The organism is Candidatus Kaistella beijingensis (genome assembly GCF_020084865.1).
In the GTDB taxonomy this organism is placed as follows: domain Bacteria; phylum Bacteroidota; class Bacteroidia; order Flavobacteriales; family Weeksellaceae; genus Kaistella; species Kaistella beijingensis.
In genome coordinates this window covers 1,903,158-1,960,828 of the sequence record NZ_CP071953.1, presented here as the reverse complement: position 1 = coordinate 1,960,828, position 57,671 = coordinate 1,903,158, and the positions used below count along the sequence as shown (strand labels likewise).

The following is a 57,671-nucleotide window of genomic DNA, read 5'->3' as shown; positions in this document are numbered from 1 at the left end:
ATTAAATTCTTTGGTCAACTCATTTGCCAATCGACGCATTCCGGAAATTCCTTTGTAATCGTCAACATTGATTCCTTTGAAAATAAGGTTTGGAATTCCATCGAATAAATCTGAAAAATTTTTCCTGGAAACCATCACGATTTCAACATCAGGATTTTGCTCCAAAAACTCTGTAAAAACGGGAACGGTCATCGCAACATCCCCAAAAGCAGAAAAACGATATGCTAAAATCCGATTCATTTTTTCAGCTGAAACGCCACAGCGTAGAACTTTATTTGCTTTGTCATCGCCATTAAACCATTGGCTCTGGATGGTGACAAAAATTCCTGCAAACCGATTTCCGAAATAAAATCAAAATCGGATTCCAAAATTTCTTGGGTAGAATGTCCGCTGTAAACTGAAACCAAAAGCGAGACAATTCCTTTCGGTAAAATTCCATCTGAATCGGCGTTAAAAAACAATTTTCCGTCCTTGAAATCGGCATCAATCCACACTTTTGACTGACAACCTTTAATCAGGTTTTCCTCGGTTTTTTTGTCTTCGGGAAGACCTTTCAACTCTTTTCCGAGGTCGATAATATATTCGTATTTCTGCTCCCAATCTTCAAGAAAGGCGAATTCATCAACAAGTTCTTGCTGTTTTTCTTTGATGGTCATCTTCGAATTATGATTTTTACAAAGGTAAGAATTTCACCTTTAGAAATGTTTTTGCGTAACTTTTCTGAAAAGCGCTAAAATTTTTGGCTCTTCCTTTTCCCAACAAAGTTCGGTTGCTGCTTTATTTAAAGCATCTTCGTAGAAAATTTTTCCGCGCTCCAAAACGATGTTTACTTTTTCAGCAAGTTCGTTGTGGCTGTTTATTTTTTCACCCACCTGAAAACGGTTAATCACTTTTCCCATTTCAGGAAAATTAGATACCACAACTGGAACTCTCGACTGAATATAATCTGAAACCTTATTCGGCATGGAATAGAAATAACTCAATCCGTTGTTTTCTTCGATGCTTAAACCAACGTCTGCTTTTTTGGTGATTTCACGAAGTTTTTCGGGTAAAAGTTTTCCTAAAAAGTTTACCTTTTCTTGCAAACCAAAAGTTTTAGTTAAAGCAAGATATTCTTCTTTTTTAGGACCGTCTCCACAAATCCAAAACTCGGCATTTTCAATTTCTTCCATCGCAGGAATCATCTTGTCTAAACCGCGTGAAGGATTGATAACGCCTTGATAAAGAATGATTTTCTTTAAATTTATTTCAGAATAATTCTGCGGATTTTCAATTTTAACGGGAAAGTTTTGAACAACCGTTGGTCTTTCAATTCCGTAAGTTTTGGCAAACCAATCGGCGTAGCTTTCACTTGCGGTCATCACGAATTTCAGTTTGGGAACGATGAATTTCTCTAAAATCCTCCAAATTTTTTGCGTAAACCTCCCGTTGATTGCGGGCATTTCCGTAAAAATCTCGTGACTGTCGAAAACTAAGGGAATTCTTAATTTTTTTGAAACCAAATAGTTCGCTAAAAGCGTGTCCAAATCGTTGGAAAGAAGAATCGTGTTTTTATCGGCTTTTTTCAGAAGCTCTTGATACAATTTCCAATTAAATTCGGGATAGGCAAGTTTTAAAGATTTTGATTTTAAAGAAATTCTTGAAAAAGGATATGGCCGCTGCATTTCCGGAAGTCCGCCCCAATTATTTCCGATAAGTTCAATATCGTAACCCGCTTCGGATAAAGTTCTGCAAACCTTTTCTACACGTTGGTCTGTATATAAATTATTGAAAACGCTTACTAAAACTTTCATTGCCGAAATTTAGATAAAATAATTGTAAATGAAAGATTTTTGGTGATGGGTTCATCGCCAAAGCTGATTGATGAAAGCTGAAATCTATTCCCCTTTCTTCAACAAATGATAAGCCTGAATCACGCACAGAATCGCATTCGGAATAATAATCGGCCACAAATAATTGCTGAAAACCCCGTAAATCACAAAAAGAATACAGCCCACTAAATTGACGATTCGGATTTTTTTGATGTCTTTAAGAACAAAACTCAAAACCACGAAAAAAGACGCGCCGTAACCGATAAAATTGGTAATTTCAGGACTCATAAAAATTATTTTTGGGGTGACAAACCTAATCATTTTCAGTGAAATGAGGAAATCTTTTCTGCCATAAAGTCATTATTAGTTTTTGGTAAAGTATTTGTAACTTTGGTATGGACTTTAAAGATTTTTTCTATCTTTAATAAATAGATTGAGACAAAATATTATGGATCATAAATTTTCTAACGGTTTGGACCAAGTGTTCAAACACAGCAAAAACGAAGCAAGACGTTTACAGAGCGAATTTTTGAACACGGAACATTTCCTTTTGGGAATGATTAAAACAGAAAATTCGGCCAAAGAAATCTTGCAAAACTTAGGGGCAGATTTAACCCAAATCAGAAGAAAAATTGAAACCATGGCGGTTTCAAGCATGAATCCGTTTTCAGCTGAAAGCGACAAGATTTCTTTTACCAAAATGGCGGATCAATCCGTGAAACGTTCGGAATTGGAATGCAGACAATATCAAAGTTCAGAAATCAACACCGTGCATCTTCTTTTGGGAATCCTTTATAAATCTGAAGATCCCACCACAAACATTTTAAGTTCGTACGACATCGACTACGAAAGTGTTTCTCGTGAATATCAAACGATGCTGAAAAACTCGGGAGAAAACCCAAAAATGAGTGCTTATGACGATGATGAAGAAAGAGAAGACTTCGGGCAGCAGATGAGAAAACCAACAGGAAATATCGGTACAGGGAAAAGCAAAACTCCTACTTTGGATAATTTCGGAAGGGATTTAACTTCACTCGCAAGAGATGGAAAACTCGATCCGGTAATTGGCCGTGAAAAGGAAATTGAAAGAGTTTCTCAAATTCTATCCCGAAGAAAAAAGAACAATCCTTTATTGATTGGTGAACCGGGAGTTGGTAAATCGGCGATTGCAGAAGGTTTGGCTTTAAGAATTCAACAAAAAAAAGTATCAAGAGTTCTTTTCGGAAAAAGAGTGATTACGCTTGATTTGGCGAGTTTGGTTGCGGGAACAAAATACCGTGGTCAATTCGAGGAAAGAATGAAGGCCATTATGACCGAGTTGGAAAAAAACCGCGACGTGATTCTCTTCATTGATGAATTACATACCATTGTTGGTGCAGGAAGTTCTACAGGAAGTTTAGATGCTTCCAATATGTTCAAACCTGCTTTGGCAAGAGGTGAAATTCAATGCATTGGTGCAACGACTTTGGACGAATATCGTCAATACATTGAAAAAGATGGTGCGCTTGAAAGACGTTTCCAAAAAGTAATGGTAGAACCGACTACGATTGAGGAAACCGTTCAGATTTTAAATCAAATCAAAGATAAATACGAAGATCATCACAATGTAACTTATACTGATGAAGCCATTCATGCTTGTGTAAATTTAACGTCGAGATATATTACCGACCGTTTTTTGCCAGACAAAGCGATTGATGCTTTAGATGAAGCGGGTTCAAGAGTGTATATCAAAAACATGAAAGTTCCGACTGAAATCATCGATCACGAAAAGAAAATCGAGGAAATCAAGGATCAAAAACAGAAAGCGGTAAAAGCACAAGATTACCTTGAAGCAAGAAAATTAAAAGACGAGGAAGAAAGATTGCAGATTGAACTGAATTTGGCTCAAGAAGCTTGGGATAAAAACGTTAAGGAAAAGAAAGAAGTTGTAACCGAAGAAAACGTGGCAGAAGTCGTTTCCATGATGAGTGGAATTCCTGTAACGAAAGTCGGCAAAAACGAACTCGACAAGTTGGCGCAAATGGACAATATGTTGAACGGAAAAGTGATCGGACAGGAAGATGCGGTGAAAAAAGTCGTAAAAGCCATCCAAAGAAACAGAGCCGGTTTGAAAGACCCGAACCGACCAATCGGAACATTTATTTTCCTTGGAACAACAGGTGTCGGAAAAACCGAATTGGCAAAAGTAATGGCGAGAGAGCTTTTCGATTCAGACGATGCTTTAATCCGAATCGATATGAGTGAATACATGGAAAAATTCGCTGTTTCGAGATTGGTTGGAGCTCCTCCAGGATATGTTGGTTACGAAGAAGGAGGTCAATTGACGGAAGCGGTTCGCAGAAAACCTTATGCCGTTGTACTTTTAGACGAAATCGAAAAAGCTCACCCTGATGTTTTCAATATCTTATTGCAGATTTTGGATGAAGGTTTTGTGACCGATTCTTTAGGTAGAAAAATCGACTTTAGAAATACGATTGTGATTTTAACCTCCAATATTGGAACGAGAGATTTGAAAGATTTTGGCGACGGTGTTGGTTTCGGAACTAATGCGAAGAAGTCAACTTCCGATGCAAGAGCAAGAAGTACGATTGAAAATGCTTTGAAAAAAGCTTTCGCTCCGGAATTCTTGAACAGGATTGACGACATAGTGATTTTTAACAGTTTGGAAAAAGAAGATATCTCAAGAATCATCGATTTGGAATTGAACAAACTGTACAAACGTCTTGAAAAACTCAATTATAAAGTTGAATTGACTGACGACGCAAAAGCATTTATTGCTGAAAAAGGTTGGGACAAAGATTTTGGAGCAAGACCGCTGAAACGTGCCATCCAGAAATACATCGAAGATTTGTTGGCGGAAATGTTGGTGAACAAACAGCTTTCAGAAGGTGAAATCATTCTTCTACAGTTGAATGAAGCAAAAGACGGTCTAGAAGGACAACCAGCAAAAGAAAAAGAAACGGCTAAATCAAAATAAATTTCTGTTTTTATTAAATAAAACCCTTGTCCATTGACAAGGGTTTTTCGTTGGAAGGCTGTGCAAAAAATTTTTTAAATTCTAACTCCCAAAAACTTCATTATGCTGTTCTTGTACTCTTATAAAAGTCGTTCTTTTTGAAAGCTCCCGCAATTCCGCTGCACCCACATAAGTACAGGTGGAGCGAACGCCACCCAAAATATCTTTTACGGTTTCCGAGACAGGACCTTTATAGGGAACTTTGACGGTTTTACCTTCCGAAGCTCTATATTCTGCAACGCCACCTGAATGTTTGTCCATCGCAGTTTGTGAGCTCATTCCATAAAAAAGACGAAATTTTTTACCATTTTCTTCCATGATTTCTCCGCCGCTTTCGTCGTGTCCCGCAAACATTCCGCCCAACATCACGAAATCTGCACCACCACCAAAAGCTTTCGCCACATCTCCCGGAATTTTACAGCCGCCATCGGAAATGATATGTCCACCAAGTCCATGAGCTGCATCTGCACATTCTATAATTGCAGAAAGTTGCGGATAACCGACGCCGGTCTTAATCCTTGTCGTGCAAACAGAACCAGGACCAATTCCAACTTTGATGATGTCTGCTCCTGCAAGAATGAGTTCTTCTACCATTTCTCCGGTCACTACATTCCCTGCAATAATGGTTTTATCGGGAAAATTTTTTCTTGCCCTTTGCACAAATTCGACGAAATATTCTGAATATCCATTGGCCACATCGATGCATAGAAATTGAATTTTAGGATGTTTTTCAATTATGGCTTTGATTTTTTCCTCGTCCGCTTTTCCTGTTCCAGTACTTAATGCGATGTATTCGTAAATAGAATCGGATTGTTTTTTCAGGAAATTGTCCCACTCTTCCAATGAATAATGTTTGTGAATTGCGGACATAATTTTTTCTTTCGAAAGCGCTTCTGCCATTTCAAAAGTTCCGACTGTATCCATATTTGCGGCAATAATTGGAACGCCACTCCATTTTTTCTTTGAGTTTCTAAAGGTAAAAGTTCGCTCCAAACTTACTTGCGCTCTCGATTTTAAAGTAGAACGTTTCGGACGGATCATTACGTCTTTAAATCCTAGTTTGAGCTCGGTTTCTATTCTCATTTTTATAATTATTAAAAATTAAAACTGCATCACTTCTTCCAACTCCTTCAAATATTCATGCGCAGTCAAATCAAATTTTACGGGAACGATGGAAATGTAACCTTGGGCAAGTGCGGTTTCATCGGCATCTTCACTTTTATCCATATTGTTGAAATAACCGGTGAGCCAATAATATTTTTTTCCGTGAGGGTTGATTCTTTCGTCGAAATTTTCTTCCCATTTTGCGTTGGCTTGCTTGCAAACTTTGATGCCTTTTATCTCGTCTTTCGGAAGTTTGGGAATATTTACATTTAATACAACACCTTTCGGTAAAGGATTTTCAAGAACTTTTTTTACGATATTTTGAATGTATTCTTTGGCTTGAGAAAAATCGGCATCCCAAGAAAAATCGAGCAGGGAAAAGCCAATCGCCTGAAGTCCTTCCACGCCCGCTTCAACCGCCGCACTCATCGTTCCCGAATAAATAACGTTGATGGAAGAATTCGCGCCGTGATTGATTCCTGAAACTACAATATCGGGTTTTCTGTCGAGGATTTTATCTAAGGCGAATTTCACGCAATCAACAGGAGTTCCGCTTAAAGAGTAGTCGGTTTGTGGTCCTTCAAGGGAAATTTCTTCAAAAGTTAAAGTTTGGTTGATGGTGATTGCATGACCTTTTCCAGATTGTGGCGAGTTGGGCGCTACGACTACCACTTCGCCGAGTTCATTCATAAATTCCACCAAATTTCTAATTCCAGGTGCGGTAATTCCGTCATCATTGGTTACCAATATCAAAGGTTTTTGCATTTAATTTTTATTTTTAAAAGATTTAATGGAATAAAAAATATTCCGTTTCCCACAAAAATACTTAAAAATATAGTGTTCAAATATAAATAAGGTATTAATTTTGATACTTTGTAAAATCCTGTAACGAAACGGGAAAAATTTCAACAAATTAGCAATTACAAACGATTTATGTTCAAAAAATTTAAATTCAATACGTTACTTCTTTTCATTCCGTTGACGAGTTTGGTGTTCTGCTTTAATTCACCCAAAAACGATGATGAAAAAATGTCAACGATTATGGTGAGTGTAAAAAATACGCTTTCCTATCTTCACTACTCGCCAAAACCTATTAATGATGCCTATTCGCAGGAAGTTTACAAGCATTATTTTGAAATGATTGATGCTTCGAAAAGGTATTTTATGCAATCCGATATGGATGAATTTTCGAAACATAAAACTAAATTGGATGATTATCTGAATCAGGGAAACCTAACTTTTTATAAATTGACGATAGACCGACTTTACCAAAGAGTCGATGAAATCGATAAAATCACGCAAGATATTTTAGCGAAACCGATTAATTTGGACGAGGATGAAACGTTGATTCTTGAGCCGAAATTAAGGAAAAACGCCACCAACAAAAATGAATTGGCGGCTGAATGGAAAAAGTACATCAAATACAATATCCTGCAAGAAATGGAATCTCTGAAAGCGAAAGAGGAAACGCAGAAAGAGAAGAAAGATTCGGTTCAGAAATTCAAATTAAAAGACACCATTAAGCTTGAAATTTTAAGTCCTGAACAAAGACGAGTTAAAGCGACAACTGAAGTGAAAGACCTTATTACAGACACTTTCAGAAGATTCAAGAAAAGAAATAAAATGGATTGGTTCACGGTTCACATGAATGCGTACACCGAGGTTTTCGACCCACACACGAATTATTATTCACCAAAAAACAAGGAAGATTTCGATACTCAATTCAAAGGAAAAGTCATTGGAATTGGTGCGATTATTCAGGAAAAAAGAGGCTATCTTTATTTGGGTCCTTTAACAATTGGCGCTCCCGCTTGGAAATCAAAACAACTTTCAGAAGGCGATAAAATTTTAAAGGTAAAGTCAAAACCAAACGAGGATGCCGTAAATGTGGTGGGAATGCTTTCTGATGAAGCGGTTCGCTTAATTCGTGGAGAAAAAGGAACGAAAGTAACTTTAACCGTGGAGAAAAAAGACAAATCCATCAAAGAAGTGACGATGATTCGTGAAGAAGTGGCTATTGAAGATACTTTCGCAAGAAGCATCATCGTAAATTCTGCGGACGGAAAAAAATATGGTTTAATTAGTTTGCCAAGTTTTAACGCAGACTTTGAAGATGCAAAAGGAAGAAATGCTTCGGACGATATTAAGAACGAAATCCTGAAACTGAAACCGCAAGGAGTTCAGGGAATTATCTTGGACTTAAGAAATAATGGTGGCGGAAGTTTGACCGAAGTTGGCGACATCATGGGACTGTTCATGAATGCAGGACCTTTCGTTCAGGTGAAAGATGGGAATGGTAAAATTCAAACGTTGAAAAACAAGACCAATTCCCCAATTTGGACAGGTCCCGTTGTGATTATGCAGAACGAACTTTCAGCATCGGCTTCTGAAATTTTAGCAGGAGCAATGCAGGATTACGGAAGAGGAATCGTTCTCGGTTCACCCCAATCTTTTGGGAAGGGAACGGTGCAAACTTTTGTGGATTTGAACAGATTTTTAAATACCAACGACGATTTTGGCTCCCTGAAACTCACGATTCAGAAATTCTACAGAGTGACAGGTGAATCAACGCAGCGAAAAGGAATTCAGTCGGATATTCAGATGAAAGATTTTTTCACCTATGCTGAAGTTGGAGAGCGTTATGATGATTTCGCTTTAGCATGGGATAAAATTCCTGCCGTTGCTTACCAACCGATGAATTATTTCTCAATTCAGGCGTTGCAAAAAGCATCGGAAGCAAGACTTCAAAACAACAAAAACTATCAGTTGATTCAGGAATCTGCACAATGGAAAGAAAAACTTGACAAAGAGGAATCCATTTCCTTGAAAGAATCGAAGTTTGATGAGGTGATGAAGAAAAGAAAGGCGCAGATTGAAAAGTTCAAAGTGTTGGATAAATTCAATAACGGATTAAAATTCACCTTAAATCCTGATGAAATGGTACGTGAGAAAAGCGATGAAGCTTTTACTAAAAAGACTCAAAATTGGACCAAAAACCTTCAAAGAGATCTGTATCTGCAGGAAGCGGTGAATGTAATTTCAGGGATGAAATAATTGCAGATAATTAAAACTTTATAGAAACCATCGGAATTTTTCGGTGGTTTTTCTTTGTGATGGATCGTACAAATTCACCATTCAAAGCGAAGCGAATTCACTATTCACTCAAAACATACCGTTCAGTTTCAAAAAATCACCCTTCGGAAATAAATAATTTGAAAAATATTTCCACCGATATACTTTTACACCATCAAAATCACCAATATTAATTTTAAACTTCAAAAAATGGAAACTTACAGCTACAACACCACAGAAAACACAAGACTTTTGGAGGCACAAAAAAAAGTAAAAAGAATTAAAGGATTTTACATTCATGCCATCGTTTATGTATGCGTGAATGTACTCATCATCTTCGGAAACTATTATGAGAGCGGCAGAAACTTGTTCCATTTCGACACTTATGCGACAGCATTCTTTTGGGGAATCGGACTTCTTGCTCACGGACTTTCCGTTTTCGGTGCAGACTGGATTTTCGGGAAAGATTGGGAAGAAAGAAAAATTCAGGAATATTTGAAAAAATAACCGTCCAAATTGCTAAATTTCCTTAATTTCATAATATGAACCGCAAATCATTTACCAACCTTGTTTGGGTCGCATTTTTCATTAGCATCACTATTTTCATTTTTTTCAATGAAGACTGGTCGCCTTTGAACGCGTTACTCACTTTCGCCATTAGTTTAATGTATTCGTTAATAATCGGTTTGGGAAATGGTTTTGTCAACGATTTTCTTACCAGAAGATTTTCCTGGGTAGAGCAAACCAAAACCCGCGTTATCCTTGGAATTATTGCCACGTTTTTGGTGAATGTGATTCTGGTTTTACTTTGTAACTACGTTACCTATATTCTTATCTTAAAGAAAAATGCAACTGATTTTTTTACAGGAAATATGGGGATTTCAAATTGGATTACCATAAACATTGCACTTTTGGTTTCGGCGATTCTACATGCCAAAAGCTTCATGGAAGAATGGAAAAAATCTACCCGAAAAGAAGTTGTTGAACAAAAAATCATCGCCAAATCTGCAAACGCACAATTCGAATCTCTAAAGAACCAACTCGACCCACATTTTCTTTTTAATTCCTTGAATGTTTTAAGTTCTTTGATTGATGAAAATCCAAATTTGGCACAACGGTTTACTTCCTCAATGTCAAAGATTTACAGATACGTTTTGGAGCAAAAGGATAAGGAATTAGTGACCGTTGAAGAAGAGTTGGATTTTGCAAAAACCTACTGCGAATTGCTGAAAACAAGATTTGAAGACAGCGTCAATTTTGAAGTTGAGGTTAAGGATAAGAAGGGTTTTGTTGTTCCACTATCGCTGCAACTTCTCTTGGAGAATTGCATTAAACACAATTTCGCGACTTCTGCAAAACCTTTAATTATTAAAATCTATTCCGAAAATGGAAATCTGATTGTTGAAAACAACCTTCAAGCAAGAGAACAGGTAAAAGAAAGAGAGGGAATCGGACTTTCCAATATCGTACAACGATACTCATTAATCACCAACAGGAATGTTTTTATCGAAAAATCTGAAGATTATTTCAAGGTGAAACTACCTATTTTAACCCAAAAAATTTCAGCGATGAATACAAATAATTCTAACGAGCAAATTGCTTATCAAAAAGCCGCAAAAAGAGTGGAAGAGTTAAAAGGATTTTACGGAAACCTCATCTCTTACTGCATTTTCATACCATTTTTATTCTTGATTAATTGGAAAACCTCCCCGAATTATTATTGGGCATTTTGGCCGATGTTCGGTTGGGGAATTGGTGTGATTGCACACGGAATCCAAGTTTTCGGAATCGGAAGAGATTGGGAGGAAAAACAGATTAAAAAATTCATGCAAAAAGAAGAATCAAAAGAATGGAAATAATGGAAAATTTAGATAAAAACAAAGAAATCGCCTATAAAAAGGCAGAAAACCGAGTGCAAAGCATCAAAACTTTCTACTTGATGATTTTAGGATTTATACTTGTAGGCGGCGTTTTGGTGTACAGCAATTACGAAGCAAACCTTATGGATTTAGGGCAATCTCACACACTTTGGATGGTGATTTGTTGGGCAATGTTCCTTGTCATCTACGGAATTTATCTTTTCGTTCCTTTTTTCCAAAATTGGGAATCGAGGAAAACGGATGAACTCGCAAAAAAATACAAACAAAACAACTAAAAATCATGGAAGAAAGAGACGAAATCAGATATCAACAGGCGAAAAAAAGAGTGAAACAACTCAAAGGATTTTATGTTCATTTGTTGGTTTACGTTTTGGTAAATGCAATTATTATTTTCTTGAGGTTTCAAAAAAGCGGAGAAATTAAGTTTTTCGATTGGGGATTCGGTTTGTGGGGAATAGGTCTTGCCATCCACGGACTAACGGTTTTTCTGCCTAATTTTATTCTCGGAAGAAATTGGGAAGAGAGAAAAATCCGAAAGTTAATGGACAAGTATAAATAGTAGCGTTGTTAGCGCTTAAAGCGCTAACAACGCTCATTAAAAAAATGTTATGATAAAAACCGTAATCATTGAAGACGAAAAACCCGCTGCAAGAAAATTAGAACGTTTATTGGGTTTATTTCCTGATTTAGAATTAGTTGCAACGCTCAATTCTGTGGAAGAAGGAATTGCATGGTTTTCTGAAAACAAACATCCCGATTTAATTTTTTCCGACATTGTTTTGGGGGATGGATTGTCTTTTGACATTTTCGAAAAGATTCCCACCAAAAGTTTCATGATTTATACGACCGCTTTTGACCAATACACTTTGAAGGCGTTTAAACTCAATTCCATTGACTATCTTTTGAAACCAATAATGGAAGAAGACTTAGAAAAAGCTATTGAAAAATATAAAAATTTCTTACCAACTGAACGCTCTCATAACTCACAGGAAATCAAATCTTTAATTAAAGAAGAAAAGCAGAAATTATCAAGAATCTTGGTTAAAATTGGTTACAATTTGAAAATTGTGCAAACCGATGAGGTTTCCTGCTTTTTTAGCGAAAATAAAATCGTTTACCTCCAAACCAAAGAACGTACTTTCCCAACGGATTTTACTTTGGATGAGCTTCAGGAAGTTTTGGATGAAAAGAAGTTTTTCCGTGTGAACCGACAGTTTATCATCAATTCAGAATATATTAAAAACATCCACACTTCACCGTATTACAAAGTCGATTTAGAATTTCAGCCCGAAGAAGAAATTTCTGTAAGCCGCGATCGAGTAAAAGATTTTAAGGATTGGTTGAGTAAATAGTTGCTCACGGAATCACAGATTTACATGGATGTTGCTCTTAATTATCTGTGAAAATCTGTGAAATCCATGAGAAATATTAAGAAATCACCCCGCTTCCAATCAATTCCTCTTCCAAATACCACGCTGCAAACTGTCCTTCCGCAATCGCCGATTGCGGATTCTCGAATTCAATGTAGAATCCTTCCTCGAATTGATATAAAGTTGCGTTTTCCAAAGGCTGTCTGTAACGAATTCTTGCTTTTACCTTCATCGAATCGCCATTCTGAAGTTTTAAATCTTCACGAACCCAATGAACTTCTGCGTTTTCAATTTTCAAAGCTTTTCTGAAAAGTCCTGGGAAATTTTTTCCTTCACCCACGAAAAGCAAATTGTTTTCCATATCGCGGTGAATAATGAAGCAAGATTCTTTATGTCCGCCAATTCCCAAACCTTTGCTTTGACCAATGGTGAAATAATGTGCACCTTGATGTTTTCCGATAACTTTTCCGTCGGTTTTTCGGTAATCAATTTTTTTTGAAAGAAATTGTAATTCTTCTAATTTTGATGTAAATTGAGGGTCTTTTTGATGAAATTCAAACAAATTATCAAAAATTTCCACGATTTCGCCTTCTTTTGGTTGAAGCTGCTGTTGAAGAAAAGTGGGCAAACTTACCTTTCCGATGAAGCACAAACCTTGAGAATCTTTCTTTTCCGCGGTAACCAAACCGATTTCTTTTGCGATTTCCCGAACTTCAGGTTTCGTTAATTCTCCGATGGGAAACAGCGATTTCGACAATTGTTCCTGATTCAGTTGACAAAGAAAATATGATTGGTCTTTGTTGTTGTCTTTTCCTGCAAGAAGATGAAAAATTTCTTTTCCACTTTCATCAAAAGTAGAATTTACTCTCGCATAATGTCCTGTCGCCACTTTATCTGCTCCCAAAGAAAGCGCGGTTTTCAAGAAGACATCAAATTTCACTTCACGGTTACACAAAACATCAGGATTTGGAGTTCGACCTTTTTCGTATTCGGCGAACATATAATCCACGATTTTTTCTTTGTATAAATCACTCATATCAATGACTTGGAAAGGAATTCCCAATTTTTGAGCAACCATCAAAGCATCGTTGCTGTCTTCAATCCACGGACATTCATCTTCCAAAGTTACAGAAGCGTCGTTCCAATTCCGCATGAAAAGCGCAATCACTTCATGTCCCTGTTTTTGCAACAAATACGCTGCAACACTAGAATCTACACCTCCCGATAAACCGACAACAATTTTCATAACTGATAAATGATGATTGATAAATAATTAATAAAACCGCTAAAATAACGGACTGCAAAATTACAACTTTAAATACGGTTTGAAATTTTTTAAAATAAATGGTATAAATTTGTTAGATAGAAATTTTAATATTCGACACTTTAATAATGAAAAAAATACTTTTACTTTCAATGATCATTTCGGGATTTTTCCTGAATGCACAAATCGGAACTTCCACCCAAATCGGCGGTGAAAACTCTAAATGGACTTTCGGCGGTTACGCAGGTTTAGGCGGAGCTTTCGGAAATGGAGGCGGAGTTTCGCTTTATGTCACGCCAAGAGTGGGCTATAAAGTCACTGAAAATTTAGAGGCTGGTCTTGCTTCTAATTTAACCTGGTCAAACTCAAAATATTATTCTTCCACGATGATTGGAGTGGGTCCGTTTCTGAACTATTATTTCTCGCGAAATTTCTATTTGAGCGGGATGTTTCAGGAGTATTTTATTAATCAAAAAGACAAAGTCAACAATTTGAAATATTCTGCCGACGAAGCAGCTCTTTACCTCGGTGGCGGTTACATGCAGCGACTTGGTAACAGAACTTATATGCAGATTGGCGGAATGTATAATGTTCTTTATAAAAAAGACAAATCCGTTTTCGGAGGCGGTTTTATACCAAGTGTGGGAATTGTTTACGGACTTTAGATAGCAAAAATCTCTCAAAATTTTGAGAGATTTTTTTTGGTTAGATTCAGGAGTTAAATTCTCAAATCTGCGCAATCTGCTAAATCTGCGAGAAATAAATTACGGTTTATTTGCCAAGAAATATTCCGCTTCCCCTTTTCCCCAACTTGGATCTAAAGCAGTTTTCGGTTTATACACTTTAAATTGATCTAAAGATTTTTGGAACAGTTCCAAGCCTTTTGCTTTGCTTCCACCGAATTGTTCTGGGGTAAAATACGTGTCTTCCGCTTTCATTAATGTGATTCTAGGATTTTCCGCGTCCAATTTTTCGGCCTTACTTAAAGCTTCTGCAGCCAACATTCCTTCGCTCATAAAGCGTTGTTGCGGATTCACCATCATTTTCAAACCGTGAATCATTTTTTGCAGAATCAAGATTTCAGCATTGTCTTTATTTAATTCAGACGCTTTGTCTAAAGATTTTTGAGCTTCGTCTGCAATGGGGTCTAATTCAGAGGTTTTGCCTTCTCTCATTGCAACCCTACCTTTTTGAATGGTTGCGAAAGCAGCGTAATAATAAGGAAGCCACTGCGATTTCTCCTTGTCACCGATTCGTGTGAAATCGTTTGAAAGTGCAGTAAGTTCATCTGCCGAATGCAGCTTTTCTATTTTTGCTAATTTTTCGGTCATTACTTTTTCGTAAGCGGTTTGTGCAAATACAATACTACTGATGAACATTGCGATTGCGAAAATAATTCTTGCCATGATATTGAATTTTTGTTTGTGATTTCTATTTTGATGAATCAAAGGTATTTTAAAAATGTTCTGTTGAAAATTATTTTTTTCTGAAAGGTTGAAAATGCAATCTGAACTGTAATTTTGTTTCTTGTTTCTTGTTTATCGTTTTGCGCTCCAATTGTAAACTTTCATCTTCCATCGCCAATTTTCCCGCTATAAATTATTGTTAATCGCATCATTCGTTTTATCCACTCCGAAACTGATAAATGCACCGATGAACACAAAGGTATTCACAGGCGGAACAACCGCAGAACTTCTCATCCCGTCTTTGGAAAAGTTGTAACCATACACATTTTTGTTGCCTAAAATATTCGATACGCTTAAAACCAAAACGGTAAATGCTTTGGCATCTTTTTTACCCAAATTCGGAAGATAATTCACGCTGAAATTGAGTCCGCTGTAATCTTTCAATGTTCCTTCGTGCCTTAAAATATTTGTTCCACTTTGTGAAACGATGTCGTAATAAGGTCTTCCAGAAGCATAGGTATATGAAAGGTTAAATCCTGTTTTCAAATCGGTTACAAATTTTTTTGCCACAACTGAAAGCGTGTGTTTCGCCGCAAAACTTGGAACAAGTGAAATTGGATAATTCATAAAATCTCGTTTGGTGTCTAAAAAGGAATAGGAAACCCAATAATCGATATTTTTAAAGGTTTTTTTGTCGCGCCAAAAGATTTCTGCACCTTTTGCTGTTCCATTTCCATCGTTATTGATGGCGGTTTGAAGATATTGGTCGCCAAAAGTTTTCACCAATTTCTGATAATCTTTGTAAAATGCTTCCAATCTGAAACTTCTACCTTCCGAAGATTTTTGAACCTGCAAAATATAATGTTCCGCTTTTTGGAAAGTCAACGGTGTGTTGGAATTCAAATATTTACTTTCAGGATTTTGATAGAAAATCCCGTAAGCGAAAGAGGAAGTCCAATCTTTTGAAAGTCGATAAGCCAACGCAAACCTTGGAGCGACGTTGGTTTTATCCAAGTAGGAAGAATTTTCCGCTCTGACTCCAACTTTTGCGGACAGATTGTTGCTGAATCCCAAATCGGTTTCCGCAAATACCGATGAAAGTAAATCGGTGTAGGTTTTATTAAAATTATTGGTTTCATGAGCATTATTAAACTCAACTCCACCACGAATCGCACTGATTTTGTTGATCTTTCTTTCTAAAACCGTTTTAAAATTGAAATAATTATCCTTGTTATTAAAAGCGGTTTGCGGTGTTTCAACGTCATTTTTTAAAGTGGCAAAATTCAGTTTAGCATCATTGTAAGAATAAGAAGCTCCCGCATTCAATAAATATTTTCCAAATTTTTGCTTGAAAGAAAGATTGTGATACATGTTTGCGGAATTTAAATCCACTTTTGTTTGGTCATATTCCGGTTCAAGACTTGTAGATTTCACCGCCATTTGATTGGTATCGAAACTTCCGTAATATTTAAACATTCCGCCGGATTTCGTTTTAATTCTGAAGTTTGCATCGCCGCCAAAACCCTGTGCAGGCTTGCTGAAATCGGTATTGTATTTAAAAATTTGCTGTACCAAACCAAGGTTAAAGTAAATTAAACTCGTCCCAAAAGAATAAGTCCTGTCCTTTGATAATTTCTGAAAACTGCCACTCGCGAAAATGGGTGAAATTCCGAAATCGAAGGAAGTTGTGTCCGGTAGATCTACACTTTCCAAAATAAGCACTCCGGAAAGAGCCTGTCCGTAAAGTGCAGAATAACCGCCGCTAGAAAAAATATTTCCTTTAAACAATGAAGTGTTGAAGCGGTCTCGCCCTGCAATTCCGGGAACGGAATTGGAAAAATAGTTGTTGATTAAACTTCCATCCATGAAGATTTTGGTTTCCGATCCAGTTCCACCACGAACGAAAAGGCCTTCACTTTCACCTACTTTTTGAACGCCGGGAAGATAATTTAGCGCCGAAGAAATTTGTCCGTCCGCTCCGGCTGTGGTATAAATGTCGATTGGTGTGAGAAGCGCAGTCGCTCTTTTTTTGTCGCTTGCTTCGATAGAACCCGCGGAAATGACAACGGCATCAATTTCAGAAATTTGTTCTTTAAGCTCAGAATTTATTGTAATATTTTGGTTTTCAATAAGAATTGGTTTCTCAACTTCTACAAATTTTGGATTGGTAAACACCAAAATTTGATTTCCTTTTTCAGAAGTTTGAAAAGAATAATGACCATTTTCATCAGTGGTTGCCCCGTCGTAAGTATCTTTCAACGTAACGGAAATGTCTTTTACTCCTTTATTTTTAAAAGAAATTTTTCCTGAAATTGTAATTTGTGCATGAAGAACCACACTAAAAGCCGTAAAAAGTACGATGGTAAGATTTTTGATGGATTGAATTTTCATGGGATTGAAATTTTTTACTTCAAAAGTAAAGTCAAAATAGTTTCTGTAAAATTAATTTTTTCTGAACGGTAAAAAACAACGACTGATTTGTTTTTTTGATTGCCCGAAAATTTTTGGAAAATATAAACATTAAAAAATATCATTATGAACGCTACAAAATTATCTTTGCTTGCTTGCAGCGCAATTTTAGCTGTATCTTGCACAACGACAAAAAATTACACCATCAATTCTAAAAGTGGTACCGAAACTCAAGGTACGGCAAAATTTGTTCAGACAGGAAAAAACGTGGAGATGGATTTGAATGTTTACAAATTAACTCCCGGAATTCATGCGGTTCACATTCACGAAAAAGGAGATTGCTCATCAACTGATGGAAGTTCTGCAGGTGGACACTGGAATCCAACCAATCACGATCACGGAAAATTTGGTTCTGAGACTTTCCACATGGGAGACATTGGAAACTTGAATGCCGATAAAGAGGGAACCGCTAGATTGTTATTCAAGACCGATAAATGGTGCATTGGTTGTAAAGACGAAACCAAAAATATCATAGGAAAATCATTAATCATTCACGCAGGTCGAGACGATTTCAAAACCCAACCCACTGGAAATGCAGGTGGAAGAGTGGGCTGCATAGAAATAAAATAGAAATTTTTTGCCAGCAAAGATTTGAAAAGTCTTTCGAAAAATAAAAAAAATCCTTCAAGTTAAAGTTTGGACTGCCCCCAAAAAGTTAGACACTTTTTAGGGGCATTTTTATTATGGGAGAATCAAAGTATAGTTTAGAATTTAAGGTGAGTTGTGTGGAGAAGATTAAGAAAAATGATCTGTCGATCCACTCTTTGGCACAGGAAGTAGGTTTGGATGCGACGGTTGTTCGCAAATGGAAAAGGTTTTATGATTTGTACGGAATTGAAGGACTGCAACGCAGAAGCAATCGCCGTTATGACGTAAAATTTAAGTTAAGAGTTTTGGAAACGATCAAGGCACAAGACTTATCTCTAAAGCAAGCTGCTGCACGGTTTAATATCGCTGCAGAATCCAGCATCACCAATTGGCGGAGCGCTTACGAAAAAAGTGGTATTTTAGGGTTACAGAATAAACCCAAAGGAAGACCAGCAATTATGAGCGATTACCAACGTAAAAAGAAAAAGTCTGGCAAACCATTGACCAGGGAAGAAGAATTGTTACTGGAAAATGAAAGACTGCGAGCCGAAATCGATTTTCTAAAAAAGTTAGACGCCTTAACTCTCAAAAAGAACAAGCAAAAGCCATCGAAGAGTTAAGGCCTAAATACAATCTGTCCGTATTATTGGATTGTACCGGGATGGCGAGAAGCAGTTTCTATTATCATCAAAACAAGGCTCAAACCGACAAATATTCGGACGTAAAAACAATGATAAAACAGATTTATCATCAACACAAAGGAAGGTTTGGATACCGGCGTATTACTTTGACAATGAGAGATAAAGGAATTATTATCAATCATAAAACAGTATTGAGATTAATGAAATCGCTAGGACTGAAAAGCATTATACGGGTAAAGAAATACAAATCTTACCGTGGAGAACAAGGAAAAATAGCACCCAATATTTTGAAAAGAAATTTCAAAGCCGACCAGCCGAACACGAAGTGGGCAACCGATGTAACGGAATTTAATGTCTCGGGAAATAAGCTCTATTTATCTCCGATAATCGATTTATTCAACGGTGAAATCATCAGCTATAATCTCTCAGAAAGGCCTGTCTTTGCACAGATTACAGATATGCTGAAAAAGGGTTTAAAGAAAATTAAAAATACAGAAAACATCATTTTACATTCAGACCAAGGTTGGCAATATCAAATGAAAGCTTATCAAAATATATTAAAAGAAAAAGGAATTGTTCAAAGTATGTCCCGAAAAGGGAACTGTCTGGACAATGCCATAATCGAAAATTTCTTCGGAACATTGAAGTCTGAAATGTTTTATACCAAAAAGTTTGGTTCTATCGACGAACTCAGGAAAGAAATAAAAGAATACATTGATTATTACAACAACGACAGAATAAGGCTTAATTTAAAAGGAAAGAGCCCGGTACAGTACCGAACTCTTTCCTTTAATAATATTGTTTAATTTTGTCTAAACTTTTGGGTGCAGTCTAGTTCTTGAAGGATTTTTATAATTTATGTCAACATTCCGCCATCAACATTTAAAACTTGTCCTGTAATATAACTCGACATCTCTGAACCTAGAAAAACACAAGCGTTTGCAACATCTTCAGGTTGACCGCCACGTTTTAACGGAATTCCTTCTCGCCATCCTTGAACCGTTTTTTCATCCAAAGCCGCGGTCATTTCTGTTTCAATAAAACCAGGAGCAATCGCATTGCAACGGATATTTCTGGAACCTAATTCCAAAGCAATAGATTTAGAGAAGCCGATTACACCTGCTTTTGACGCAGCGTAATTGGCTTGTCCCGCATTTCCTTTAACTCCAACAACCGAAGTCATATTGATAATGGAGCCTGATTTTGCCTTCATCATTGGTTTGATTACGGCTTTCGTTAAATTAAAAACCGAATCAAGATTTACTTTAATGATGGTGTCCCAATCTTCTTTTGACATTCTCAACATTAAATTATCGCGAGTAATTCCTGCATTATTCACCAAAATATCGATTTGCCCAAATTCTGCCAAAACATCTTCGACTAATTTTTGAGCCGCATCATAATCGGAAGCATCTGATTGATAGCTTTTTACTGTCGTAATTTTTGAAAGTTCTTCTTCCAATGCTTTTGCTTTATCCACAGAACCGGCGTAAGTGAAAGCGACTTTTGCGCCTTCTTTGGCAAAAACTTCAGCGATTCCTTTTCCGATTCCTCTTGTTGCGCCTGTAATGAGGGCAACTTTTCCTTCTAATAGTCCCATATTTTATTTGAGTTTTATCTGAATTATTATGTTCAAAGATAGTTAAATTGAATTATTGATAATCAAAACGATCTCTCCTTTCAAAGTCTTACTTTTTGAAAAGGCAATGAGTTCATCAATCGTTCCGCGTTTAGTTTCTTCAAATTTTTTGGAGATTTCCCGGCTTAAACTCACTTTAGTTTCATCGCCAAAAAACTCTTTGATTTGCTCTAAAGTCGTGTTGATTTTATGCGGACTTTCATACAAGACTATCGTCTTTTTTTCTTCTGCAAGTTGTTTTAGCTTGGTTTGTCTGCCTTTTTTCTGTGGTAAAAAACCAGCAAAATAAAAATCATGATTGGGCAAACCTGAAACCACCAAAGCCGGAACAAAAGCTGTTGCGCCGGGAAGACAAATCATTTCCAGATTTTCATCCGCACAAGCTTTGGCTAAAAGATAACCGGGATCTGAAATTCCCGGCGTTCCTGCATCGGTGATGATGGCGATATTTTGTCCGTTTTTTAAATCTTCAATTACTTTTTGTGTACTGTGATGTTCGTTATGTAAGTGATACGATTTCAATGGTTTAGCTATTTCATAATGTTTTAGCAAAACTCCCGAAGTTCTTGTGTCTTCACATAATATATAATCGACTTCTTTCAAAACTTTTATTGCTCTGAAAGTCATGTCTTCTAGATTTCCAATCGGGGTTGGAACGAAGTATAGGATTCCACTCATTGATTTCTCACAGCTATCACAGATTTACACAGAAGATACTTAAAGTTTATTATACAGATCTTTACAAAACTCCTCCAAACTCGGATCTCTCGCTCCCATTAAAAGAAGAACCGTTCCCTCTTTCAATTCAGGGCGCAATTGTTCGAGCAAATCGTTTCTGTTTTCTACAAAATGGGCGTTTTTTCCTTTTGCTTTGATGTCTTCAACCAAATCATTTGCGGAGATGTCTTTTTCGGCAGTTCCACCTGCATAGAAAATTTCGCTCATCCAAATCTCATCTTGCGGGCGCAAAATTCTGGAAATTTCCTCCACAAAATCTTTTCGTAAAAATTTGGTCGGTTTATAACCGTGCGGTTGAAACCATGCGATAACCTTTTCCGCCAAAGGTTGACAAGCATTGATACTTGCAGCACATTTTGCAGGATTATGTGCATAATCGTCGATTACCCAAACTCCATTTTTTTGTCCTAGAATTTGGTGACGGCGATAAATTCCTTCGTAATGTTCCAAGCTTTCGGCGCAAACCTCCAAATCTACTCCTATTTGATTGGCTACTGCAATCGCAGCTGCAGCATTTTCGGCGCTGTGCTTTCCAAGGGAATGCATCATCACCGATTGTCCCAAAATTCTAAAGGATAATTCAAATCCATTTTGTTTGAAATCGGTCACTGTATATCGAGCATTTTCATCCTCAAAACCAAAATCTTGTTGAAAATCAGCCGACAATGTTTTTGCCAATGCATTTGATTGATTTACAATAAATAAACCCTTTGTATTGTTTTTAAAAATAGTAAATAAATCGATTAATTCATCAATTTCTTGATGGTCTTTATCAATGTTTAAAAGCAAACCGATTTCAGGTTCATATTGCACCACAGAACCATCACTTTCATCAGCTTCAATAATGAGCCATTCTCCTTTTCCGATGGCTGCGTTTCCGATTTTTCCTTCTTTAATAATGGAAGTTAAACCTGCTCCTGAAATTATACTCGGTTCTAATTTCGCATCCAACAAAATTTGGTAAAGCATCGCGGAAGTTGTTGACTTTCCTGATGTTCCAGCAACTGCAATTGTTTTTTTACTTTTGGCGATGATGGACAAAAGTTCACTTCGTCTGATAATTGGAATTCCCAATTCTTTTGCTTTCTGAACTTCATAAACCGTATCTTCAATTGCGGTGGAAACTACGATTAAGTCCGTATTTTCAGTAATTCCGCTTCCGTCCTGAAGAAAACATTTAATTCCTTCTGCTTCCAGTTGTTCTTTGGTTTTGTTGTATTCGTTCGGATGAAAATAACGGTCGCTTCCCGAAACGTTTTTTCCGATTCCCTGTAAATATTGTGCAATTGCACTCATTCCAACTCCTGCAACTCCGATGAAGAAGACGTTTTGGAACTGTTCAATTTTGTTTATCATAATTCTTTGGTCGGAAGACGGCAGTCCGAAGTCCGTAGATTTACTTGTTTATAAAAGATTTTCGTGGGTTCAGAATTTTTCTTCCGAAATCCGACTTCGGTCTCCGATCTTTAAAGAAACTTATTTTCTACCAAACTCCACAGTCTTTGTGCGTATTCATCAGATTTTCCCCAATCTTTTAAGTAGTAGATTTCGCTTAAATATTGTCTCGCGTCTTCCAAATCTTTGAAGGAATTCAGCTTATCGATGGTGAATTTTAATTCTTCTTCATTTCCTTTAAAAAGTAATTTCGTAAAAGCAACTTTGTCGTTCAAATCAAGTTTGAATTCTGGTTTGCGCTTTTCCGCCTCCATGAAATCAGTTGGAATATTGGTTTTTAATAAACTTCCTGAATCGTCTTTTACAGCATGTTTTACCGAAACATCTTCACCATTTTCAAGTGGGTCGTCGTCAAATAAATTCTGAACGGCTTTTAAACCTTTGATATTCGCCAACTTAAATTTTTTCTCAGCGTGATGTTGCTGGGTTTTATTTTCTTGAAACACTTCTTCTTTTGGTGGATGAACAACATCTTCTTTGTTGAATTCCACAATTTTTCTACGTCGTTCTTCTGATTCTAAAAATTCTCGCTCTCTCTGTGCAACTTTTTCATGGTAATCAGACTGTTCCTGTTCTACAATTAAAGGAATTTCCTTATCAGGTTCTTGCAAGGATAAATCTGAAACCTCTCCTTCAGACAATTTTGCTACGATAGGCGCTTCTAATTGTTCTCCTGAAATTGATATTTCTGGTAATTCTTCGGCATCAATATCGTTCAGCTCATTGGTAAAAATTACTTCTTCCTCGATTACATCTTCTTCGTAAGGAGCATCGTCAAAATATTCCTCATTTTTCGGAGCATGTTCTTTGTTTAAATCTAAGTCTGTCTCTTGATTATCAATGATTTGCAAAGGTGTTTCAACAACAAAACTATCTCTGTTTTTTTCTAAAATCCGAAGGAAGGCAATTCTGTCTGTAACCTCTGAAAACAGATCCTGCTTTGCTAATAATTCGTCTTTCGAATTAATTTTTGAAAGGGTTTCGAGAATATTTTTCGCCTCAAAAAAAATCTTTTCCTGTATATCCTGAAGGTTTTGCATGATGGTTTCTTATTAAATTTCCTTAATTTTGATATCTTAAATATTACGGCTAATTTAACAAATGTTTTTAGAAAATACAATAAATCACGCCAAACAAAGCGGTTGGATGGAAGTAATCTGCGGCTCGATGTTCTCGGGAAAAACCGAGGAATTGATTCGCAGACTTCGGCGTGCGGAAATGGCGGGACAAAATGTGGAGATTTTTAAACCAAAACTCGACACAAGATATGCAGAAGAAGAGGTAGTTTCCCACAATCAGAACAAAATCCGAAGTACGCCCGTTGAAAGTCCGAACGAGATTTTGCTACTCGGTTCAACTTGCGATGTGGTGGGAATCGACGAGGCGCAATTTTTTGACGAAAGCATTGTAGATGTAGCCAACCAATTGGCAAATGCGGGGATTCGTGTGGTGATTGCAGGTTTGGACATGGATTTCATGGGACGTCCGTTTGGGCCGATGCCGAATTTGATGGCAACGGCGGAATATGTGACGAAAGTTCACGCGATTTGTAAAAGAACGGGAAATCTTGCTAATCATTCGATGCGAACTTCTGAAAATACCGATTTGGTGCAACTGGGTGAAACCGACAGTTACGAAGCGGTGAGTAGAAAAGTTTTTAATGAAGAAATGTCGAAGCGGAAATAGATGAATTACACCACCAAACAACTCGCAGAAATCACGAATTCGCAATTAATCGGGGATGAAAATCTTCACATTAAAAATATTGCGTTTGACAGTCGAAATATTTTCTCTGTTCTAAACACGTTTTTTCTAGCCATCAATACTTCAAAAAATTCGGGCGAAAAATATATTTATTCCGCGGTTGAAAAAGGAGTTTCAGTCATTATTTCTGAACGTCAAGTACTTGAAATTGAAAATGTTACATGGATTATTGTAGAAGATTCGGTGAAATTTTTGCAGGATTTGGCAAAATATCATTTGCATAAATTTGACTTAAAAACCATTGGAATCACGGGAAGCAATGGGAAAACCATCGTGAAAGAATGGCTTTATCAAAGTCTTTTCGACGAGTTCATTACCGTGAAAAGTCCGAAAAGTTTTAATTCTCAAATTGGGCTTCCTATTTCTCTTCTCGAAATCAATAATAAACATCAACTCGGAATTTTTGAAGTCGGAATTTCTAAACCAAACGAAATGGAAATTTTGGAAGATATTTTTCCTCCTCAAATTGGAATTTTAACACATATCGGCTCTGCTCATTCTTCAAACTTTAAAGATGAAGAGCAACTTATTGATGAGAAAATTTTACTATTTAAAAATTCTGAAATTATCATTTTTAATGGCGATAACGAATTGGTTGTCAATAAAATTAATGACCTTTACTTAAGTAAAAAATTAATTTCTTTCGGTCTAAAACATTCAAACAATATCTATATTAAAAACGATTGGAAGAATAAAAATGAAGACCTCAAAATTCGATATTTCGATGAGGATTTTTCGGTTCCTGTACAACAAAGAGATGAAGCCACTTTAATCAATGTTTTGTGTGTGATTGCGGTCTTAAAAGAATTTGGTTTTTCCAATTCGAAGATTATTGAAAAACTGAATGCTCTAAAATCCATCGAAATGCGTTTGGAGAGTGTAAACGGACTTCGCAACAATTTGATAATCAACGATTCTTTTAATTTGGATTTGGATTCTTTGAAGATTGCTTTTCAGTTTATCAATGAATATAATAAGCCACTAAAAACACTAATTATCACGGATTTTGTGGAAGGAAAAAATTCTGACCAACTTTATCATGAAGTTGCAGAGTTGACCAATCACCAAAATTTCGGCAAAGTTTTTCTAATCGGAAACGAGATTTCGAAATTTAATAAGCTTTTCAGAGCTGAAACTTACACTTTTAATAATACCAGTGAATTAATTGAAAATCATTTATTTAATCAAATCGAAAATGAAATAATTCTATTAAAAGGAGCAAGAAAATTTGAAATTGAAAGGGTGAAAAATCATCTCGAACTTCAAAAACACGACACCGTTTTGGAGGTGAATTTGAATGCGATTCTTCACAACATCAATGTTCATAAATCTTTGCTGAAACCTGAAACCAAAATGATGGCGATGGTAAAAGCGTATTCTTACGGTTTAGGCGGCTATGAAGTTGCTGAATTTTTACAGCATCATCACATTGATTATCTTGGAGTTGCGTATGCAGATGAAGGCGTTGATTTGCGAAAAAATGGAATTACTACGCCGATTATGGTGATGAATCCTGAACAGCATAGTTATGACATCATCATTGATTTCAATTTGGAACCCGAAATTTATAGTTTTCGCGTTTTGGAACTGTTTAACCAGCAATTGATTAGAAAAGGCATTCAGCAGAAATATCCAATCCACATCAAGTTGGAAACAGGAATGCATCGACTTGGTTTTAAGGAAGATGAATTGGGTGAACTCATTGAAAAGTTGAACTCGATGAATGTGAAGGTGGAGAGTATATTTAGCCATCTTTCTTCTTCTGATGATTTCAATGAAAAGGAATATACACTTGAACAGATTGAGGTTTTCAAGAAAAATTCAGAGAAATTAATTTCAGGGTTAAATTACACTCCACTTCGACATATTTTAAATACTTCGGGAATAGTGAATTACTCTGAATATCAATTCGATATGGTAAGAATTGGAATTGGAATGGCCGGAATTTCCTCAAATACTGAAATAAAAAAACAATTACAGAGCGCGGTAAGTTTTAAAACCGTAATTTCACAAATCTCGGAAGTAAATCAAGGAGATTCAATTGGTTACAGTAGAAAATATCGAGCGGAAAGCGGTACAAGAATTGCCACGATTCCCGTTGGTTACGCAGACGGAATTCCACGGCTGATTGGAAACAAAGCCGGAAATGTTGGAATTGGAGGAATTATTTTCCCTATTGTGGGCAACGTTTGCATGGATATGATGATGATTAAAATCGATGATTTCGCTGCAAAAGAAGGAGATGAAGTCATTATTTTTAACTCAAAACCAAGTTTGGAAGAATTTGCAGATTATTGTAAAACAATACCTTATGAAGTTTTAACCTCGATTTCTCGACGTGTAAAAAGAATTTATATCAAAGATTAATGAAAAAATTTCTGTTGTTCATTCTCATGATTTTCGCCAACTTTTACCATTCGCAGGTAAGAGAAGGATTTACGATTCCCAAAAATCCAAAAATCGGTTTGGCACTTTCGGGAGGTGGAGCAAAAGGTTTCGCACACATCGGAGTTTTAAAAGTGCTTGATTCTCTAGGAGTTAAGGTTGACTATATTTCCGGAACAAGTATGGGTTCCATTGTTGGCGGACTTTACGCTTCGGGTTATACTGGGAAAGAAATTGAGAAGATCGTAATGGATACCGATTTCTATACGATTATCGCAAACGAAAAAACAAGGCAGGAAACTACTTTTTTCAACAAATCAGTCGATAAATATCTCTTGACAATTCCTATAACAAACGGAAAGGTGAATGTTTTACCAAAAGCAATTTCCACAGGTCAAAAAAATATTTACCTATTGAAAGAGCTCTTTAAAAGTGTCTCCAATATTGATGATTTTTCAAAACTGCCAATTCCTTTCATGTGTATTGCAACCAACCTCGAAAGTGGAAAAATGGAGGTTTTTGAAAAGGGAGATTTGGTGAGTTCCATTATGGCGAGTTCCGCTTTTCCAGGATTGATGGATCCCGTGAAGATTGGAGATTCCATTTATATTGACGGAGCAATGACAGTGAATTATCCTTCCAAACCATTAAAAGACAAAGGAATAGATGTGGTAATTGGCGTAGATTTAAGTCAACCTTTAGCGAGCAGAAAAGATTTACAATCTGCAATTGCGATTCTCAATCAGGTCATTGATTTTGGGATTCAAAAGGAAACAAAAAACCAATACAAATACACCGATATCAACATTCATCCCGATTTGAAGGGAATGAGCGCGACAAGTTACGATGCAAAAAAAATTATTCTTGATTCTGGTTATGTGGCAGCTCAGAAACTTGTGGAAACCCTTTCTTTACTCCCAAAAAAGCAGCAAAATATGCTTCGCGCACCTTTAAGTTCCATTTATTCAAATGTTTACAAAATTGACAGTCTTGCGGTAGAAAATAACCACATTTTTAGAAAGAATTACATTTTGGGTAAGATGAATCTTAAGCTTCCATCGATGCAAACCTATGGAACCCTCAATAAGATGATTGATAAACTTTATGCAACCAATAATTACAAACTCATTAACTACGATGTGATCACTGAAGATAACAAAAACTATCTCAAACTATTTGTTACTGAAGACGATACGCGATTCTTTCTGAAGTTTGGTTTGCATTATGATGAAATTTTCAAAACGGGCATGCTTCTAAACGCAACGGCTAAAAGGCTTTTATTCAGGAATTCTATTATTTCATTGGATGTAGTTATAGGTGATAAACCTAGATACTATTTTAATTATTTTATCGATAATGGATATATTCCAGGATTCGGCGTATATGCTTCGGGAATGACACTTGATCTGAAGAATGTAGACTCCAATATTTATCAAAGGTGGAATTGGTTCAGAAATGACGTTTTTATACAATCTGTTTGGCGAGACAAGTTTGCAATTGGAGGAGGATTAAGTCATGATTATTTTGAATCGAAAACTGTAGGAAGTGCCGTTTTTTCGGATGGTAGAAACTTTTTGAATCCCTATGTTTTTATCAGGAGCGACACGCAAGACGACAAAGGATTTCCAACAAGAGGATTTACATTGAATGCCGAAAGTAAACTTCTTGATTTGCTTGTAAATGACGAAAAGGGAAGCACAATACAGACAAAAATCACTACACAAATCAACTTCCCTTTCACGGATTGGTTTACTTATAGATTAGGTCTTTTTGGTGGATTCACAGTAGGTGAAGTGTTAAACGATTACTATTTATTTAGAATTGGCGGAATTTTTGATCAAAATCTAGGAAATTTTACGCGGTTTTCGGGATATGAATTCGGCCAGTTGGGAGCAAAAAATATGTTGACCAATATCAACACATTTCAGTTCAAGGTTTATAAAAATTACTTTTTAAACGCAGACTTTAGCATTGCTAATCTATTCAACGATTTAAAAGTGGATGATTTGATTCATATCTCCGAATCTTCAGCAGGTTTAACAGCTGGATATAAATCCCCATTCGGTCAGGTTAAACTCAATTACAGCAGGTCCTTCACCAACAAGAATAATATATTCAGCGTCATTCTCGGTCATTGGTTTTAATAATATGATACAGTTCTTTTTCGAAAATATTGATGAAATCCCTATTTCTACAGCAACCATTTCGTGGTTAGAAGACGTCATCAAAACAGAAAACAAAAAACTAGGAGAAATCAATTACATTTTTTGCGATGATGAATATCTCTTAAAAGTAAATCAAGATTTCTTAGACCACGATTATTACACCGACATCATCACTTTTGATTATGTTAAAGGAAAAACTATTTCGGGAGATATTTTCGTATCTTTGCCGCGCATTTCTGATAATGCCAAAACTTTGGTAAGAGACTTTAATTCAGAGTTTCACAGGGTTTTAGCACACGGAATTCTTCACTTAATGGGTTACAAAGACAAGACGGAAGAAGAAATTACAGTAATGCGACAAAAAGAAGATTTTTATTTGAATGTCTTTGCGAACGATATGTAATGAAGTGATGCAATCTCTAATATTTTTATTAAGAGCTATTTCCAGCTTTCCGCTATATCTTTAGTTCCGCTTCGCTGCACAAAAGGATGCCGCTTCAATCGGGGCTAGTTTTGAGCAGAACTTCTAATTAAATCTTCACAATGTTTCACGTGAAACATTTCTTTGTCAAACTTCTAATTTTTTGACAAAGTTTATAATTTGAAAAAAATATGATTAACGAAATATACGACGTCATCGTTGTTGGAGCAGGACACGCCGGTTGCGAAGCAGCAGCTGCAGCAGCAAATTTAGGTTCAAAAACTTTGCTTGTCACCATGAATATGCAAACCATTGGACAAATGAGCTGCAATCCTGCAATGGGCGGAATCGCAAAAGGACAAATTGTTCGAGAAATCGATGCAATGGGAGGTTATTCAGGAATTGTTGCGGACAAATCTGCAATCCAGTTCAAAATGTTGAACCTTTCCAAAGGACCTGCGATGTGGTCTCCAAGAACGCAAAATGACAGAATGATGTTCGCAGAAGAATGGAGAATTGCTCTTGAAAATACACCAAATCTGGATTTTTTCCAAGATATGGTGAAAAGTTTAATCATTGAAAATAATAAAGTTGCAGGAGTTGTTACCTCTTTGGGAATACAAATCAAAGCAAAATCTGTAGTTCTTACCAACGGAACATTTCTAAACGGCTTAATTCACGTTGGAGACAAACAATTAGGTGGTGGAAGAATGGGTGAACCCAGAGCTTTTGGAATTACCGAACAATTGGTTTCATTAGGTTTTGAAGCAGGAAGAATGAAAACCGGGACTCCACCAAGAGTCGACGGAAGAAGCCTGGATTACTCCAAAATGGAAGAACAGAAAGGCGACGAAAATCCTGGTAAATTTTCATATTTAGATTCTCCGAAACTTCAAAAACAATTAAGTTGTCACATTGTTTACACCAACGAGACAGTCCATGAAGTTTTACGTGAAGGATTCGATAGAAGTCCGATGTTTAATGGAACCATTCAAAGTTTAGGTCCAAGATATTGTCCAAGTATTGAAGATAAAATTAACCGTTTTGCTGAGAGAAACCGCCATCAATTGTTCGTAGAACCTGAAGGTTGGAGAACGGTAGAAATTTACGTCAACGGATTCAGCTCATCTCTCCCGGAGGAAGTTCAAGTTAAAGCGATGAAACATATTCCAGGCTTTGAAAATGTTAAAGTTTTTCGACCAGGTTATGCCATTGAATATGACTACTTCCCTCCTACTCAATTGAATCACACTTTAGAAACCAAATTGATTGAAAACCTCTATTTTGCAGGACAAATCAATGGAACTACAGGGTACGAAGAAGCTGCAGGACAAGGTTTAATTGCAGGAATTAATGCCCATAATAAAGTTCACGGAAAAGAAGAATTCATCCTTAATCGTGATGAAGCATATATCGGAGTTTTAATTGATGATTTAATTACCAAAGGAACGGAAGAACCTTACAGAATGTTTACTTCCCGTGCTGAATATCGCTTACTTTTACGGCAAGATAATGCAGATATTCGTTTGACTGAAAAAGCGTACAATCTAGGTTTAGCCAAAGAAGAACGTTTAAGAAAAGTGGAAGAAAAAATTGCAAAAAGTAACGAACTGGAAGCTTTCTTGAGAGATACTTCCTTAAAACCAGGAGTCATCAATCCAGTCCTTGAAAGTATTGAATCCTCTCCTGTTGACCAAGCTTATCGTGCAGCTCAGATATTAACTAGACCAAACATGACTTTAGAGAAATTGGAAGAAATTGATTTCATCAAAGTAGGAACAGAAAACTATTCTGACGAAGTAAAAGAACAGGCAGAAATCAACGTAAAATATCGTGGCTATATCGAAAAAGAAAAAGAAAACGTTTCCAAGCTACTCCGTTTAGAAACCATTCAAATCCCTGAAGATTTTGATTATAATACATTGAAATCATTATCAGCAGAAGCAAAACAGAAGTTCATGAAAATTCGTCCTAAAACCATCGCACAGGCAGGAAGAATCAGTGGAGTTTCTCCTGCGGATATTAATGTTTTATTAATTTATTTAAAGTAATGTTTCACGTGAAACAATCTTTAGTTTGAAATTATTTATTTGAAATTCCAAAAGCAGTCAATTTCAAATTTCAAACCTCAAATCTCAAATCAATAATGAGAATAAAAGACCACTTTCTTACCCAGGAAGATTTCGAAATTATAGAAACTGAAACGAAGGGAATTTTCAGAACGGTTCCACTTCCTGCAAATCTTGACAAATATTACGAGAGTCAAGATTATATTTCGCATCATCAAGATTCGGGTTCTTTGAAAGAAAAACTTTACAAATTTTTACAAGTCTTTAATTTAAGCTATAAAAAAAATATTCTAAAAGATCTCATTGGAACCGAAAAAAAGGTTCTTGATTACGGATGCGGCGCAGGGGAATTTGTAAAATATATTGAAAAAGATTTTCACACTTTCGGATTTGAGCCAAACGAATCAGCAAGAAATGCCGCTTTAAAAAAAGTTTCAAAAACCAAAATTGTTGTAGATACTTCTGAAATAGAGAACAACAGTTTAGATGCGATTACTTTATGGCATGTCTTTGAACATATTGATAATCAAGAAGATATCTTAAATATTTTTTATAATAAATTGAAAACCAACGGTTTATTGATTATTGCTGTTCCCAATCACACTTCAGATGATGCAAAACGCTATAACGAATTTTGGGCAGCATACGATGTTCCACGTCATGTTTATCATTTTTCAAAAGCGGGTATGGAAAAATTAATGAACAATGAAAAATGGCAACTCAAAAAAATCAAACCACTCCTACTCGATTCGTTCTATATTTCTATGTTGAGCGAAAAGTATAAAAAATCAACCCTATTTTGGCTTAAAGGAATGATTTACGGACTAATTTCAAACATAAAGGCCTTAAAAAACGACGAATTTTCTAGTTTGATATACATTATCGAAAAAAAATAGTTTTTGAATTTTTGGGCAGTTTCTGAAGGTCAAATTTTGATCAAAAATCCCAAATTTTTAATTTTTTTGTATTTCAAATTTTTAAATATTAAAAAGAATTCCTTCTTTTTCAAAAATTTCACCTCAAAAATAATTTACTATCAAATTTCCTGATCTTCTTAATAAAAAAGGTTTCCAAAATATTGGAAACTTTTTATCTAAACTAAAGTTTTAGTTTTACTTAATTATTTATGGCCGCAACTCCCGGAAGTTCCATTCCTTCGAGGCTTTCAAGCATTGCGCCACCCCCTGTAGAAACATAACTTACCTTATCATCATAACCAAACTGCTTCACGAACGCAACAGAATCACCTCCCCCAACAAGAGAAAATGCTCCTAATTTGGTAGCTTCGGCAATACTGTCACCTAAAGCAACAGTTCCTGCAGAGAAATTCGGCATTTCAAAAACACCAATTGGCCCGTTCCACAAAATGGTTCGCGAATTCAAAATCACATCATTGAACAAATCTCTTGATTTTGGACCTGCATCCATTCCCATCCAACCTTCAGGAATATCATAAATATCCGCCTCTCTCCTATCTGCATCATTGTTGAATTCATCTGCAATGATAGTATCTACAGGCAAATAAACTTTTACATTTTGAGCTTTAGCTTTCTCCAAAATTTCCAAAGCAAGATTTTGTTTATCTTCTTCCAAAAGCGAATTCCCAATTTGTCCGCCTAAAGCTTTAATAAAGGTAAACGCCATTCCTCCACCGATAATCAAATTATCAATCGCAGGTAGAATATTTTCAATAATGGTAATCTTTGTAGAAACTTTAGAACCTCCAAGAATCGCAGTGACAGGTTTTTCACCACTTTTCAAGACTTTGTCAATTGCTTCCAATTCTTTCGCCATCAATAAACCGAAAAACTTAGTTGATGGAAAAAATTGTGCAATAACAGCTGTTGAAGCATGTTCTCTATGCGCTGTTCCAAATGCGTCGTTCACATAAGCATCCGCATATTTTGAAAGTTTTTCTGCAAAATCTTTATCGCCTGCTTCTTCTTCATTATAAAATCTTAAATTTTCCAACAGAAGAATTTCTCCGGGTTTTAGATTTCCCGTCATGTTCAAGGCATCTTCTCCCATGCAATCAGGGCAGAATTTCACTTCGCTACCCAGAACTTTTTCAATTTCAGGAACAATATTCTTCAGAGAAAATTCTTCCGACACCTTCCCTTTTGGTCTTCCCAAATGCGTCATTAAAATCACAGAACCTCCATCATTCAAAATCTTATCAACGGTAGGTTTCACTGCCTGAATTCGAGTATTGTCGGTCACTTTCAAGTCTGCACTTTGCGGCACATTGAAGTCCACACGAACTAAAGCCTTTTTATCTTTAAAGTCAAAATCCTTAATAGTTTTCATAAAAAAATCACTGTTTTTAAGTTTCACAAATTTAAGATTAAATCGCACGATTAAAAATTAATTTTCATTTAAAATTCCACAAACTGCCGAAACTCATTTTCTCAACACTATTTTCTTTCTTTAAAAAAATAAAAATGAATAGTGTTGTTGTAGCACCCGTTTTTGTGGAGAACTAAATTGCTTTATTTCGTCACATTTAGTTCAAACAAAGTTCATAGGTAATTCACATTTTAAAACGTTGATTCTTAATCTACTTTAACATTTATCAACAATTGTCAATAACTCTTGTGCAATACATTTATTGAGAAACCGACTATGAAGAACTTCATCATTTCGACACCACAACTTGCAAAAAATATTTGCAAGAAAATCCAAAAACAATTTCCAATATGAATTTAATATGAATAAAAAAAGAGAATCTTTCACAAACTTATCCACACCATTTCGGGGTTATCTTCACAAGTATTGTTCAAAATTTTTTGGGCGTGTCCCTCTCCTAGCTAAACCTTAAAGGTTTGATCAACCTATAAGGTTTCGCCACTTCTCGGGTCGGGCTTTTCACTGCAATTCCTCGCTCCATCGCTGAATCCAACGCTTGCTGTGGGATTTCCGTTGCAATCCCTCACGTGAATTACGTTCCCAAAATTAAAATATCGCTACAAATTTGAGATTTAAGATTTAATCAAACAATTTTTATTTTAATAATCCTAAATTTGTGAGAGTTCAAAAATCAAATCTAATAGTAAAAAATGAAAAAAATAGCCATTGCTTGCGACCATGCGGGATTCGAGTACAAAGAATATCTTAAAAAGCAGCTTTCTGAAAAATACGAAATCACCGATTACGGAACCAATTCTCCCGATTCTGTTGATTATCCCGATTTCGTACATCCTGCCGCAACTTCCGTAGAAAACGGAGAAAACGAAATGGGAATCCTTATTTGCGGAAGCGGACAAGGCGTTCAATTATCCGCCAACAAACATCAGAAAATCCGTTGCGCTCTTGTTTGGATGCCTGAATTGGCAGAACTTTCAAGACAGCACAATAATTGCAATATGGTAGCAATTCCTGCAAGATTCATCGCCAAAGAACTCGCCCTGGAAATTGTAGAAAAATTTTTAGAAACCGCTTTCGAAGGCGGAAGACACGAAAAAAGGGTGGAGAAAATTTCTTTTTGCTAGAATTTTCCAAAATTAATAGAAATCTTCCTTTGCCTAAATAACAAATAAATCGCATAGAACTTTTGTGACTTTTGCGGTTAAAAAATCAAAATAGTATATGCCAAGAAAATCAAAATTCATATCTCATAAAAACAATCACAAACTCCAAGAAATTGGGCGTTTGATTTTGCGTTTTATGAACGAGAAATCCTCTAAAATCTATAACTACAAACAGATTGCAGACGGAATCGACTATAAAAATCCGCGTCAAAGAGAACAGGTGATTCAAGCGCTTCACAAACTTATTGCAGACGATAGAATTAAGGAGGTAGAAAAAGGAAAATATATTGTAAACCTCAAGATTGAAGGTACTTTAACCGGTGTCATCGATTTTAACCAAACAGGAAACGCTTATGTAAAAGTGGAGGGATTGGATGAAGACATTTTCGTTCATTCCAAAAACGTGAAACATGCCTTACAGGGCGATACCGTTCTCATTGTGACCTATCATTTCAAGGGAAAAAAATTAGAAGGTTCTGTTCTAGAAGTTTTGGAGAGAAGCCGCGAAGAATTTGTGGGAACTTTTCAACTCATTAAGCACAAGGATTTTGGTTTTGTAGTAATTGATAAAAAGTCGATCAACACGGATATTTTCATTCCAAAAGGAAAAATGTTGGACGCAAATGACGGCGACAAAGTCTTGGTAAAAATGTTGCGTTGGGATTCTAATTCTAAAAATCCTGAAGGTGAAATCATCAAAGTTCTTGGAGCTCCCGGTGAACATGAAACCGAAATCCACTCCATTCTTGCAGAATACGGTTTACCTTACAGTTTCCCTGAAGAAGTGGAAAAAGAAGCCAACGAAATCGACCGACAAATCCACGACAGCGAAGTGGCGAAACGCCGCGATATGCGAAATATCCTCACTTTCACGATTGACCCGAAAGATGCAAAGGATTTCGACGACGCACTTTCCATCAGAAAACTTCAAAACGGAAATTGGGAAATCGGAGTTCACATCGCCGATGTTTCCCATTATGTAACGCCCGGAACTTCGCTTGATGACGAAGCTTACGATCGCGCAACTTCCGTTTATTTGGTGGATAGAGTAGTGCCGATGTTGCCCGAAGTTTTGAGCAACGATGTTTGTTCGCTTCGTCCGAATGAAGATAAATTCACGTTTTCAGCGGTTTTTGAATTGGATGATAACGCCAATGTCCTCAATCAATGGTTTGGAAGAACGGTAACTCATTCCGACCGAAGATTTACCTATGAAGAAGCGCAGGAAAGAATTGAAACAAAACAAGGCGATTTAGCTGAAGAAATTTTAACGCTTGATCGACTCGCAAAAATTTTAAGAAAAGACAGAATCAACAAAGGTGCAATTACTTTTGATAGAAGTGAAGTTCGCTTCAATCTTGATGAAAACAATGAACCAATCGGCGTTTACTTTAAAATCAGCAAAGATTCTAATCATTTAATTGAGGAATTCATGCTGTTAGCCAACCGTAAAGTTTCGGAATTTATCTCGTTGAACGGAAAAGGAGAACGAACCAATCTCACTTTTATTTACCGTGTTCACGACGATCCGGATCCAGTAAAATTGGAAGCGTTGAGAGAATTTGTAGGAACTTTCGGCTATCAAATGAACTTGGCGAATACCAAAAAAGTGGCAGAATCTTTAAACAAACTTTTGAAAGATGTTAAAGGAAAAGGTGAGGAAAACATGATTGAAACTTTGGCGATGCGTTCCATGAGTAAAGCGGTTTATTCCACCGAACCAATAGGACATTACGGACTTGGTTTTGAATTTTACACCCATTTTACCTCGCCGATTAGAAGATATCCCGATTTGATTGCACACCGACTTTTACAACATTATTTAGACGGCGGAAAATCAGTTAGCCAACAGGAATACGAGGAAAAATGCAAACACTGCAGCAACATGGAGCGACTTGCAGCCGACGCCGAAAGAGATTCCATCAAATTCATGCAGGTTAAATTTATGGAGAAACATGTGGGAGAAGTATTTACAGGCGTTATTTCCGGAGTTGCAGAGTTTGGATTTTGGGTTCAAATTCCCGAAAACGGAGCAGAAGGACTCATCAAATTACGTGATTTAATGGATGATTCCTATATGTTCGACGCCAAAAATCATTTGGTTTACGGAACAAGAACAGGAAACCAATATCAATTGGGCGACAAAGTGAAAATCAAAGTGATGAAGGCGAATCTCATTCAAAAACAGCTGGATTTTAAGATAGTGGAATAGAAAACGTATTTTTGTAAAACATAAATTTTCGAAGAAGTAGAAATTTTACAAAAAATCTATGTTTGAACTCATATTTTCTGCAGTCGGTTTAGGAATTATGTTGAGCCTTGTTTTCATAGGTCCGATTTTTTTCCTGCTGATTGAAACCAGTTTTTCTCGTGGGCCGAAACATGCACTTGCTCTTGATTTAGGCGTGGTTTTAGCGGATGTTTTGTGTATTTCCGCATCCTACTTTGCTAGTGGTGATTTGGTTGATATTATAGATAAACATCCCGGTTTTTACAGGATTACTGCTTTCATCGTATTTATTTATGCGCTTTATATGATTGTTTCCCGTACAAAAATGCACCTTCGCGGCGAAGAGAAAATCATCAATCAAAATTACGTAAAGACTTTCCTGAACGGTTTCCTGTTTAATATCCTTAATATTGGAGTTGTACTTTTTTGGTTGGTGACCGTGATTTCGGTACGAAACGCATATCCTGAAACAGAAGATTTTCTATTTTATATGGCATTGGTTGTAGGAACCTATTTAGTCATTGATTTCTTAAAAATTATGCTTGCAAAGCAGTTTCACGATAAACTGAATCAGCGCGTTGCCAATTTAATCCGCAGAAGTGTGGGAGTAATTTTGGTGTTTTTCAGTATTTTTATTTTCCTGCAGAGTTTTAAAAAATTCAATCAGTTCGATAAAAAATTGGAAGAAGCAGAGAAAACCGAACAAAAACAGATGAAGAAATGAAGGAAATAATTTTCCCAAAATCATTAAAAAAAGGCGACAAAATTGCCATCATTTCACCTGCAGGTTCTGTGGAAGAATCGCAATTGGAAAAAGGATTGAAACTTATTGAATCCAAAGGATTTGAACCCGTTTTAGGAAAGAATCTTTACACTAAATTTTCCAACGGTTACAATTATGCAGGAACCGAAAAAGAACGTATTTCCGACTTGAATTGGGCTTTAAATAATGAAGAAATTTCTGCAATCTGGGCTTCAAGAGGAGGTTATGGTTGTCAACATTTGTTACGACATTTAAAACTTTCAAAATTCAGAAAAAATCCAAAATGGTATATTGGATATTCCGATAACACGGTAATTCAGAGTTATTTATTGAAGAACGGTTTTGCTTCCATTCACGGACAAACCGTAAAAACTTCAAGTTTTGGAGTAACTGATCAAAGTTACGATTTGACTTTTGATATTTTAAAAGGAAAATTCCCTAAATACAAAATAGAAAACAATTCTTTTAATAAAAAGGGTAGAGTACAAGGTGAATTGGTTGGTGGAAATTTGGCGCTGATTTATGCACTTTTAGGAACAAACTATTCTTTTAATTTTAAAGACAAAATCCTTTTCATAGAAGACATAGGCGAAAATTTTTACGCTTTAGACCGAATGTTGATGTCGCTTGATTTGGCGGGAGTTTTTAGAAAAATCAAAGGTTTGATTGTGGGTGGAATGACGAATATGGGCGATGAAAAAGACAATAAAAACTTCGGAGAAAGTTTCGATGAATTTGCCTATAAAATCATTTCCGAAAGAATTTCAAAGTATGATTTTCCAACGATTTTCGGATTTCCTAACGGACATATTCATGATAACCGTCCTTTATTGATTGGCGGAACTGTGAAGATGGAGGTTGAGGAAAAGGTTAAGGTTGAGTTTTAGAAACTTTGTACTTGAAACCTGAAACTTGAAACAAAATGTCTTATGGCTGAACACAACGAATTCGGAAAACTTGCAGAAGATTTAGCCGCAGATTTTCTAGCCAAAAAAGGATACAAGATTTTGGTGAGAAACTTTCGGTTTCAACACCATGAAATTGATATTGTTTCTGAATTTCAAGATTTAATCGTGGTTACAGAAGTGAAGGCAAGAAGTTACGATACTTTAATCGAGCCACAAGAAGCCGTGAATAAAAGGAAAATAAAATCCGTCGTTCAAACCGCAGATTTTTTCATGACCGATAATCAAATCGACAAGGAAGTACGTTTCGATATCATCACCGTTCTTCCCGATAAAACAGGAGCACTTCAAATCACCCATATTGAAGACGCTTTCCAAAGTTTTGATGCGAATTAAAGGACCATTGTCACATTATTACATTGCAGAATTGCTACAATAAATATGAAAACAGCACTCATTACAGGCGCAACTTCCGGAATCGGAAAAGCCACCGCAGAATTACTTGCAAAAAACAGTTATAGAATTATACTTTGTGGCAGAAGAAAGGAAGTTTTAGAACAGATAAAAACAGAACTTTCCGCTTTCACCGAAACTTTTAGTTTAAGCTTTGACCAAAGAAATTTTTCAGAGGTAGAAACCGCTATAAATTCTCTTCCCGAAAGCTGGAAAAATATTGATGTACTCATCAACAACGCAGGAAATGCACATGGTTTAGAACCTTTATCAGAAGGAAATTTAGAAGATTGGGACGCCATGATGGACGGAAATGTAAAGGGACTTCTTTACGTTTCGAAATTAATTATTCCCGGAATGAAGGAAAGAAAATCGGGACACATCGTCAATATTTCCTCAGTTGCAGCGCGACAAACTTATGCAAATGGAGTAGTGTATTGCGCCTCCAAAAGAGCGGTTGACGTTATTTCTGAAGGAATGAGACTGGAACTCACAGAATTTGGAATTAAAGTCACCAATATCCAACCCGGAGCGGTGGAAACCGATTTCTCAAAAGTTCGTTTCAAAGGAGATGTAGAACGCGCAAAAACCGTTTACGCAGGTTATGAAGCTTTAAAAGCAGAAGATATTGCAGATGCTATTTATTATTGTGTGAATGCGCCAAACCGTGTCGCGATCTCTGATTTAACAATATATCCAAGTGCCCAAAGCGAACCGAGAACGATTTATCGTAATTAATTTGAAAATAAATCAATTTGAAAATTTGAAAATGCAATCAACTATCTTTGCAAAAATTTTTAAATTAGTATATTCTCAAATTTTCAAATTGAAACAATGAAAATCCTCCACCTCGAAACCTCGTCTAAAAACTGTTCCGTCGCTATTTCGGATGGCGAAAAATTATTGTGTCTGTGCGAAGAAGTTGCCGATAATTATAAACAGTCGGAATCGCTGCATACGTTTGTAGAATGGGCTTTAGAAGGTGCGGAAATTTCCCTCAAAGATTTGGATGCAGTCTCTCTTGGAAAAGGACCTGGTTCTTATACGGGATTGAGAATTGGAGCAGCATCTGCGAAAGGATTTTGTTACGGATTAAAGATTCCACTAATTGCGGTAAATTCTTTAGAAACAATGATTGAACCGTTTTTAAGCCAAAATTTTGATTTCATCATTCCATTAATCGATGCTCGTAGAATGGAGGTTTATTGCGCAGTTTTCGATGGAAATTCAGGCGAAATAATTTCCGAAACGGAGGCGAAAATTTTGGATGAAAACTCGTTTCAGGAATTTGCAGCAAAGAAAGTGCTTTTCGTTGGTGATGGTGCAAATAAGGCAAAAGAAATCGTATCACTCCCAAATGCCGAATTCAATGAAAACATTTATCCTTCAGCAAATTATTTAATAAAGAAATCAGTCGAAAAATTTAACCAAAAAGATTTTGAGGATGTCGCCTACTTCGAACCGTTTTATTTAAAAGATTTCCAGGGAGTTAAGAAAAAGAAAAGCGAAGAATAATGTTCGCTTTTTATTTTATTTTAGGCTCTTCTTGAACTTTTTTAATATTTTGCGGCGTTCCAAATCCTGTTGAAACCGGAACGGGAGATCCAGGAACCGAAGGTCGATTCGAACCTTGTGGCGGACTTTGTGGACCATCTGCAGGAGCCTGCGTTTGTTGAACCACTTGCGGATTTTCATTAATGACATTTCCCTCATCATCCGTTTTTTCGATGGTAAGATCACTTTTCAGATATTTAAGCATTTCTCTTGCCTTTTCGCCCTCTAAAGTTTTCGCATAGTTCAGGGCAATCTGCTCCAACTGTAAAATCATGATCTCTTTTCCGGCAGTTTTTCCAGAGTTAAACGCATTCAGTAAGGCAAACTTCGGAACCAAAGCATCTTTAGGATATTTTTCTAGCGAAGCCTCAATTAGAGCTTTGCTTTCTTCATATTTTTCTTTAGAATATAAATCGAAAGCTTCTGAATAGGCTTTTTCAACCTCTTCTGAAGATTTGGAGAAGGAAGTGTTTTTAGGATTTTTCACGAACTCTGCGTAAGAAGTGTAAGGAAAATCACTGAGGATTTTTTGTTTTGCCCTTTCTGCTGCTTCCGGATTTTTCTCGTAATTCATCACAAAAATCTGGTATAATGCAGGAAGTTCAACTTCTTCCACAGGCTTGTTATCCACCAAATCATAGAGTGTTTTTGTGGCCAGTTTGGTGTCGGAAAAATAGGCGTCATACATTCTTCCCAAACCTAAACTTGCGGTGTCTCTGGCCTTTTTTAAAGCTAGAATTTCATCGGTATTTGTCGGAATTTTTTCGATGTAAAAGCTGGTTTCTAATCTTCTCGGATCTGGTGCAGAAGTAACCCCCATTGCTTCGTTTTTTAAATCTTCAAGAGACGTGCTTCTTGCGGAAGTTCTCCAGTTATCACTTAATGAGCGGTTTCCCCAAATTTGTTTAAAGGTAGATTCTCCTTTAGAAACGGTACCTTGATTGGCAAAATAAAAACCACCTTTATTTCCCCCTGAAAAATCTTGAAAACCAACGGTATTTGAAGCAAATATAGAGTTTGCGGAGTAATCACCGGTGTCGAATCCTTTGCTTCTTTCTGCGCGTCTTTTCTCCAACTCTTCCTTTGCTTCTTTTGCCTTAATCCCGTCAATGAGCTTGTTGAAGTAAGCGATTCGCTCGCTCTCCGGCATTTTAGTTAGTGCAAGAATACTGTCATTTTTCTTAACCAGATAATAATTTGCAGAAACTTCCTTTATATTTTTGGACTGTTCTTCCAACAAAACTTTTGAAGGTTGATAAGTCATCACTGCAAGTGCCGAATCATAATAGGCGCCCGCTGAAAGGTAATCGCTCTCTTCAAAGTAAGTTTTCCCGATTTCATAATAATTCAAACCACGAATTTGAGGATCGGAAATTTTTTCTTTCAGGGATTGGGCGAAAAACGCTTTTGCGTCATCTTTTTTCCCTGCTTTATTCGCCATTAAACCCAGCGCATAATAGAATTCATTTTTTCTGGAAGCATAAGTCCCTTTTTTGCTGATTTTTTCCAGGTACTCTTTTGCCCCTTCGTAATCATCGCCTTTTCCGTTGAATGTTTTTGCAATTTCAACTTGCGACTTTACTTCAAACTCAAAATTATTCGCATACCTATAGGCGGAAACAAAACTTTCTCTGGCTTCCTCATTTCTCCCCAGATTAGCTAAAATTTGTCCTCTAAGAAATGCGATTCTGCTTCGTAGTTTTCGGTTTTTATTTACAGCAAAAGCGTCCTCAAGTTCATTTACCGCCTCTTCTTTTTTCCCTGCATGAAGCAACATTTCAGCGTAGTACACGGAAAGCAATTTTTTGTAATCTTTCTTAAGGTCGTCGTTTTTCAGATCTGCAAAAACTTCTTCAGCTCGGTTATAATCTTCCATTTTAGAGTAAGCCAAACCCTGATAAATTTTTGCCAAAGGAAGCCTCTTATCCTTCCTCATATTCGAGAAAATGTAGTTTAGGCCATCCAAAGCCTCCAATGGTTTGCCTTGGTAAAGGCGCGATTGTGCCAACAAAATATTGGCGTCGAAAATTTTCTTGTTTTTTTCTTCACCAGCTTTCAAAACCGAATATTTGGCACTTGCTTTCAAGGCTTTTGCCTCCGAAATTTCCAGGATTGACGCGCCATTTTTTGGACTTGTGTTTTCGAAACTGTTGGGTGGCATTCCCGGCGCACCAGGACGCCCCGAATCTTCAGCAAAAAAAGAACTGGCCTGCAAATCGGTCCCCAATGGTTGTTCATCATAGGTCAGCAATTGGATGTAGGGATCATAAAAATTATCCTTATGTGATTTATCGCGCGTTTTCAACTCGGTCTGCAAAGCATCTTTACTGTTAAAAAGTGTGTTGTAGTAAGAGAAAAATCCTTTCATAAATGAGGAATCGTTCGTTTTCTTCCGCGATGAGCAGGAATTGACGACCGTGATTGCCAAAAGGAAAAGTATAGTTTTTTTCATTATGCTGTAATAACTTTCAAACCGGCAATTTATTGTAGAAAAGCCAGTTAATTTCTGTAAAAATAAAGAATTTTTATTTTTAAGAACGACTTATTCCAAATCTTTTAAAATAGAATAAATCAAATGCGTAGGAAGTCCCATAATCGTATAAAAACTTCCCTCGATTTTTTTGATTTTTGCCATTCCCAACCATTCCTGAATTCCATAGCTTCCAGCTTTATCGAACGGCTTATATTTTTTGAGATAAAAGTCACATTCTGAATCGGTTATAGACTCGAATTCAACATTGGCGACATCGGTCCTAGAAATGGTTTTATCTAAAGTTTTAATTGTAATAGCAGTGAAAACTTCATGAGTTTTTCCTGAAAGTTTTTCCAGCATTTCTTTCGCATCATTTTCATCTTTTGGTTTACCCAAAATTTCTCCATCCATTGCAACAACCGTATCGGAAGTAATTAAAACTTCACCTTCTTTTAATGTTCTGAAAGCATTCGACTTCAATTCTGAAATGTACGCTGCAACACGTTCTGCAGGTAAATCGCTTGGAAAATTTTCATCACATTCGATAGAAACCACTTCAAAATCAAAACCCAAACTTTGAAGCAATTCTTTTCTTCGAGGAGAATTTGAGGCTAATAATATTTTCATGCAAATTAATATAAAACGTTGTTTTTTTGGACTAATCACGATTTGTCCCTAAGAAGAACGATCAAACGCTCCCACACTCAAACCCTCAAACACTTTTTGTGTCGTCCAAAATCCATTTTCCCTGAAATTTCATTACCTGCTCAATCACATCGCGCACCGCCCCTTTTCCACCTGGAATAGGACAAATATAATCGGAAATCGCTTTTACTTCTGGAACAGAATTTTCAGGACATGCAGAAATTCCTGAAATTTTCATCATCGAAATATCGGGTAAATCATCGCCCATTGTGAGAATTTCCTCGTTTTTTAAATTGTATTTTTCCTTAAATTCTTCAAATTTTTCTAATTTGTTCGAAATCTTCGCATAATAATCAGTAATTCCTAAATAATGGATTCTGTTTCTCACCATTGGATCGTCTCCTCCCGTAATAACGCAGATTTTGTAATCGTTTTTAATGGCTTTCACCACCGCATAACCATCGAGAACGTTCATCACTCGACACATGCTTTTATCCGGCATCAAGTAAACACTTCCGTCGGTGAAAACGCCGTCTACATCGAACACGAAAGCTTTTATATTTTTTAAATTCGATTTATAACTCATACATTTTTTTTATGGATTCGTTCATGGTTTGGTAGATTTTCAAATGTTCTTCATCTGAAATTAAACTTTCATGAATTTTTAAAATTCTACCATCATTTCTTACGGCGGGACCGGTTTGCGCTAATTTCGGTTCAACTTCGTGAATTTTAGAAACCGTTTCATCAATCAAAGGAAGAAAATAATTAAAAGGTATGTTTTGAGAATCAGAAATTTCTTTCGCTCTTGCAAAAAGATGGTTTACAAAATTACACGCAAAAACTGCGGTTAAGTGAATATATTTCCGTTTTTCATAATCGCTCTCCATTACATTTTTGGAAATTTTAAAAGCAATTTTTTTTAAAGTTTCAACATCATTTTTATTTTCTGCTTCAATAAAAAACGGAATTTCCGCGTAATTTAATTCTTTGGATTTCGAAAAAGTTTGAAGCGGGTAAAAACTTGCCTTTCTATAATTTCCGTCTAAAATTTCTTTTGTTAAAGAACCAGAAGTATGTGCAACCAAACAGTTTTCTTTAGTAATCATTTTTGAAACTTCCGCGATGGAATCGTCATTCACACAAATTATATATAAATCTGCATCCGTTAAACCTATTGTGGAGAAAGGAATGTTCAACTCATCAGAAATAGCCTTTAAATCATTTTCATTTCGCCCAAAAATTTGGGAAACTTCAATGTGATTTTGATGAAAAGCTTTGGCTAAATGATACGCAACATTTCCGGAACCGATGAGGACAGTCTTCATATCAACAAAGATAATTATTTTGGTTTGGACTAAAAATTGAAATAATTATTTAACTTTTAACTAAATTTACCATCAAAACAACGAAGCATCTCAATGAAGATTAAGGAAAGCGAAATTATAGCGTTGATGTCCGTCGAGAGAACACGCAACAAAGGTGTTCAATTGATGATGGATGCTTACCAAAGCAGATTGTATTGGCATATTCGCAGATTGATTGTGGATCACGATTTGGCGCAGGATGTTTTGCAGGACACTTTTATTAAAGCGTATCAAAATTTCCATCAATTCAAGCAGGACAGCCAATTATATACTTGGTTGTACAGAATTGCGACAAACGAATCACTACAGCAACTCAACAAGCTGAAGAGAATGCAGAAAACTGATGAAGATGCTGAATATTACCTACAAAATCTAGTTGCAGAAAACGTGGAATCGGATGCAGAAGAAATACAGATTTTGTTGCAGAAGGCCATCCAAACCTTGCCCGAAAAGCAGAAATTGGTTTTCACGATGAGATATTACGAAGATTTACCCTACGAGGAAATATCGCAAATTTTGGATATGTCGGTCGGAACTTTGAAGACCAATTATCATTACGCGAAACAAAAAGTGGAAGATTTTTTAAAAGCAAATTACGAAGAATAGTTTTTAAGAATCTGAACTTTAAAATCTGAAAAGCAAGACCACGACCAAATGAAAAATTTAGATATAGAAAATTTAGAACGCAAAAACATCTTCAAAACACCCGAAAGTTTTTTGGAAGAAATGCAGGGAAAAGTCTTGCAGCAAGTTTCTTTTGGAAATGAGTTCGACGTTGAGAATTTGGAACGCAAGAATATTTTTAAAACACCTCAAGGTTTTTTTGAAAATATGCAGGCAAAAGTTTTGCAGGAAGTTCAGCCGGTTGAAGCCAAGAAAGAAGGCAGAATTGTGAAGATGAACTGGGTTTATGCGGCCGCTGCCGCAATCACGATGTTCTTTGGAATTACGTTTTTCGTGAATCAAGATAAAGTTGCAGATCCCGTGTATGTTACAGAAAATGTTGCTCCCGAAAACAATGAAACACAGCCTGCAACTTATTCAGAGCCAGATTCTAAGCCACAAAATGAAGAGGTGGTTGCACTGAAAACTTTAGAGGAAGATTTAACTTCCGCAGCTCCCGCAAATCAAAAAATAAGTATAAAACCAATGACCATCGCTGCAACAAATGTGGAAAGAACTACGGCAAAGAAAAAGGAGTATGTGCAGCAAAATCCAGAAATTCAGGTAGACCAAGTTCTATCTAGCTTTACTTCCGCAGAATTGGCAGATTTAGGCAAAAATGTAGAACAGGATATTTATCTGGATTTGTATAACTAAAAAACGTATGAAAAAGATTTTATTAATACTGATTATTTCGGGTTTAGGCTTGCAAAATACATTTGCACAGGAACAGAAGTACGACTGGAAAACAATGAAGCCCGACGAAAGGAAAGCAATCATCCAGAAAATGAGTCCACAGGAAAGAATGTCTTTGTTGAAACAGTTTCGTCAAAATATGGTTGTTTCTCAATTGGATGTCCCGCAAAATGATCAGGAAGAGTTTAAAAAACTTTACAACGAATATCAGGAAAAACAGAATGAAATAAAAAGCAAGTTCAAGCCCAATGAAGATTATGAAAATATGAGCGATGAAGAGGCAAAACAGCAATTAAACCAAAGTTTTGAAGTAGGTCAACAATTGCTCGACAACAGAAAAGCATACTCGCAAAAATTCATGAAAGTCATCAAACCGCAACAGGTGTTGCAGATGTACCAAACTGAAGGCAGAATGCGAAACAAAATTTTAGACAGAAAAGAAGACGGACCACAGCGTTCGCAGAGTAGGCGACCATAATAGTTTATTTTTTTAATGTTTGAGCGACCTCTACAGAAATTTTTGTGGAGGTCGTTCTTTTTTAATACGCTAAAATTTAAACCCTTATTAAAGCGAAAAACACTAAATTTGCAAACTATCTGAAAAATCAATGAAAAACATACGAAATTTCTGCATCATTGCACATATCGACCACGGAAAATCAACTTTGGCGGATCGGCTTTTGGAATATACCAATACCGTGACGCAGCGTGAGTTGCAATCCCAAACCTTGGACGATATGGATTTGGAAAAAGAACGAGGAATCACCATAAAATCTCACGCCATCCAAATGGATTATGAGTTGAATGGGGAAAAATATATTTTAAACCTTATCGACACACCGGGACACGTGGATTTTTCTTACGAGGTTTCCCGTTCCATTGCAGCTTGCGAAGGTGCGCTTCTAATTGTTGATGCCGCGCAAAGTATTCAGGCTCAAACGATAAGCAATTTATATTTGGCGTTGGAAAATGATTTGACGATTATTCCTATTCTGAACAAAATTGACCTTCCTTCCGCAAATCCTGAAGAAGTAACCGATGAAATCATGAACTTAATCGGTTGTGATTATGAAGATGTTTTGCGCGTTTCTGGAAAAACCGGAGAAGGAGTTCATCATCTTTTGGAGCAAATCGTGGAAAGAATTCCTGCTCCAGTTGGAGAAGAAAACGGACCGCTTCAAGCATTGATTTTCGACTCGGTTTACAATCCTTTTCGCGGAATTGAAGCGTACTTTAAAGTCGTGAACGGAAGCATCAAAAAAGGAGAAAAAGTAAAATTCATGGCGACGGGTAAAACTTATGACGCCGATGAAGTGGGGACTTTAAAATTAAAACAAGCTCCAAAATCTGTTATCAAAACAGGTGACGTTGGTTATATTATTTCAGGAATTAAAGATGCGAGAGAAGTAAAAGTTGGAGATACAATTACCTCTTTTGAAAATCCTGCTACAAAGGCAATTGAAGGATTTGAGGAAGTAAAACCCATGGTATTCGCCGGAATTTATCCGATTGAATCTGAGGATTTTGAGGAATTAAGGGTTTCATTAGAAAAACTTCGTTTGAACGATGCTTCTTTAGTATTCGAGCCGGAAAGTTCTGCGGCGCTCGGTTTTGGTTTCCGTTGCGGATTCTTGGGAATGCTTCACATGGAAATTGTTCAGGAAAGACTGGATCGTGAGTTTGACATGAACGTGATCACCACTGTTCCAAACGTTTCTTATCACGGTTATTCGAAGAAAGATCCGGAAACTGCAATTCTGATCAATAACCCTTCGGAAATGATGGATCCTATGACGATGGACCGCGTGGAAGAACCGTATATCAAAGCTTCTATCATCACCAAGTCTGATTTTGTTGGACCTGTAATGACTTTATGTATCGAGAAACGTGGAGAAATCGTGAATCAAAGTTATTTGACTTCCGATCGTGTGGAATTGGTTTTCAATATGCCGTTGTCTGAAGTTGTATTTGATTTTTATGACCGTTTAAAATCCATTTCAAAAGGTTATGCTTCTTTCGATTATCATCCGATTGGTTTCCGTGCCTCGAAATTGGTGAAGATGGATATTTTGATTAACGGCGATATGGTAGATGCACTTTCCTCATTAATCCACGAAAGCAACGCTTATTACATCGGAAAAAGAATGTGTGAGAAATTGCGCGAACTGATTCCGAGACAGCAGTTTGATATCGCGGTTCAAGCCGCTTTAGGAGCGAAAGTTATTGCGAGAGAAAACATCAAAGCGTTGAGAAAAGATGTTACCGCAAAATGTTATGGAGGTGATATTTCACGTAAAAGAAAACTCCTTGAAAAGCAGAAAGAAGGTAAGAAAAAAATGAAACAAATCGGTAGAGTAGAGGTTCCACAATCTGCATTTATGGCGGTGTTGAAACTGAATGATTAAATATTTTTTTCCATTTTTTTGATTATATTTGTAAAACTAGATATCATATATAATGTTTAAAACTTATTCTAATTCTCCTATAAAGGAAGCAATATTAGATATAAATCTAAAAGAGTTGAATCTAATTGATTTTGATCAAGCAAGAGAAGACGTTAAGAAGGTTTTGCCAAAAGGTTTTAAACTTGGAAATAATATAGTAAGTTTTGGTGGTGAAATAAAAATAGCAAAAGGAAAACCTGAAGTCGTTTCATCAAAAGAAATTCTCCAAGGTTTCATAATAGAAAAAAATAATATAAAATTACAATTTCGAAAAGATGGTTTTAGCTTAAATTTCCTTTCCCCTTATTCAAATTGGGAAGAGTTTTTCACTTTAGGAAACCTTTTTTGGGAAATTTATAAAAACATTTTTAATGTTTCTCAAGTAGAAAAAATTAGTTTAAGATATATTAATGAAATAAAAATCCCTTTACCAATAGGTGATTTTGAAGATTATATTGTTAATGTGCCTCCAATTCCAAAATGTTTACCACAAAATTATTCACATTTTTTTATGCAGATAGAAGTGCCTTGTGATAATGGTTTTGTTGCTATAGTTACTGAAACCGTTCTTCAACAAAAAGAAAAATATGTTTTACCTTTTGTTCTGGATATTAATATTCAAAAATTCATTAGATCTGAATTTACCAACAAAGTTTTTAAGGAAGAATTTAATTATATGAGGAGATTGAAAAATCTTATATTTGAGGATTTTATAACTGATAACACTAGAAATCTTTTTGAATAATGAAATTTGATATTGAATATAGTATTCCCTTTTCTCAACAGGGAAAGAGTGTATGTTCTTCATTTTCAAATAGTGTAAGACTTTTTGAAGGAACAAGCTTGTTTGTTAAGCATAAAAAAATTAGTGTTGAATATAGAGAGTTTTTAAAATTAAAAAAAGCATGGAAAGAAGAAATAATTTTTGAATCAAATTTGAACAATATTTTTTCTAATTCCAATTATATTAATATTATTAAAATTGGTAAGACAGCACTTCCATGGATTATTAAAGACTTAAAAAAAGGAGGGGGATATTGGTTTGTGGCCCTTAATAAAATTACTGGGATTAATCCGATTAAAGAAGAAAATAGAGGAGTATATGAACAAATGAGAAAAGATTGGTTAGAATGGGCTGATAAAAATTATTTGAATGAAAGATCAATTATCATTACCGAAAGAATTTCCTAATTCCTCTAAAGATCCTTTCATAATAACAAGTCCAATTACAAATTCATACAATTGTATAGCTTGGGCTTTTGGAGATACAACAAAATGGTATTGGCCAGATGATTATTTTTTTGGATTCTGGCCTCAAGAAATTAATCGAGAATGCACACTACAATCCTTTATAAACTTATATAAATTAATTGGATTTGAAGTCTGTGAAAATGAAAAATTTGAAGAAGGGTTTGAAAAAATTGTAATTTTTACAGATAATAATAATATTCCAACTCATGCTGCAAAACAAATCAACGATTCCTTATGGAGTAGTAAGCTAGGAGGCCATCATGATGTAAGCCATACAAAGTTTTCTATTGAAGGAGGTAATTATGGTAATTTTAATGTAATTATGAAAAGAAAACTAAATGAATTAATAAAATAATCACAACATTACTTTTTATATTCGTTTAAATTTTCCTCTCAATGAAAAAAATCACACTACTTTTTCTCCTTCAAACCGTATTTTCTTTTGCTCAAGATTTCAAAACCCCTTACGAAAAAGGCAACGGTAACCAAACCACCACTTATGAAGAAATGGTGAAATATTACAATGATCTCGACCAAAATTTTGAAACGATTTCTATTGAAAACTTTGGTAAAGACGACGGCGGCGAACCGATAAAAGTTGTTGTTTTTAATAATACAAAAAGTAAGAAAAATCCTGTAATCCTCATCAACAACGGAATTCATCCGGGAGAACCCGACGGAATTGATGCGACGATGATGTTGATGCGGGATTTGGCATCAGGAAAAATTAATGCAAACAATCTGAGAATTGCCGCCATTCAATGCTACAATATTTCAGGAATGTTGCGAAGGGGAAGCTTTTCAAGAGCCAATCAAAACGGTCCGGAAGAATATGGTTTCCGAGGAAATGCGAGAAACTTTGATTTGAACAGGGACTTCATTAAGAACGATACCGAAAATGCTAAAAGCTTTCAACAAATTTTTCAAGCTTTCAAACCGATTTATTTCATTGACAATCATGTGAGTAACGGTGCGGATTATCAATATTTATTCACTTATATTTCTACCAATAAGGAAAGATTGGGCAAAAAATTAGGCGATTATTTCAACCAAAAAATGCAGCCACAGATTTTGAGAGAAATAGAAAAGAAAGGAATTCTTTGTACGCCTTATGTCAATATTCACGGCGATTCTCCCGATGAAGGTTTTCCTGCGTTTATGGATTCACCGCGTTATGCGACAGGTTATACCACGCTTTTCAATACTTTGGGAACCGTTGCCGAAACGCACATGCTAAAACCATACAAAGACCGAGTTAATGCGACTTACGAATATATGCTGAGTTCCATTAATGATGTTGAAAAAAATGTTGCTGAAATTCAAAAACTAATGTCGGAAAGCTTCACCGAATTACAACCTGGAAAAAAATATCCCATTCAATGGAAAATCGACAGTACAAAATTTCAACTGATTGATTTCAATGGATTTGAAGCGGAAAAAAAAACAAGCGAAGTTTCAGGAAAGCCAAGACTTTTTTATGACAGAACCAAGCCTTTCACACGAAAAGTTAAATTCTTTAATGAATATAAACCGACCAAAGAAATTACGATTCCTTCTTATTATATCATTCCAAAATCTGAAAATAAGGTGATTGAATTTCTAACAAGAAACAATATAAAAATACAGCCCATTTCCAAAGATTCTTTGATGAATATTGAGGTTTACAAAGTTGCAGATTTCAAAACGGTGAAAAATCCCTACGAAGGTCATTATCTTCATTATGACACGAAAGAGAACAAAGAAAATACGAATGTTAAATTCAGAAAAGGTGATTATTTGGTTTCCACAAAACAGGAAGGCGTGAAGTATTTGCTCGAAACATTGGAACCGGAAGCAACGGACTCCTTCTTCAACTGGAATTTTTTTGACGCCATTTTAGGACAAAAAGAATATTTCTCAGACTATGTTTTTGAAGATACGGCCGCAGAATTGTTAAAGAAAAACCCGCAACTTAAATCAGAATTTGAAAAGAAAAAAGCTGCCGACAAAAAATTTGCAGAAGATGGAAATGCTCAACTGGATTGGGTTTACAAGAATTCAGAATATTATGAAGGTTCGGTTGGGCTTTATCCGATTTATAGAATTCTATAGCAATTATTGGTGAGTGGGTGAATTTTTAAAATCGGAAAATCTTTACCCAAAATTTTAGAAATTATTTCAAAAGAAAAACCCAGTAAAATCTACTGGATTTCAATTTTAACGCTAATTTCCCACAAACTCACACCCACTTATTTAGGAAGTCCGTTCTTCAAAGCATAATTTGCTCTTTCGACCGCTTTTTTCTCTTTCCAATCCATGTATCTTTTTTTGTAGCGGCGTTTCATGAAGTTGTCAAAATTTCTTTGAACGGTCAAATTCCACAGCGAATGTGCTTTCACCGCCCAAGATTTATCCCACGCTCTTAAAGAAATCGAGAAACTTCCATCCAAATATTTCATCCAATGCCACCATCCAGTCGGCATAAACAAAGTGTCGCCGTGTTCCAGGAAACATTCAATTCCTTCAACTCCGTCTAATGCGGGAAATTTTTCAAAGTCGGGGTTTGAAATATCATAATCTTCCAAGGCATAAGTTGCGTAAGGAATTTGATAAAGACGTTCTTTCCATTTATAGTCGAACAACAAAATATGTTTTCTCCCATTGAAATGCGTGTGGAAAATATGCGCCATATCGATATCGAAGTGCAGAAAAGTTACTGAACCTTTTCCGCCGAAAAACATATTCGGATATTTGTCGAGAAAACCGCCCATCAAGTCTTTTGGTGAAATGTAGTCTTGCAAAAGTTTCGGGGCAGATTTAATTGGATCGAATAGAAAAATCCTTAAATCCGTTGGTTTCTCCTGAATTAGATCGATGTAATCACCGAACTTCATTTTTGCTGCGGAAGCGTTAATCGGTGCAGAAGGATCAGCTTTTGAAGAATCGTACAGCGGAACTTCAACATCTCCAACGACTTCTTTCATGTAATCCATCGTCCATTTTTGGTAAGCGGGCCATTTTCTTGCCATATTTCTAATGACAACTGGTTTTCTCGGCTTTAAATATTTTTCCCGGAAATCCTGCTCGGAAATGTCTTCTACAACGTCGATTGGTTTTAAATGAAGTCCCATGTTAACTCAATATTAATTTGCAAAATTAATAAAAAAGAAATTCGATGCTCAAAATTATGATAGTTTTTATCAAAAAGGGAATTTGTTTTTATTATGCGGCTAATTGCAGATGAGATATGTAACAAAAGTGCGTAAAACAATACTAATTTCCTAAAATGTTTTCATGAAAAATTATTCACTTTTATTATTTTTTTTTCTGTCGATTTTTACTTTTGCCCAAAAAACCGTGTCAGGAAAAGTTACTGATTCGGACGGACAACCCGTTCCAAGCGCAAGTGTAACAGTGGAAGAACCTGGAAAAGATGCAATTATCGCCTATTCCATTACCAATTCTAAAGGAGAATATAAAGTAACTTTTACCACTCCCGAACAAAATGTGGATCTGAAAGTGAAAGCATTCAATCAAAAACCGCAGACGAAATCCATCAAAAATGATAATCAAACCCTCAATTTGTCGCTGGAATCGGATGCCACTGAAATTAAGGAGGTGAAGCTGAAAGCCAAAATGGTCACCAAACGTGGCGACACGATTTCTTACGATATTAAAGCTTTTGAAAGTAAATCCGACCGAACTTTAGCCGATGTTCTAAAAAAAGTTCCCGGAATTGAAGTCAACAAAGACGGCTCCATTCTTTATCAGGGTGAACCGCTCGGAAAATTTTATGTCAACGGAAAAGACTTAATGGAAGGCGGTTACGGAACCATTAACAATTCTTTGCCAACCGATGCCGTGCAAAAAGTGGAAGTGATGGAAAATCACCAACCCGTGAAAATTTTGCAGGATAAAGTTCCTTCCGACCAAGCTGCTTTGAACGTGGTTTTAAAGAAAAAAGTCACCATGACAGGAAGAGGAGAAGTTGGCGCAGGTTTCAATCCGTTGCTTTGGAATCTGAAACTGACGCCCATGTTTTTCGGGCAGAAAAATCAATGGGTGGTCAACTATAAAGCCAACAACAATGGCGAATCGGTGGAAAAAGAAGGAAATCTCCTCGCTTTCGGAAACCGTTTTGAAGGAAGAAGAACTCAAGCTTCGCAAAAAGATTGGATTTCCGTGGAAAGCGCGACCGTTCCAAATCTTCCCGAGAAAAGATATTTGATGAACAACGTGCATTTCTTTTCTGCAAATGTTTTAACCAATCCGTTTAAAAACAAAGAGTGGGAACTGAAAGCAAGCACGAATTACATTAACAATGCGATCGAAAGAAAATCCTCAACAACAACAATTTATGAACCCTCCACAAATCCGGGAGGTTTTCCCAACGGAGCGACGGTTGTTGAAGATTTCGCCAATAAATTTTACACGAATTCCGCAAAAGGCGAATTGATTTTTACTAAAAATGCCAAGAAAGGCTTCTTTAAAAATACCACCACATGGAACAGCTTTTGGAACGCAGACCGCGCCTTGGTTCCTTTTAGCAATGGAGCAAAATTTTCTGACCAATCTATGGAATCACCGACCAATAATTTTACCAATTCATTGAGCACGATTTTACCTTGGAAAGAAAAACTTTTTAATGTGATGAGTTACGTGAATTATCAGACGGATAAACAAACGCTTGTAACAGGACCGGGAAGTTATTCGGGAAATGTTTTTGGTGGTTATGATCATCTTCAACAAAATTTGAAATTGAAAACTATGGAAGTAAATCATTCCGCTTCGGTTGGTTTTTCCTACAAAAAATGGACTTTCACTCCTGAAGTTGGGTTGAATATGAACTTCAATAAAATGAATTCGCTACTGAGCGGAATAAACAACAGCAATCCAATAGGGTTGGGAAATTCTTTTGAGAACGATATTCAGTGGAATGAAATTCAACCTTATACCCAAATTGGTTTAAACTTTAAATCAAGCAATTTGAATTTGAATGTTAACTTGCCAATGAATTTTTACGGAATTGATTATCAAGACCATATTCGAAATGTTTCACGTGAAATTAGTAAAACCGTTTTCGAACCAAGTATGTTTTTGAGTTATGATTTTGCATCGTTCTTTAAAATTTGGGCGTTCGGAAACGTGAATTATAATTTTGGGAATTTCGGCTCGCTTTACGGCGGAACATTAATGACTAATGCAAAAAATTACGGAATTAGAAACAGCGAGCTGCCGGAAACTTTAAGCAAAACCATCGGTTCCAGACTTGAATATAGAAATCCGCTCAACAATTTGTTTTGGAATGTGGGTTACAACACTTCGATGACGGATAATAATTTGATTCTAAGCACGAACCAAATTTATGATCCAAGTAATCAAACAATTGTAACGGTCACAGAAAATATTCTGTACGACAACTCCACAAAAAGTCAATCAGCTAGAGCAGAAATCGGAAAATATTTCCCGAAATTCAAGTCCAATATTTCGACAAGTTTTTCCAACCGTGATTCCAATAATCTTCGATTGTTGAATGGAAACACTATTGAATCAAAAAACAATGGGCAAACTTTCGGATTCAAATTCAACAACACCTATTTTTCCTGGATGAGTTTGGATTACAATATTTCGATGAGTTGGAACAAAAACAAAAATCTTTTTGATTCCACAGAGTTTAAATCTTCAGGTTGGAACCACAATTTGGCAGTATTCTTCTATCCGTTGGAAAATCACACGATTGGATTCAACTGGGACGATGTGTCGAGCAAAACAGGAAATGAAAATTACAGAAACTCTTTCTATGACCTTTCTTACCAATATACTTGGGCAAAAAAGAAAATCGATTTCGAGGTGAAATGGCTGAATATTGCCAATAAAAAATTGTACGAATTAATCTCCGTGGATGCTGCAACCAATTCTGTTTCCCGAACAGCGATTGATATTCGACCAAGTCAGTTTATGTTTACCGTGAAGTTTAATTTTAAGTAACATTCAATAGGGGCGGGCTTTAGCCCGCTCAATTGATGAAATAAACCTTCAACTGGTTTTAGCCAAAATTTATCACATTAGAAAGGAATCAAAAAATTGAAAGAAATTAAGGAAGAAGTACTCAACACGCAGGGAAGAGACATTCCTTTCACCAAGAAAAAACCGATTGAAGTTAATCGCCAACAATATGTAAAACAGCTGAAACAATACGAAAACGATCCCGTTCAAGGAATGCGTGAAATTATGAATCAGCCCAATTCCAAAATAAAAATCAACATCAACGGAAAGGAAATTTCCGACCCAAAAGAAGTTCTCCGCGCAATGGAACAAAACGCGAGAGAAGAAATGAAGAAAAATAATAATAAGATTGAGTTGATACCGTAGAAGCTCAATATTTTTTTGTCACAATAAAAAGCCCGCTCTTTTGCAAGAACGGGTTTCATCATTTATTTAACATATTTAAAACAAAATCTAAAAACTTTGTTCATCGGCACTTGGTCCGTAACTTCCCGGAACGGGAATATCATTCAATCTGTAATAAACACCTAATTGCGCTCTATGATGGGTTATTTGATCTAAAGAATGACGAATTGCGCCATATTTTGACCATTCCGCCAAAACTTGGTCGCCCATTCTCATCGTCCATTTTGGATCGAGAGCGGATTCGTCCACATTTTCCAAAGCCTCTTTTCCGGCATTGTAATCGTCTTCTAATTTTTTTTGAAGTTCCTCTTTAGAATTCAAAATCGTTGGTTGATAATCACCTTTCGCAAAATCCACTTCAGAAGTGTTTAAAATCATTGCGGGCCAAGCAAAAACTTCCGCAATATGAGTTGCAAGCGGCATCATCTTCATGCTTTTTTCATGCGGTGCGTAATCGTTTTTACCATCAGGAAAACTGTCGATAAACCTTTTGGTGGTTTCATATTCCTGTTTCAATTCTCTTTTCAGATTTGGCAAGGTTTGCATATCGTTATTTTGTGAAGCTAAAGTTAAGATGATTTTTGTGATGAAAGTTTTAAAGAAATTATAAAATTTTCATAAATTTTTGTAACAATGTGTTGGATGTGTTTACTAATTGATAAAATTCAAAAACAATGAAAAGATTTTTAACGCTGTTCTTTTTAGCAACTTTTTTTGCATTGAACGCGCAGGAAACGGCAAATCGATTTTTTTATGAGTTGAACTTTAAACCAAAGAAAGATTCTGTGAAAACCGAAAAAGTGATGATGATTCTGGATATTACCAAAGACAAATCAATTTACCGTGACTATACGATGGTTGCGCAAGATTCCATTGTAAAAGTTCAGGTGGAGGAAATGCAGAAAGCTGGAGTTTTCAAGGATATTTCAAAATCGATGACGATGCCAAAATTTTCTGAAAAGATTTACAAGTTTTATCCAGACATGAAGGTGCAGTATGCAGAAAGAATTTCCAGTGGTTTTACGCCAATGAACATCGGATATAGCGAAGATT

Annotated in this window: 53 protein-coding genes and 1 pseudogene (2 of these 54 cut by a window edge); 34 read left to right on the top strand and 20 right to left on the bottom strand. The window is 36.1% G+C overall.

What is annotated here, in order from left to right; genetic code table 11:
• The 4 genes from J4771_RS09130 to J4771_RS09115 form a co-directional block, all read right to left on the bottom strand.
• On the bottom strand, positions 1-240 hold the beginning of the coding sequence (locus J4771_RS09130) for a glycosyltransferase family 9 protein (RefSeq protein ID WP_224134696.1). Its footprint begins 726 nt before the window's first position; 240 of the gene's 966 nt are visible here — the first part of the coding sequence; its start codon is at positions 238-240; the stop codon falls past the left edge of the window.
• Positions 237-656, bottom strand: coding sequence for a SufE family protein (locus J4771_RS09125; RefSeq protein WP_224134695.1), 420 nt, complete (start codon positions 654-656; stop codon positions 237-239). The genes J4771_RS09130 and J4771_RS09125 overlap by 4 nt, the downstream gene beginning before the upstream one ends.
• Before the next feature lie 39 nt (positions 657-695).
• Positions 696-1,793: a glycosyltransferase family 4 protein gene (locus J4771_RS09120; RefSeq protein ID WP_224134694.1), complete on the bottom strand. Its 1,098-nt coding sequence runs from the start codon at positions 1,791-1,793 to the stop codon at positions 696-698.
• An 84-nt stretch (positions 1,794-1,877) separates the two neighbouring features.
• Entirely contained in the window at positions 1,878-2,099 is a 222-nt protein-coding gene (locus J4771_RS09115) for a uroporphyrinogen decarboxylase (protein ID WP_224134693.1), read from the bottom strand.
• Positions 2,100-2,259: 160 nt separating this feature from the next.
• On the opposite strand from J4771_RS09115, the gene J4771_RS09110 reads away from it, so the two are divergent.
• Positions 2,260-4,788 carry an ATP-dependent Clp protease ATP-binding subunit gene (locus J4771_RS09110; RefSeq protein ID WP_224134692.1) on the top strand — a complete coding sequence of 843 codons (2,529 nt, stop codon included), beginning with the start codon at positions 2,260-2,262 and terminating at the stop codon, positions 4,786-4,788.
• Between the two features lie 81 nt (positions 4,789-4,869).
• On the opposite strand, the gene guaC is transcribed toward J4771_RS09110, so the two are convergent.
• Both guaC and surE read right to left on the bottom strand, forming a co-directional pair.
• Entirely contained in the window at positions 4,870-5,910 is a 1,041-nt protein-coding gene (guaC, locus tag J4771_RS09105) for a GMP reductase (protein ID WP_224134691.1), read from the bottom strand.
• 18 nt (positions 5,911-5,928) lie between these two features.
• A complete protein-coding gene (gene surE, locus J4771_RS09100; protein WP_224134689.1) occupies positions 5,929-6,696 on the bottom strand; it encodes a 5'/3'-nucleotidase SurE in 768 nt (255 codons plus the stop codon).
• 168 nt (positions 6,697-6,864) lie between these two features.
• Between surE and J4771_RS09095 the strand changes: the two genes are divergently transcribed.
• From J4771_RS09095 to J4771_RS09070, 6 genes are all read left to right on the top strand, one after another.
• Positions 6,865-8,985 (top strand): carboxy terminal-processing peptidase, encoded by a 2,121-nt coding sequence (locus tag J4771_RS09095; RefSeq protein WP_224134687.1) that lies wholly within the window; start codon positions 6,865-6,867, stop codon positions 8,983-8,985.
• A gap of 228 nt (positions 8,986-9,213) precedes the next feature.
• Positions 9,214-9,510: a 2TM domain-containing protein gene (locus tag J4771_RS09090; protein WP_224134686.1), complete on the top strand. Its 297-nt coding sequence runs from the start codon at positions 9,214-9,216 to the stop codon at positions 9,508-9,510.
• A gap of 35 nt (positions 9,511-9,545) precedes the next feature.
• Positions 9,546-10,862: a 2TM domain-containing protein gene (locus J4771_RS09085; protein ID WP_224134685.1), complete on the top strand. Its 1,317-nt coding sequence runs from the start codon at positions 9,546-9,548 to the stop codon at positions 10,860-10,862.
• Complete coding sequence (locus tag J4771_RS09080; RefSeq protein ID WP_224134683.1) at positions 10,862-11,158, top strand: 2TM domain-containing protein; 297 nt, start codon at positions 10,862-10,864, stop codon at positions 11,156-11,158. Before J4771_RS09085 ends, J4771_RS09080 begins: the two co-directional genes overlap by 1 nt.
• 5 nt (positions 11,159-11,163) lie before the next feature.
• Positions 11,164-11,442, top strand: a complete 279-nt coding sequence (locus J4771_RS09075; RefSeq protein ID WP_224134682.1) for a 2TM domain-containing protein — start codon at positions 11,164-11,166, stop codon at positions 11,440-11,442.
• 49 nt (positions 11,443-11,491) lie between these two features.
• Entirely contained in the window at positions 11,492-12,235 is a 744-nt protein-coding gene (locus tag J4771_RS09070) for a LytR/AlgR family response regulator transcription factor (RefSeq protein WP_224134681.1), read from the top strand.
• 76 nt (positions 12,236-12,311) lie between these two features.
• Here J4771_RS09070 and mnmA read toward each other — a convergent pair whose 3' ends face one another.
• Positions 12,312-13,499: a tRNA 2-thiouridine(34) synthase MnmA gene (gene mnmA, locus J4771_RS09065; RefSeq protein WP_224134680.1), complete on the bottom strand. Its 1,188-nt coding sequence runs from the start codon at positions 13,497-13,499 to the stop codon at positions 12,312-12,314.
• Between the two features lie 146 nt (positions 13,500-13,645).
• Here mnmA and J4771_RS09060 point away from each other — a divergent pair, with 146 nt between their 5' ends.
• Positions 13,646-14,182 (top strand): hypothetical protein, encoded by a 537-nt coding sequence (locus tag J4771_RS09060; RefSeq protein WP_224134679.1) that lies wholly within the window; start codon positions 13,646-13,648, stop codon positions 14,180-14,182.
• Positions 14,183-14,281: 99 nt separating this feature from the next.
• Here the strand turns inward: J4771_RS09060 and J4771_RS09055 are convergent, their stop codons facing one another.
• Both J4771_RS09055 and J4771_RS09050 read right to left on the bottom strand, forming a co-directional pair.
• Positions 14,282-14,923 (bottom strand): hypothetical protein, encoded by a 642-nt coding sequence (locus J4771_RS09055; RefSeq protein WP_224134678.1) that lies wholly within the window; start codon positions 14,921-14,923, stop codon positions 14,282-14,284.
• Positions 14,924-15,109: 186 nt separating this feature from the next.
• Positions 15,110-17,314 (bottom strand): TonB-dependent receptor, encoded by a 2,205-nt coding sequence (locus tag J4771_RS09050; RefSeq protein WP_224134677.1) that lies wholly within the window; start codon positions 17,312-17,314, stop codon positions 15,110-15,112.
• 144 nt (positions 17,315-17,458) lie between these two features.
• Between J4771_RS09050 and J4771_RS09045 the strand changes: the two genes are divergently transcribed.
• Together J4771_RS09045 and J4771_RS13315 are read left to right on the top strand one after the other, a co-directional pair.
• Positions 17,459-17,962, top strand: coding sequence for a superoxide dismutase family protein (locus tag J4771_RS09045; protein ID WP_224134676.1), 504 nt, complete (start codon positions 17,459-17,461; stop codon positions 17,960-17,962).
• 113 nt (positions 17,963-18,075) lie between these two features.
• Positions 18,076-19,427: pseudogene (locus J4771_RS13315) on the top strand (IS3 family transposase).
• Positions 19,428-19,477: 50 nt separating this feature from the next.
• Here J4771_RS13315 and fabG read toward each other — a convergent pair.
• The 4 genes from fabG to J4771_RS09015 form a co-directional block, all read right to left on the bottom strand.
• Positions 19,478-20,221: a 3-oxoacyl-[acyl-carrier-protein] reductase gene (fabG, locus tag J4771_RS09030; RefSeq protein ID WP_224134671.1), complete on the bottom strand. Its 744-nt coding sequence runs from the start codon at positions 20,219-20,221 to the stop codon at positions 19,478-19,480.
• A gap of 42 nt (positions 20,222-20,263) precedes the next feature.
• Positions 20,264-20,938 carry a 16S rRNA (cytidine(1402)-2'-O)-methyltransferase gene (rsmI, locus tag J4771_RS09025; RefSeq protein ID WP_224134669.1) on the bottom strand — a complete coding sequence of 225 codons (675 nt, stop codon included), beginning with the start codon at positions 20,936-20,938 and terminating at the stop codon, positions 20,264-20,266.
• Positions 20,939-20,977: 39 nt separating this feature from the next.
• On the bottom strand, positions 20,978-22,354 hold the full coding sequence (locus J4771_RS09020; protein ID WP_224134667.1) for a UDP-N-acetylmuramate--L-alanine ligase: 1,377 nt from the start codon (positions 22,352-22,354) through the stop codon (positions 20,978-20,980).
• Positions 22,355-22,464: 110 nt separating this feature from the next.
• Positions 22,465-23,493 (bottom strand): hypothetical protein, encoded by a 1,029-nt coding sequence (locus J4771_RS09015; protein ID WP_224134665.1) that lies wholly within the window; start codon positions 23,491-23,493, stop codon positions 22,465-22,467.
• Between the two features lie 61 nt (positions 23,494-23,554).
• Here J4771_RS09015 and J4771_RS09010 point away from each other — a divergent pair, with 61 nt between their 5' ends.
• The 6 genes from J4771_RS09010 (at position 23,555) to J4771_RS08985 (ending at position 32,153) form a co-directional block, all read left to right on the top strand.
• A complete protein-coding gene (locus tag J4771_RS09010) occupies positions 23,555-24,139 on the top strand; it encodes a thymidine kinase (RefSeq protein ID WP_224134663.1) in 585 nt (194 codons plus the stop codon).
• Positions 24,140-26,584 carry a bifunctional UDP-N-acetylmuramoyl-tripeptide:D-alanyl-D-alanine ligase/alanine racemase gene (locus J4771_RS09005; protein ID WP_224134661.1) on the top strand — a complete coding sequence of 815 codons (2,445 nt, stop codon included), beginning with the start codon at positions 24,140-24,142 and terminating at the stop codon, positions 26,582-26,584.
• Entirely contained in the window at positions 26,584-28,746 is a 2,163-nt protein-coding gene (locus tag J4771_RS09000; RefSeq protein ID WP_224134659.1) for a patatin-like phospholipase family protein, read from the top strand. Before J4771_RS09005 ends, J4771_RS09000 begins: the two co-directional genes overlap by 1 nt.
• A gap of 4 nt (positions 28,747-28,750) precedes the next feature.
• Complete coding sequence (ybeY, locus tag J4771_RS08995) at positions 28,751-29,170, top strand: rRNA maturation RNase YbeY (RefSeq protein ID WP_224134657.1); 420 nt, start codon at positions 28,751-28,753, stop codon at positions 29,168-29,170.
• Between the two features lie 209 nt (positions 29,171-29,379).
• Positions 29,380-31,239: a tRNA uridine-5-carboxymethylaminomethyl(34) synthesis enzyme MnmG gene (gene mnmG, locus J4771_RS08990; protein ID WP_224134655.1), complete on the top strand. Its 1,860-nt coding sequence runs from the start codon at positions 29,380-29,382 to the stop codon at positions 31,237-31,239.
• Positions 31,240-31,334: 95 nt separating this feature from the next.
• Positions 31,335-32,153, top strand: coding sequence for a class I SAM-dependent methyltransferase (locus J4771_RS08985; RefSeq protein WP_224134653.1), 819 nt, complete (start codon positions 31,335-31,337; stop codon positions 32,151-32,153).
• A 220-nt stretch (positions 32,154-32,373) separates the two neighbouring features.
• On the opposite strand, the gene J4771_RS08980 is transcribed toward J4771_RS08985, so the two are convergent.
• Entirely contained in the window at positions 32,374-33,564 is a 1,191-nt protein-coding gene (locus J4771_RS08980; protein ID WP_224134651.1) for a phosphoglycerate kinase, read from the bottom strand.
• Between the two features lie 749 nt (positions 33,565-34,313).
• Here J4771_RS08980 and rpiB point away from each other — a divergent pair.
• The 7 genes from rpiB (at position 34,314) to tsaB (ending at position 40,650) form a co-directional block, all read left to right on the top strand.
• The gene (gene rpiB, locus J4771_RS08975; protein WP_224134648.1) at positions 34,314-34,745 is read left to right on the top strand and encodes a ribose 5-phosphate isomerase B; all 432 of its coding nucleotides are present in this window, start codon (positions 34,314-34,316) and stop codon (positions 34,743-34,745) included.
• 97 nt (positions 34,746-34,842) lie between these two features.
• Positions 34,843-36,996: a ribonuclease R gene (gene rnr, locus J4771_RS08970; protein WP_224134646.1), complete on the top strand. Its 2,154-nt coding sequence runs from the start codon at positions 34,843-34,845 to the stop codon at positions 36,994-36,996.
• A gap of 58 nt (positions 36,997-37,054) precedes the next feature.
• A complete protein-coding gene (locus tag J4771_RS08965) occupies positions 37,055-37,738 on the top strand; it encodes a LysE family translocator (protein ID WP_224134644.1) in 684 nt (227 codons plus the stop codon).
• Positions 37,735-38,664, top strand: coding sequence for a S66 peptidase family protein (locus J4771_RS08960; RefSeq protein WP_224134643.1), 930 nt, complete (start codon positions 37,735-37,737; stop codon positions 38,662-38,664). The genes J4771_RS08965 and J4771_RS08960 overlap by 4 nt, the downstream gene beginning before the upstream one ends.
• A gap of 42 nt (positions 38,665-38,706) precedes the next feature.
• The gene (locus J4771_RS08955; protein ID WP_224134642.1) at positions 38,707-39,078 is read left to right on the top strand and encodes a YraN family protein; all 372 of its coding nucleotides are present in this window, start codon (positions 38,707-38,709) and stop codon (positions 39,076-39,078) included.
• A 45-nt stretch (positions 39,079-39,123) separates the two neighbouring features.
• Positions 39,124-39,873: an SDR family NAD(P)-dependent oxidoreductase gene (locus J4771_RS08950; protein WP_224134641.1), complete on the top strand. Its 750-nt coding sequence runs from the start codon at positions 39,124-39,126 to the stop codon at positions 39,871-39,873.
• A 96-nt stretch (positions 39,874-39,969) separates the two neighbouring features.
• Positions 39,970-40,650 (top strand): tRNA (adenosine(37)-N6)-threonylcarbamoyltransferase complex dimerization subunit type 1 TsaB, encoded by a 681-nt coding sequence (tsaB, locus tag J4771_RS08945; RefSeq protein WP_224134639.1) that lies wholly within the window; start codon positions 39,970-39,972, stop codon positions 40,648-40,650.
• A gap of 10 nt (positions 40,651-40,660) precedes the next feature.
• Here tsaB and porW read toward each other — a convergent pair whose 3' ends face one another.
• The 4 genes from porW to J4771_RS08925 all read right to left on the bottom strand — a co-directional run bounded on the left by porW (position 40,661) and on the right by J4771_RS08925 (position 45,135).
• The gene (gene porW, locus J4771_RS08940; protein WP_224134638.1) at positions 40,661-43,141 is read right to left on the bottom strand and encodes a type IX secretion system periplasmic lipoprotein PorW/SprE; all 2,481 of its coding nucleotides are present in this window, start codon (positions 43,139-43,141) and stop codon (positions 40,661-40,663) included.
• A 90-nt stretch (positions 43,142-43,231) separates the two neighbouring features.
• Complete coding sequence (locus J4771_RS08935) at positions 43,232-43,789, bottom strand: Maf family protein (protein ID WP_224134637.1); 558 nt, start codon at positions 43,787-43,789, stop codon at positions 43,232-43,234.
• An 85-nt stretch (positions 43,790-43,874) separates the two neighbouring features.
• Positions 43,875-44,393, bottom strand: a complete 519-nt coding sequence (locus J4771_RS08930; protein ID WP_224134636.1) for a KdsC family phosphatase — start codon at positions 44,391-44,393, stop codon at positions 43,875-43,877.
• Entirely contained in the window at positions 44,383-45,135 is a 753-nt protein-coding gene (locus tag J4771_RS08925; RefSeq protein WP_224134635.1) for a Rossmann-like and DUF2520 domain-containing protein, read from the bottom strand. The genes J4771_RS08930 and J4771_RS08925 overlap by 11 nt, the downstream gene beginning before the upstream one ends.
• A 93-nt stretch (positions 45,136-45,228) precedes the next feature.
• Between J4771_RS08925 and J4771_RS08920 the strand changes: the two genes are divergently transcribed.
• The 8 genes from J4771_RS08920 to J4771_RS08885 all read left to right on the top strand — a co-directional run bounded on the left by J4771_RS08920 (position 45,229) and on the right by J4771_RS08885 (position 52,319).
• Complete coding sequence (locus J4771_RS08920; protein ID WP_224134634.1) at positions 45,229-45,780, top strand: RNA polymerase sigma factor; 552 nt, start codon at positions 45,229-45,231, stop codon at positions 45,778-45,780.
• Between the two features lie 48 nt (positions 45,781-45,828).
• Positions 45,829-46,494 (top strand): hypothetical protein, encoded by a 666-nt coding sequence (locus J4771_RS08915; protein WP_224134633.1) that lies wholly within the window; start codon positions 45,829-45,831, stop codon positions 46,492-46,494.
• A 7-nt stretch (positions 46,495-46,501) separates the two neighbouring features.
• Complete coding sequence (locus J4771_RS08910) at positions 46,502-47,011, top strand: hypothetical protein (protein WP_224134631.1); 510 nt, start codon at positions 46,502-46,504, stop codon at positions 47,009-47,011.
• Positions 47,012-47,141: 130 nt separating this feature from the next.
• A complete protein-coding gene (lepA, locus tag J4771_RS08905) occupies positions 47,142-48,938 on the top strand; it encodes a translation elongation factor 4 (protein WP_224134630.1) in 1,797 nt (598 codons plus the stop codon).
• Positions 48,939-48,990: 52 nt separating this feature from the next.
• Positions 48,991-49,722 (top strand): TIGR04255 family protein, encoded by a 732-nt coding sequence (locus J4771_RS08900; RefSeq protein ID WP_224134629.1) that lies wholly within the window; start codon positions 48,991-48,993, stop codon positions 49,720-49,722.
• Positions 49,722-50,168, top strand: a complete 447-nt coding sequence (locus tag J4771_RS08895; RefSeq protein WP_224134628.1) for a hypothetical protein — start codon at positions 49,722-49,724, stop codon at positions 50,166-50,168. The genes J4771_RS08900 and J4771_RS08895 overlap by 1 nt, the downstream gene beginning before the upstream one ends.
• Positions 50,131-50,583: a DUF7689 domain-containing protein gene (locus tag J4771_RS08890; RefSeq protein ID WP_224134627.1), complete on the top strand. Its 453-nt coding sequence runs from the start codon at positions 50,131-50,133 to the stop codon at positions 50,581-50,583. Before J4771_RS08895 ends, J4771_RS08890 begins: the two co-directional genes overlap by 38 nt.
• Positions 50,584-50,624: 41 nt before the next feature.
• The gene (locus J4771_RS08885; RefSeq protein WP_224134626.1) at positions 50,625-52,319 is read left to right on the top strand and encodes a M14 family zinc carboxypeptidase; all 1,695 of its coding nucleotides are present in this window, start codon (positions 50,625-50,627) and stop codon (positions 52,317-52,319) included.
• Between the two features lie 137 nt (positions 52,320-52,456).
• Here the strand turns inward: J4771_RS08885 and J4771_RS08880 are convergent, their stop codons facing one another.
• The gene (locus J4771_RS08880; protein ID WP_224134625.1) at positions 52,457-53,338 is read right to left on the bottom strand and encodes a cupin-like domain-containing protein; all 882 of its coding nucleotides are present in this window, start codon (positions 53,336-53,338) and stop codon (positions 52,457-52,459) included.
• Positions 53,339-53,501: 163 nt separating this feature from the next.
• Between J4771_RS08880 and J4771_RS08875 the strand changes: the two genes are divergently transcribed.
• Positions 53,502-56,195 carry a TonB-dependent receptor gene (locus tag J4771_RS08875; RefSeq protein WP_224134624.1) on the top strand — a complete coding sequence of 898 codons (2,694 nt, stop codon included), beginning with the start codon at positions 53,502-53,504 and terminating at the stop codon, positions 56,193-56,195.
• 96 nt (positions 56,196-56,291) lie between these two features.
• The gene (locus J4771_RS08870) at positions 56,292-56,579 is read left to right on the top strand and encodes a hypothetical protein (protein WP_224134623.1); all 288 of its coding nucleotides are present in this window, start codon (positions 56,292-56,294) and stop codon (positions 56,577-56,579) included.
• Positions 56,580-56,666: 87 nt separating this feature from the next.
• Here the strand turns inward: J4771_RS08870 and J4771_RS08865 are convergent, their stop codons facing one another.
• On the bottom strand, positions 56,667-57,164 hold the full coding sequence (locus tag J4771_RS08865) for a DinB family protein (RefSeq protein ID WP_224134621.1): 498 nt from the start codon (positions 57,162-57,164) through the stop codon (positions 56,667-56,669).
• 128 nt (positions 57,165-57,292) lie between these two features.
• Here J4771_RS08865 and J4771_RS08860 point away from each other — a divergent pair, with 128 nt between their 5' ends.
• Positions 57,293-57,671 carry the 5' portion of a GLPGLI family protein gene (locus J4771_RS08860; protein WP_224134620.1) on the top strand. Its footprint extends 518 nt past the window's final position, so 379 of the gene's 897 nt are visible here — the first part of the coding sequence; it begins with the start codon at positions 57,293-57,295; its stop codon lies beyond the right edge, outside the window.

Excerpts from the sequence above, each read along its gene's own strand:
- J4771_RS09125 (WP_224134695.1), bottom strand. The coding sequence starts at position 656 with ATGACCATCAAAGAAAAACAGCAAGAACTTGTTGATGAATTCGCCTTT.
- J4771_RS09120 (WP_224134694.1), bottom strand. The coding sequence starts at position 1,793 with ATGAAAGTTTTAGTAAGCGTTTTCAATAATTTATATACAGACCAACGT.
- J4771_RS09115 (WP_224134693.1), bottom strand. The coding sequence starts at position 2,099 with ATGAGTCCTGAAATTACCAATTTTATCGGTTACGGCGCGTCTTTTTTC.
- J4771_RS09110 (WP_224134692.1), top strand. The coding sequence starts at position 2,260 with ATGGATCATAAATTTTCTAACGGTTTGGACCAAGTGTTCAAACACAGC.
- guaC (WP_224134691.1), bottom strand. The coding sequence starts at position 5,910 with ATGAGAATAGAAACCGAGCTCAAACTAGGATTTAAAGACGTAATGATC.
- surE (WP_224134689.1), bottom strand. The coding sequence starts at position 6,696 with ATGCAAAAACCTTTGATATTGGTAACCAATGATGACGGAATTACCGCA.
- J4771_RS09095 (WP_224134687.1), top strand. The coding sequence starts at position 6,865 with ATGTTCAAAAAATTTAAATTCAATACGTTACTTCTTTTCATTCCGTTG.
- J4771_RS09090 (WP_224134686.1), top strand. The coding sequence starts at position 9,214 with ATGGAAACTTACAGCTACAACACCACAGAAAACACAAGACTTTTGGAG.
- J4771_RS09085 (WP_224134685.1), top strand. The coding sequence starts at position 9,546 with ATGAACCGCAAATCATTTACCAACCTTGTTTGGGTCGCATTTTTCATT.
- J4771_RS09080 (WP_224134683.1), top strand. The coding sequence starts at position 10,862 with ATGGAAAATTTAGATAAAAACAAAGAAATCGCCTATAAAAAGGCAGAA.
- J4771_RS09075 (WP_224134682.1), top strand. The coding sequence starts at position 11,164 with ATGGAAGAAAGAGACGAAATCAGATATCAACAGGCGAAAAAAAGAGTG.
- J4771_RS09070 (WP_224134681.1), top strand. The coding sequence starts at position 11,492 with ATGATAAAAACCGTAATCATTGAAGACGAAAAACCCGCTGCAAGAAAA.
- mnmA (WP_224134680.1), bottom strand. The coding sequence starts at position 13,499 with ATGAAAATTGTTGTCGGTTTATCGGGAGGTGTAGATTCTAGTGTTGCA.
- J4771_RS09060 (WP_224134679.1), top strand. The coding sequence starts at position 13,646 with ATGAAAAAAATACTTTTACTTTCAATGATCATTTCGGGATTTTTCCTG.
- J4771_RS09055 (WP_224134678.1), bottom strand. The coding sequence starts at position 14,923 with ATGGCAAGAATTATTTTCGCAATCGCAATGTTCATCAGTAGTATTGTA.
- J4771_RS09050 (WP_224134677.1), bottom strand. The coding sequence starts at position 17,314 with ATGAAAATTCAATCCATCAAAAATCTTACCATCGTACTTTTTACGGCT.
- J4771_RS09045 (WP_224134676.1), top strand. The coding sequence starts at position 17,459 with ATGAACGCTACAAAATTATCTTTGCTTGCTTGCAGCGCAATTTTAGCT.
- fabG (WP_224134671.1), bottom strand. The coding sequence starts at position 20,221 with ATGGGACTATTAGAAGGAAAAGTTGCCCTCATTACAGGCGCAACAAGA.
- rsmI (WP_224134669.1), bottom strand. The coding sequence starts at position 20,938 with ATGAGTGGAATCCTATACTTCGTTCCAACCCCGATTGGAAATCTAGAA.
- J4771_RS09020 (WP_224134667.1), bottom strand. The coding sequence starts at position 22,354 with ATGATAAACAAAATTGAACAGTTCCAAAACGTCTTCTTCATCGGAGTT.
- J4771_RS09015 (WP_224134665.1), bottom strand. The coding sequence starts at position 23,493 with ATGCAAAACCTTCAGGATATACAGGAAAAGATTTTTTTTGAGGCGAAA.
- J4771_RS09010 (WP_224134663.1), top strand. The coding sequence starts at position 23,555 with ATGTTTTTAGAAAATACAATAAATCACGCCAAACAAAGCGGTTGGATG.
- J4771_RS09005 (WP_224134661.1), top strand. The coding sequence starts at position 24,140 with ATGAATTACACCACCAAACAACTCGCAGAAATCACGAATTCGCAATTA.
- J4771_RS09000 (WP_224134659.1), top strand. The coding sequence starts at position 26,584 with ATGAAAAAATTTCTGTTGTTCATTCTCATGATTTTCGCCAACTTTTAC.
- ybeY (WP_224134657.1), top strand. The coding sequence starts at position 28,751 with ATGATACAGTTCTTTTTCGAAAATATTGATGAAATCCCTATTTCTACA.
- mnmG (WP_224134655.1), top strand. The coding sequence starts at position 29,380 with ATGATTAACGAAATATACGACGTCATCGTTGTTGGAGCAGGACACGCC.
- J4771_RS08985 (WP_224134653.1), top strand. The coding sequence starts at position 31,335 with ATGAGAATAAAAGACCACTTTCTTACCCAGGAAGATTTCGAAATTATA.
- J4771_RS08980 (WP_224134651.1), bottom strand. The coding sequence starts at position 33,564 with ATGAAAACTATTAAGGATTTTGACTTTAAAGATAAAAAGGCTTTAGTT.
- rpiB (WP_224134648.1), top strand. The coding sequence starts at position 34,314 with ATGAAAAAAATAGCCATTGCTTGCGACCATGCGGGATTCGAGTACAAA.
- rnr (WP_224134646.1), top strand. The coding sequence starts at position 34,843 with ATGCCAAGAAAATCAAAATTCATATCTCATAAAAACAATCACAAACTC.
- J4771_RS08965 (WP_224134644.1), top strand. The coding sequence starts at position 37,055 with ATGTTTGAACTCATATTTTCTGCAGTCGGTTTAGGAATTATGTTGAGC.
- J4771_RS08960 (WP_224134643.1), top strand. The coding sequence starts at position 37,735 with ATGAAGGAAATAATTTTCCCAAAATCATTAAAAAAAGGCGACAAAATT.
- J4771_RS08955 (WP_224134642.1), top strand. The coding sequence starts at position 38,707 with ATGGCTGAACACAACGAATTCGGAAAACTTGCAGAAGATTTAGCCGCA.
- J4771_RS08950 (WP_224134641.1), top strand. The coding sequence starts at position 39,124 with ATGAAAACAGCACTCATTACAGGCGCAACTTCCGGAATCGGAAAAGCC.
- tsaB (WP_224134639.1), top strand. The coding sequence starts at position 39,970 with ATGAAAATCCTCCACCTCGAAACCTCGTCTAAAAACTGTTCCGTCGCT.
- porW (WP_224134638.1), bottom strand. The coding sequence starts at position 43,141 with ATGAAAAAAACTATACTTTTCCTTTTGGCAATCACGGTCGTCAATTCC.
- J4771_RS08935 (WP_224134637.1), bottom strand. The coding sequence starts at position 43,789 with ATGAAAATATTATTAGCCTCAAATTCTCCTCGAAGAAAAGAATTGCTT.
- J4771_RS08930 (WP_224134636.1), bottom strand. The coding sequence starts at position 44,393 with ATGAGTTATAAATCGAATTTAAAAAATATAAAAGCTTTCGTGTTCGAT.
- J4771_RS08925 (WP_224134635.1), bottom strand. The coding sequence starts at position 45,135 with ATGAAGACTGTCCTCATCGGTTCCGGAAATGTTGCGTATCATTTAGCC.
- J4771_RS08920 (WP_224134634.1), top strand. The coding sequence starts at position 45,229 with ATGAAGATTAAGGAAAGCGAAATTATAGCGTTGATGTCCGTCGAGAGA.
- J4771_RS08915 (WP_224134633.1), top strand. The coding sequence starts at position 45,829 with ATGAAAAATTTAGATATAGAAAATTTAGAACGCAAAAACATCTTCAAA.
- J4771_RS08910 (WP_224134631.1), top strand. The coding sequence starts at position 46,502 with ATGAAAAAGATTTTATTAATACTGATTATTTCGGGTTTAGGCTTGCAA.
- lepA (WP_224134630.1), top strand. The coding sequence starts at position 47,142 with ATGAAAAACATACGAAATTTCTGCATCATTGCACATATCGACCACGGA.
- J4771_RS08900 (WP_224134629.1), top strand. The coding sequence starts at position 48,991 with ATGTTTAAAACTTATTCTAATTCTCCTATAAAGGAAGCAATATTAGAT.
- J4771_RS08895 (WP_224134628.1), top strand. The coding sequence starts at position 49,722 with ATGAAATTTGATATTGAATATAGTATTCCCTTTTCTCAACAGGGAAAG.
- J4771_RS08890 (WP_224134627.1), top strand. The coding sequence starts at position 50,131 with ATGAAAGATCAATTATCATTACCGAAAGAATTTCCTAATTCCTCTAAA.
- J4771_RS08885 (WP_224134626.1), top strand. The coding sequence starts at position 50,625 with ATGAAAAAAATCACACTACTTTTTCTCCTTCAAACCGTATTTTCTTTT.
- J4771_RS08880 (WP_224134625.1), bottom strand. The coding sequence starts at position 53,338 with ATGGGACTTCATTTAAAACCAATCGACGTTGTAGAAGACATTTCCGAG.
- J4771_RS08875 (WP_224134624.1), top strand. The coding sequence starts at position 53,502 with ATGAAAAATTATTCACTTTTATTATTTTTTTTTCTGTCGATTTTTACT.
- J4771_RS08865 (WP_224134621.1), bottom strand. The coding sequence starts at position 57,164 with ATGCAAACCTTGCCAAATCTGAAAAGAGAATTGAAACAGGAATATGAA.